The sequence below is a fragment of the Gammaproteobacteria bacterium genome (genome assembly GCA_011375345.1).
GTDB lineage: Bacteria > Pseudomonadota > Gammaproteobacteria > DRLM01 > DRLM01 > DRLM01.
The window spans coordinates 1-56,490 of record DRLM01000120.1 but is presented as its reverse complement, the minus strand read 5'-3'; the positions used below and the strand labels follow the sequence as shown (position 1 = coordinate 56,490).

The following is a 56,490-nucleotide window of genomic DNA, read 5'->3' as shown; positions in this document are numbered from 1 at the left end:
CAGGCGCACGGCCGACCTGTGCGGCATGCGCTATCTGCCACCCTTCGTGGTGCACGCCACCGACAAGCTGCACCGCTCGCCGCTGTTGGACGATGCGGCCACCCGCTATGCAACGTGCTGCGTGCCTTGCGTGACGGCGCACGCGTGGACGATGTGATGGGCGGCTATTACCTGGTGCGACCGGTGCTGCGCTATATCGCCCAGAGCAGGCTGCGGGAGATGTTCACCGCGGCGGCCTTGCTGCTGGTCATCGGCATCGCCCTGGCCATGCAAAGCCTGGGGCTGCCCCCTGCTTTGGGCACGTTTCTCGCCGGGGTGGTGTTAGCGGAGAGCGAGTACCGCCACGAGCTGGAATCCAATATCGAACCGTTCAAGGGTCTGCTGCTGGGATTGTTTTTCATCTCGGTGGGGGCAAGTATCGATTTCGATCTGCTGCGCCGGTATCCCGAAGTCATCGCCGCCATCGTGGTGGCGCTGGTGCTGATCAAGCTCGCCGTGTTGCTGGCGGTGGGCCGTGTCTTCCGCCTGCCCAGCCGCGACAATGTTTTGTTTTCCCTGGCCCTGGCCCAGGGCGGTGAGTTTGCCTTCGTGCTGTCCGCCCTGGCGACCCAGTCCGGCGTGATGGACGCCAATATCAGCAACCCCTTGGTGCTGTGTGTGGCCGTTTCCATGTTGCTGACGCCGGTGTTGATGCTGATCAACGACAAGTGGGTACAACCCCGCCTGGCGCCGGACATGGCCGCCGGCGCGGCCGATGTCATCGACGAGCACGACAACCCCGTCATCATTCTCGGCTTCGGCCGCTTCGGCCAGCTCGTGGGCCGCTTGCTGCACGCCAACGGCGTGGGCACCACGGTGCTGGACCACGATGCCTCCCGGATCGGGTTTCTCAAAAAATTCGGATTCAAAGTGTTCTACGGCGATGCCGGCCGCCCGGAACTGCTGCACGCGGCCGGGGCCGGGCAGGCGAAACTGCTGGTCATCGCCATTGACGACGAAGAAAAAGCTTTGCACATCGCAGAGCACGCCCGCCAGCACTATCCCCATTTAAAAATTCTGGCGCGGGCCATCAGCCGCTTTCACGCCTATGAGTTGATTCAACGGGATGTCCCGCATGTTTATCGCGAGATGTTCGGCAGCGCCCTGGACCTGGGCGAGGAGGCCTTGCGCCTGCTGGGCTTTCGCGCCTATCAGGCCAGCCGCGCGGCGCGCACTTTCAAGCGGCACGATGTTGCGGCCCGGAGAGAACTGGCCGCTTTGAAACACGACGAGTCGCTGTACATGTCCCGCGCAAAACAGCTCAGGGAAGAGCTGGAGGCCTTGATCCGCAAAGACGATCACGACCTTCTGGAACTACAGGATCAGGCTTGGGACGTGGCGCCGCCGCAGACCCGCCAGAACGAAGAACCACCCCCCCGCAACGGTTGAGGTGTGCGGCAAAACCGTCCACCTTGGCGTTTCAGCGGCGGGACCGTGGGTTCAATCCGAGAAAAGCCACACACTCCGCCGGCAGTTCCCGCACAACGCGCTCCAGGACAGCCTGTTCCTGCTCCGGCCGCAGTAACGTCTTGTGATCACCCACCGCGCCTTTTCGGATAAACGATTCCGGTTTGAAAACAGGCTTGCCGTTCGGCAGGCGGGCGTTGAATTTGTCGCCGTGGCGTTTCATCCAGTCGAAAGAACAATATTCCAGCACGCGTTCTCTTTGCGTCGCCGTAAGCGTCCAGTTGAGAAACGTCAACAGCCGGTCGACAGCGGCGCCCAAATCCCGCACCAGGTCTTCATAGCGCAACCAGAGAATATTGTCTGCGTCGCGCCGGGGCCACCAGCTCGCCACGTTGCGAAACCAGGAACCGAAGCCCATCCATCTGTCGAAGAACGCGTCGAACGATGTGGGCACCGGCACGCCCATGCGTGCGCGGGCCTCATCCGTCATATTGAGCTGGTGGTGATACATGCTCACGCAGCAGTCGCGCGGATCGCGCGAGGTGAGCACGATACGCACTTTGTCGACGCCGGGTGTTTGCGGACAGGTGCAATGGGTTTTGAACACACGGGGATTGGGAATACGTTCAAACTCCGCCAGCCGCTCCTGCCAGGGGCGCCCGTCGCCGGGAAACTCCAGCCACGGCACCACGTCGAAAATACTGGCAAAACCGGCATCACCGCCGCTGCGCAGCTGATGCAGAATCTGCATCATCCAGGTGGTGCCGGCCTTGGGCGCCGTGGTGATGAGCACGTCGCTGGGACGGGCCTGAAAGTGGGCAAGGGCATAGGGGTCATGGACGGGTGAGGGCGTGCCCCATTTGGTGTCGATGGCGGTGCTCATGGTGCTCCTTGTTGCGGATGCCGCGTCATTCAGTTCACCCAAAAAGGCACGATGCACACAGGAAACCTGGCTTTTCAAACAAAAGGGGATTCCTCTGCGGGCTCCGCGTCTTGGGGGTAAGGGTGTGAGTCATTGCTGTCGGGTGAAGCATCGGCACAGTCCATCTTCCCCCCCTTTGAAAAAGAGGGCGCTGGGCGCGCCTCAAGCGTGTTGCAGTTGTTCCTTCAACGCTTCCAAAGTCTCCCAGCGGGCATACGCCCGGGACAGCTCATCGTCCAGCTCGCTCAGGCGTGACTGCGCGGCGCTGATGACGGACTGCTGGGTCTGATAAAACGCTGGCGAACTCATTTTGGCATGCAGCGCATCGCGCTCCGATTCCAGCGTCTCGATCACAGCGGGCAGCGCTTCCAGCTCCCGTTGAGCCTTGTATGAAAGTTTTTTTGCTTTGGGCCGGGTGGGTTTGGCTTCGGTTTTGGATTTGTCCGGCCGCTTTTTTGCTGCCACCGGCGCAGGACGCTGCCGCAGCCAGTCCTCGTAGCCGCCCACGTATTCGTTCACCGCGCCACCGCCTTCGAACACCAAGGTGCTGGTAACCACGTTGTCGAGAAAGGCGCGGTCGTGACTTACCAGCAGCACCGTGCCGCTATAGGCCACCAGCCGTTCTTCCAGCATATCCAGGGTCTGCGCATCCAGATCGTTGGTAGGCTCGTCCAGCACCAAGACATTGGCCGGGCGCAGGAACAGGCGCGCCAGCAGCAGGCGGTTACGCTCACCGCCGGAGAGGGCTTTTACCGGCTGGCGGGCGCGTTCAGGGGCGAACAAGAAACCCTGCAGATAGCTCAGCACATGGCGGCGCTGACCGTTGATCTCAATCATGTCGCAGCCCTGGCCCAGATTGTCCTGCACGGTTTTTTCCTCGTCCAACACGGCACGATACTGGTCGAAGTAGGCCACTTCCAGATGGGTGCCGCGGCGGATTTTTCCTGCGCCGGGTTCCAGTTCACCCAGCAGCAGCCGCAGCAAGGTGGTCTTGCCGGCGCCGTTGGGGCCGATGATACCCACTTTGTCGCCGCGCAATACGGTGGTGCTGAAATCGCGGATCACGGTGCGGCCGGAGTATGCGAAGCTGACCTGTTCCGCCTCCATCACAATCTTGCCCGAGCGTTCCCCCTCCTTAACCGGGAGGCGTGCCGTACCCGTGCGGCTGCAGCGCAGGGCCCACTCTTTTCGCATTTTTTCCAGGGCCCGCACCCGGCCCTCGTTGCGGGTGCGGCGGGCTTTGATGCCCTGGCGGATCCAGGCCTCTTCCCGGGCCAGCTTTTTGTCAAACAAGGCGTTGTGGCGCTCTTCCGCCGCCAGCAGGGCTTCCTTGCGGGCGAGATACTGGTCGTAGGGGCCGGGGAAATCGGTGATCCTGCCGCGGTCCAGCTCCAAAATACGGGTGGCCAGCCGCCGGAGAAAGGCCCGGTCGTGGCTGACGAACAACAGGGTGCCACCCCAGCTCAGCAGGAATTCTTCCAGCCAGGTGATGGCGGCGATGTCCAGATGGTTGGTGGGCTCGTCCAGCAGCAGCAAATCCGGCCCGCTGACCAGGGCGCGGGCCAGCATCACCCGCCGCTTGAAGCCGCCGGAGAGGCTGGCAATGTCCACTTCCGGATCCAGCGCCAGCCTGGACAGCACCGTGTCCACCCGCTGGCTCAGGACCCAGCCCCCGGCGCTTTCCAGCTCCCGCTGGCAGCGCGCCAGTTCGTCCAGCTTGTCGGTTGCGCCCCCGGCGATGGCCTGGGCCAGGACGTGGTAACGCTCCACCAGGGCCCCGGCCCGGCCCAGCCCTTCCGCCACCACGTGAAACACGCTGCCCGCCGTGCCACGCGGCACGTCCTGCACGAGCTGGGCGACACGCAAGTGCTGGGCGCGGACGATCTCACCGTCGTCGGGCACAATGTCCCCGGCGATGAGCTTGAGCAGGGTGGACTTGCCCACGCCGTTGCGCCCCACCAGACACAGGCGCTCGCCGGGGTCGATTTGAAAACTGAGGCCGTCCAGCAGCGGCGGGTGGCCGGGGCCGAGAACCACGTCGCGGAAAATGATCAAAGGCATAGCGCGATGATATTTGAGAGCAGGGATAGGGTATTGTAGCGCCTGTTGCAACTGAAGGCAGGAAACCGATGAAAATCGCCGTCTTATCCGATGTGCACGGCAACATTCCCGCCCTGGATGCGGTGCTGGACGATATCGAGGTCTGGGGCGCCGATGAGATCATCGTCAACGGCGACCTGGTCAGCCGCGGCCCCCGTTCCCTGGCCTGCCTGGAACGGCTCCAAGCGCGCACGCCCAAAGGCCGCTTCCTGGCCGGCAATCACGAAAGCTACGTGATCCATTGTGCCGAAAATCCCGCCGACCCGGCGGACCCGCTGCTCGAGCTGCGCCGCTTTTCCGATTGGACCGCCGCCCAGCTCGGCCCGCTGGTGGCGGAACTCAAAAGCTGGCCGGATCATCTGGACTGGGAAGACATGGACGGCGCCAGCGTGCACATCACCCACGGCTCCCGCCTCGGCCACCGCCGGGGCATCCTGCCCGACATGGGGGAGAAGGAACTGGCGGCACGCCTCGGCACCCCGCGCGATTTGTTCATCTGCTCCCATACCCACCACCCCCTGCGCCGCCAGTTTCACGGCACCGAGGTGGTCAACACCGGTTCCGTGGGCCAACCCTTGGATGGCGATCCCCGCGCTGCCTACGGCCGCTTTGTTTTTCACCGGGGCCGCTGGCAGGCGGACATTGCCCGGGTACCCTTCGACACCGCGCAAGCGGCCCGCGACGTGGTGGACAGCGGCTTCCTTGAAGAATGCGGCCCCATCGCCCGCTTGATTTACCTGGAAGTCACCCAGGCGCGCACCCATGTGGCGGCGTGGCGGCGTCACTACTTGGCGCGGGTGGAGGCGGGGGAGCTGAGTGTGGCGGAGGCGGTGGGACGCTACCTGCAGACTGTGGGAGTCTGAGTCCCCGCCCGGCTTCCCGCTGTTTCTTTGTCACTTCCGGGAATTCAACAACACCCCTTGGGTTTGCGCCCTTCAATGGTGGCCGACAGCACGTAATCGGTAACCGGGTGGTCCGGTGCCCAATCGCGGATAAATGTTTTCGATTCATCCCTGGGTTGGATGCTGACATCGGTGAATCCCGCCGCTTCGATCATTTTCTCCAGCTCGTCAATCAGGGCAGCGCCCCCCATGCAGCCGGCCACCAGCGCGGGATCGTTGCGCATGGCGTCGGGCAACTCGGCGGTGGCCACCACATCGGAGATGGCGAGGCGGCCGCCGGGTTTCAGCACGCGGAAAGCTTCTTTGAATACTTGCGCTTTGTTGGGTGAGAGGTTGATCACGCAGTTTGACAGAATAACATCGGCGGTATTGTCGGCCACCGGCAAATGCTCAATCTCGCCCAGGCGAAACTCGACATTGCGAAACCCGCCCTTGTCGGCATTGGCGCGCGCCCTGCTCAACATGTCCGGCGTCATGTCCACACCGATGACGCGCCCCGATTCCCCCACTTCGTGGGCCGCCAGAAAACAGTCAAAGCCGCCGCCAGCGCCGAGGTCGACGACCACCTCTCCCGGTTTCAGGGCGGCAATGGCTTTGGGGTTGCCGCAGCCCAGGCCCATATCGGCCCCGGCAGGGGCTTTGCTCAAATCCTCTTCGCTGTAGCCCAGGCGGGTGGAGATGAGTTGATTGATCCGGGCATCGTCCGACACACCACAACAACCCGCTTCTATGCCGACACGCTGGTCATTGGCCCGGGCCACCTTGGCATAGGCGCCGCGTACCTTTTGCCGATGGGTGTCGTGTTGCTCCTCGCTGGCCCTGCTGCCGGCAGGCGCGCCGCCGCGGGGCCCACAACAATCTTGCTTGCTCATGGGCATGACCTCTGTTTACTAGGGATTGAAAAACGCGCTGAGTTGTTCCAAAACGCCAGGATCAACCCAGCATTCGACCTTTTTGCCGCGCCGCTCCATGCGCACCAGGCCGGCGCGGTTGAGTTCTTTCAAATGGTGAGACAGGGTGGACGGCGCAATGCCCAGACCCTCTCCCAATTCCCCCACGCAACAGCGGGCGGCCTCTTCGGTGCAGCACCGGGTGCCCGGCTCGCAACAGCTCATGAGGCGATGAAACAGTGTCAGCCGGTGTTCATTGCTCAGGGCCTTGAACTGCCCGGCAAAATGCCTGGTACTGATTTTACTCTTCGACATGTTTCGAATCTTAGAATCTCCTGCACCGACCGTCAAGCGCCAGGTTCCCGGGGGGCCTTGCCCTTTTTGCTGCCGCACTCACCCTCCCAGGCGCTCTCCGCATTGGGACATTGAGACTGCAAGGCGCACCTGATTGGGGCAGGCACTTCACCATGCTGTGCACCGACGTTTCACACAAGCGCCCCACCCGTCCCAAAACAGAGCTTAAGTCACTGATATTCGGCGCCCGGCTTTTCTGGCGCGTTACTTGCTCCACCCGGCCCCAAGTTTTCCCAATCTCCGCTGAGGCAAGCTGACAATGTCCCAGAAATTCAACCTATTGGCTTTTAACAGGCCCAATATCCGCATTTTGCACTACACCTGGTTTGCGTTCTTCATGAGCTTTGTGGTCTGGCTGGGACTGGGGCCCATGATGCCTTTCATCAAAGAGGCGCTGGAGCTGAACGACCAGCAGGCCAAGGTGTTGTTGATCCTGAACGTGGCCATGACCATTCCCGCGCGCATCGTGGTGGGCATGCTGGTGGACAAGCTCGGGCCACGCATCATGTATTCGGGGATTTTGATCCTGGGCGGACTGATCAGCATTGCCTTTGCCTGGTCGGACAGTTACGAGCAGCTGACCATCATGCGTTTCTTGTCCGGTTTTATCGGCGCGGGCTTTGTGGTGGGCATCCGCATGATCGGCGAATGGTTTCCCGCCGGCCAAACGGGCATTGCCCAGGGCATATACGGCGGCTGGGGTAACTTTGGCTCCGCCGGCGCGGCCATGACCTTGCCCCTCATCGCAGCCCATATCGGCGATGCCACGGGCTGGCGCTATGCCCTGACCTTCGCCAGCCTCGCCGCCATCGCCTACGGGGTGGTGTACTACTTCATCGTGTCCAACACGCCCAAGGGCTCGACCTATTTCAAACCCAGGCAAACCGGTGCCATGGAAGTGAGCAACGGCGGCGATCTGCTGCTTTATATCCTGATGAACATCCCTTTGTATCTGGCGCTGGGCGTGCTGACATGGAAGCTGTCACCCGCAGGCATGGGCTTGATCGAGCAGTGGTCCACCTATGTCATCTATGCCGTTCTGGCTGGCGTTTACGGCATCCAGATAGGGAAGATCTGGCACATCAACGGTCATGTCATCCACAAGCCCGCGCCACAGATGATGCGTTACAAATTCAAACAAGTCGCCATTTTGGACTGGGCCTATCTCGTCACCTTTGGCACGGAGCTGGCCGTGGTCTCCATGCTGGCCATGTTCTATGTCAGCTGGTTTGACATGCCCAAAGTCACCGCGGCATTGCTCGCCGGCGTCTATCCCTTCATCAATCTGGTGGCCCGGCCGGGGGGCGGCTGGATCAGCGACAAGATCGGGCGCAAGCTCACCTTGATCATTGTCTTTGCCGGCATCACCGGCAGCTTTCTGTTTTTGGGCTGGGTCGACAAAAGCTGGCCGGTGTGGCTGGTGGTGGCGACGACCATCGTCGCCGGTATCTTCTCCAAGGCGGGCTCCGGGGCGGTGTATGCCATGGTGCCCCTGGTGCAACGGCGGATGACAGGGCAGATCGCCGGCATGGCAGGCGCTTTTGGCAACGTGGGGGCGGTGACCTTTCTCACGGTCAATTCCCTGGTGGACTACGACCGGTTTTTCCTGGTCATCGGGCTGGTGTCCGCCGTGGTGTTTGTGTTGATCGTCTTGTTCCTCGAAGAACCCCGGGGCCAGATGGCGGAGATCCTGCCGGACGGCACGGTGCAGATGATTGATTTGAAGTAAGGCCGCAGGCACCGGCGCCACCGCAGCATCAGAGGCTGGCGGCCCGCCCCTTGGGCCCCAGATCTGCCACCAGTGACGCGCGCACAGGCTCAGGCAGAGGATCCACGCAGCAGGCGTACTCATCGTGGTCAACGCCCACAGCCACTGCTGCACCCTCTTTGGCCGCGGCGATCATCTCCGGCTCAAGCTGAAAGCGCAGAAAGTGCACGGCGGAGGTTTTCTCTGCCGTAGCCCGCGCCAGATCTTCGTCAGCCAGGGCGCGAACGGCAGCGCCGTCACCGACCTTCACCCACACATTGTTTTCGATGCCCAGCAGCCGTTTCAGCCATTCCCGGCGCTGCGCCGGGTCGGGGTATTCCAGCATAAACGTGGCCTTCCAGTTGTCGCCGTCGGGGATCAGAGGGTTATATGCAGCCAGTTCGGCGGCGATCCCTTCCGGCTCGAAGATGCGTTCGATGCGCAGCATTTCCTGGATCTGATACTGCACGGTCAGGCGGTCTTCAAAATACAAAGCGGCATGGGGGCCGATGGACACCCGGCGGTTTTTCTTGTGAGCCAGCACCCGGCTGCGGAAGGCGGCGCGCTGGCGGGCGTAGTCTTCCAAAGACAGCAAGTCTGCGCGTGTCAGCACATTCACAGAGCGTAGGCCTGTCTCAACAGGGTCAGTGGGTGCACCGGGGCGCTGCCATCGTTCAAACCCTGGGCAATCTGATGGCCGGCCATGGGGCAGTCGCTGCTGTAATGGCGGGCCTGGGCTTTTTTTACCCGCCCCACCACGGGGCGGCCGATCTTCATGGCGGTGTCGTGGTACTCGCGTTTGACCCCGTAGGTGCCATCGTGACCGGAGCAACGCTCGATCACTTCAATACGCGTCCCGGGCACCAGGGCCAGGATATCGCGGGTCTTGAGACCGATGTTTTGCACGCGCAGGTGACAGGGCACGTGATAGGCCACGCTACCCAAGGCCCGCTTGAAATCGGTGTTCAACAGGCCGCGCCTGTGCCGCAGGGCCAGGTATTCGAAGGGATCGAAAAACGCATCGCGCACTTTGGCCACCCGCGGGTCGGCGGGAAACAGCAAAGGCAGTTCCTGTTTGAACATGAGCACGCAGGACGGCACCGGCGCCACCACATCCCACTCCTGGTCCACGTATTGCGCCAGGACGGGTATGTTGTGTTCCATGGCCTGGCGCACGGCGTCGAGATCACCCAATTCCAGCTTGGGCATGCCGCAGCAATGGCGGTGCGCCATGACCTGGACGGGAATACCGTTGTGCTCAAACACGGCGAGCAGGTCTTCACCCAGTTGCGGCTCGTTGTAATTGCCATAGCAGGTGCCGAACAAGACCACCCGGCCGCGGGTCTCGGCACTCGCCCGGGCGCTGTGATCAGACTGGTGACCCGCCAGGCGTTTGCTCAGAGTGCGGCTGTGGTAGTCGGGCAAATGGGCCGCAGGATGCACGCCCAGGCATTGGTCGAGCAAGGCCCGCCCCGGCCTGGAGCGGTTGGCAGCATTGACCACCCCGGCCACCACCGGAATCCCCGCCAGACGCCCCACCCAATCAGTGCTGGTCAGCAACTTGTCCCGGGCCCGGCTCTTCCCCGCTTTGTGCTTGACGGCCTTGGCCCGCAGCATCAGATGGGGAACATCCACCTGCCACTCATGGGGCGGCACGTAGGGGCACTTGGTCATGAAACACATATCACACAGGTAGCACTGATCCACCACGTCCCAGTACACCGTCTGCCGGTCCAGGCCCGCCGGCTCGCCGCTGGCTGTCTCGTCGATGGCATCGAACAACAGGGGAAAGGCATTGCACAGACTGAAGCAACGGCGGCAACCGTGGCAGATGTCGAACACCCGGTCCAGCTCCCGGAACAAGGCCTCCTCATGGTAGAAGTCGGGATCCTGCCAGTTCACCGGATGACGGGTGGGCGCTCCCGGAGCGCCTTCGCGCCGGCCGGAACTGCCGCTGTCCTCGCTGGCCATATTGTTTCCTCAGCTCAGATAAAGGCGCGGCGCCGTGAACCCGCCGCCGCGCCGGATGCCCCTTAGCTGTCCAGGCTGTCCAGGGCCTTTTGGAAACGGTTGGCGTGGGACCGCTCGGCCTTGGCCAGAGTCTCGAACCAATCGGCGATTTCATCGAAGCCTTCGTCACGGGCGGTCCTGGCCATGCCGGGGTACATGTCAGTGTATTCATGGGTCTCGCCGGCGATGGCGGCTTTCAGATTGTCGGCGGTGCCGCCGATGGGCAGGCCCGTGGCGGGATCACCCGTCTCTTCCAGATATTCCAAATGGCCGTGGGCGTGACCGGTTTCCCCTTCCGCCGTAGAGCGGAACACGGCGGCCACGTCATTGTAGCCTTCCACGTCAGCCTTGGCGGCAAAATACAGATAGCGGCGGTTGGCCTGGGACTCGCCCGCAAAGGCGGCTTTCAGATTGGCTTCGGTCTGACTGTTTTTGAGGTCCATAGCGCTTCTCCTCTCCTGGGACGGCTGCGAATATTTAGACTATGTCTAAAATCAAGACTGAATTTAACGCCCGGGCACCGGGTCTGTCAACAGACAGCATAGACTGCCCCGGCGCGGCACAGCCCCCCGCCGGGGCACCGCCATCCCGATTGACCCCCGCCGAACATCTACGTTAACCTCGCCCGCGTTTCTGAACAGGGCGGCGCCGTGGCGAAAAAAAGAATTCCCCGTAATTTTGAAGCCTCGCTGAGCGAGCTGGAAACCCTGGTGGAAAAACTGGAGGGCGGCGAGCTGAGCCTGGAGGAATCCCTGCAAACCTTCTCCCGGGGCGTGGAACTCACCCGCGCCTGCCAGCAGGCCCTGGCCGAGGCCGAGCAGAAAGTGGAAATCCTGCTGGAAAAAAACGACCAGGCCACCATCCGCACCTTCGCCGACGACGACAACGCGCCTCCGAAAGACCATGAATGATCTGCTGGCAGGGCGGCTGCCCCGGTGGCAGGCCCGCGTGGAACAGGCCCTGGAGCAACGGCTGCCGGCTGAATCCCTGGCGCCTCAGACCCTGCACCGCGCCATGCGCTACAGCGTGCTGGGGGGCGGCAAGCGGGTGCGGCCCGTACTGGTCTACGCCGCCGCGGAAGCGGCGGGCGCACCGCTGGAGCGGGCCGATGCCGCCGCCTGCGCGGTGGAGCTGATCCACGCCTACTCCCTGATCCACGACGACCTCCCGGCCATGGACGACGACGATCTGCGCCGCGGCCGGCCCAGCTGTCACCGCGCCTTCGATGAGGCCACCGCCATCCTGGCCGGCGATGCCCTGCAGACCCTGGCTTTCGACCTCCTCGCCCGGGATCCCGCCCTGGACGTGGCGCCATCCCAGCGCCTGGCCATGATCCAGACCCTGGCCACCGCCGCCGGCGCCACCGGCATGGTGGGCGGCCAGGCCATGGATCTGGCCGCCGTGGGCCAGACCCTCACCCTGAGCCAACTGGAGACCATGCACGCCCACAAAACCGGCGCCCTGATCCGCGCCGCCGTACGCCTGGGGGGCTTGTGCCATAACGGCATCACCCCGGCGGAACTGGACAAGCTGGAGCGCTACGCCTGCCTGATCGGCCTCGCCTTTCAGGTGCAAGACGACATCCTGGACGTGGAGAGCGACACTGCAACCCTGGGCAAACGCCAGGGCGCCGACCAGGCGCTGAACAAACCCACCTTCCCCGCCCTGCTGGGACTGGAGCAGGCCAAACAACACGCCCGGCAGCTCAGCGCCGAAGCCCAATCCTGCCTCGCCCCCTTTGGCAGCCGGGCCGAGACCTTGCGCGCCATCGCCGCATATATTGTGACGCGCCGTCACTGACCCAACTTGCGCGCCCCCGCCCCACCCCGCATAATTGCTTGTTCTTTAACTAGTACTACGCGGTTTTCACGTCCATGGTCGCCAGCCACGCCTATCCTCTGCTGAATCAGGTCGATTCCCCGGCCGGGCTGCGCGCCTTGCCTGAATCCAAGCTTGGACAACTGGCCCGGGAGCTGCGCGGCTTTTTGATCGAGTCCGTGGGCCGCACCGGTGGCCATCTGGCGGCCAATCTGGGGGTGGTGGAACTGACCGTGGCCCTGCACTACGTCTTCAACACCCCCGAAGACCGGCTGGTGTGGGACGTGGGCCATCAAAGCTACCCCCACAAAATCCTCACCGGCCGGCGCAAAGGCATGGCCAGCCTGCGCCAGACCGGCGGCCTGGCCGGTTTTCCCAAGCGCGGCGAAAGCACGTACGACGCCTTCGGGGTGGGCCACTCCAGCACCTCCATCAGCGCCGCGCTGGGCATGGCCATCGCCGCCGCCCAACAGCGCTCGAAGCGCCGCGCCGTGGCCATCATCGGCGACGGTGCCATGACCGCGGGCATGGCCTTTGAGGCGCTCAATCACGCCGGCGACCTGCACACCGATCTGCTGGTGATCCTGAACGACAACGACATGTCCATCTCTCCCAATGTGGGCGGTCTGTCCAATCACCTGGCGCGCATCCTGTCGGGCAAACTCTACGTGAGCCTGCGGGAGCAGGGCAAAAAGGCCTTGAAGAACGTGCCTCCCGTGTGGGAACTGGCGCGGCGGGCGGAAGAACACGTGAAGGGCATGGTGGTCCCCGGCACCTTGTTCGAAGAACTGGGTTTTAATTACATCGGCCCCGTAGACGGCCACGACCTGCCCGTGCTGGTCAAAACCCTGCGCAATATCCGCGAACTGAAGGGGCCGCAGTTTTTGCACGTGGTCACCCGCAAGGGCAAGGGCTTCAAACCGGCGGAGGACAACCCCTGCGCCTACCACGGCGTGGGCGGGTTCGACCCCCGCACCGGCAAGCCCAGCGCCCGAAAACCCGCCTCCGCCCCGCCCACGTACACGCAGGTATTCAGCCACTGGGTGTGTGACATGGCTGAGCACGAACCCAAGCTGGTGGCCATCACCCCCGCCATGCGGGAAGGATCGGGGCTGGTGGCGTTCTCCCAGCGTTTCCCCGGTCGCTATTTTGACGTCGGGATCGCCGAGCAACACGCCGTCACCCTGGCTGCGGGACTGGCCTGTGAGGGCCTCAAGCCGGTGGTGGCCATCTATTCCACCTTCCTGCAACGGGCCTACGACCAGCTCATCCACGACGTGGCCCTGCAAAACCTGCCCGTGCTGTTCGCCATCGACCGTGCCGGGCTGGTGGGCCCCGACGGCCCCACCCACGCCGGCAGTTTCGATTTGAGCTATCTGCGCTGCATCCCCAATATGGTGATCATGGCCCCGGCGGACGAAAACGAATGCCGCGCCATGCTGAGCACGGGGATCAGCCTGAATCAGCCTGCCGCGGTACGCTATCCGCGCGGCGCGGGCCCCGGCGCCACCATCCGGGACACGCTGACTCCGCTGCCGCTGGGCCGGGGTGAACTGCGGCGCCAGGGACGCGGCATCGCTCTGCTGGCCTTCGGCAGCCTGCTGGCACCGGCCCTGGAAGTGGGCGAGGCGCTGGGGGCCACGGTGGCCAATATGCGCTTCGTGAAACCGCTGGATGAAGCCTTGGTCGAAGAACTGGCCCACAGCCACGAACTGCTGGTCACGCTGGAGGAAAACGCCATCGCCGGCGGTGCCGGCAGCGCTGTGGGCGAAGCGCTGGCCCGCGCGGGCCTGACAGTGCCGCTGCTGCATCTGGGCCTGCCGGACCGCTTCGTCGACCATGGCCGTCACAGCGACCTCATGGCCCAGTGCGGCCTGGACAGCGCCGGGATTCTCGCCCAAATCGAGGCGTTTGCGGGCCGTGATGCCGCCCCGGCCCGGCCCGCCCGGCTGACCACCTGCTAATCCAGCAAGCTATGGACGCATTTTGCGTCTGTCGCAGCTGATCGCGTTTTATCGGAACCATTCATGCCACCACGCTACACACTGAAAGTCATCACCGATTTCGCCGCCGCCCACAGTTTGCGCAACTACCCCGGTGCCTGCAGCCGGCTGCACGGCCACAACTGGAAGGTTGAAGTGGAAGTGATCGCCACCGCTCTGGATGAGGTGGGCATGGGACTGGATTTCAAAGCCATCAAACATGCCGCCAAGCTCGCCGTGGCGGAACTGGACCATCGCCACCTCAATGAGATCCGACCCTTTGACGTGGTCAATCCCACCGCGGAAAACATCGCCGCCTATCTGTATCAGCACGTGGGCGAGGCCCTGAACGGGGCCCGTGTCCGGGTCTCGGCCATCACTCTGTGGGAAACGGACCGGGCCTGCGTGCGCTACAGCGAGGAAGCCGCTCCATGAGCCGCGTCCCCGCATCGCTGCTGGACGTGCAGGGCCAAAACGCCGCGCGCCGCATCGCCATCAACAAAGTCGGCATCAAGGACATCCGCCATCCCATCCGCGTGCCCGGTCCCGGCGGCCGGATGCAGCACGGTGTGGGCGTATTCAGCATGTACGTCAACCTGGCCCCGGCCCACCGCGGCACCCATATGTCGCGTTTCATCCAGCTGCTCAACGCCGGTGAACACGTGGTCTCGGTGGCGGCCATGCACCAACTGTTGGAAAACATCTCCACCACCTTGAACGCATCCCAGGCTTATGCGGAAGTGCGTTTCCCCTATTTCGTCAACAAACAGGCGCCAATGTCCGGCGTATCCAGTTTGCTGGACTACAACGTCACTCTGTCCGGTGAGCGCCGCAATGGCGAAAACCGCATCACCGTCAAAGTCGTGGTACCGGTCACCAGTTTGTGCCCCTGCTCCAAGGAAATCTCCGCTTACGGCGCGCACAACCAGCGTTCCCACGTCACCGTCAGCGCCAGCGGCCGGGAGCCTTTGGGGGTGGAAGCCTTGATCCGGCTGGTGGAAGAGGAGGCCTCCTCAGAAATCTACGGGCTGATCAAGCGGCCGGACGAGAAGTTCATCACCGAGCGCGCCTACGACAACCCCAAATTCGTCGAAGACATGGTGCGCGACGTCGCGGCCCGCCTCGACGCAGAAGCGCGGATTCTGCGCTATACCGTAGCGGTGGAAAACTTTGAATCCATTCACAACCATTCCGCCTACGCCCTGATAGAACGAGACAAAACGGCGCCATGATGCGGGCAGCCACGATCCCGGACCTGGCCGCTTCGCCGCTGTCCCCCTTGATATACGCCACCCCGGGACGCGCGCCCTGAAACACCAACCTTCCCCGGCGCCGGGGCAAAGGCCCGGCAAATGTTTCTTTTCCCGTTCCCGAGCACAAGGAGACCACAGACTGCGCTAATCGCCAAGCCAGACAAGCCCGGCAAGGACAGCCGCAAGACGCCAAGCAGCCAAGATGATCGAAACCGCCTCAACAATTATTGAGCGAAGGCATCAATGATATCGATCAAAAAAACAAAACGCTTTCTGGGCAGCTTTGCCGGCCGCATCATCCTGGGCGGCACCATCATTCACGCCTTGATGATCCCCTTCCTGTTCGCCAGCGTCTTGTTCATCGTGGAAGCGGGCTTTGAGGATCAGTTCATCAGCGCCAGCCGCAGCCATGCCGATCATCTCACCAGCCATCTGCTTGAAACGCCGGCCAGCGCCGAGCACTTGCAAGCCCATCTGGACGGGCTGTTAAGCGATGAACACATCGTCTTCGCGGAAATCAGGACCGCCTCCGGCCTCTCCCTTGCCGCGGCGGTCCGCCCCAACTATGAAAACGCGGTGTTCATTGCCGATCACGGCTTTGCCGAGCATGGCGACAGCATTTATTTTCTGGCCCGGCCCGCAGTGTTGCACAACGGTGAGCCGGTGACCCTGCGGCTGGGCTACGACGAGCGGCCCGCCCGGCTGAACATCCGCCACATCTATTACAACGGCCTGGTGCTGGCCGCCGCCTACGTGCTGTTTTCGCTGCTGCTGGTCGCGGTCATCACACCGCAGCTGACCCGGCCCCTCAAGCGTCTGCGCGACGCCGCACAGGACATCACCGCCGGCAAGACCGTCGCCCGCCTGCACGCCCCCTCCCGCATCACCGAAGTCGCTGAGCTGGCCCGGGACCTGGAACGCATGCACCAGAAAACCTTGTCCCAGGCCCACGCCGTGGCCACCCGCGAAGCCCGTCTCCAGGCCATCATGGACAATGTGGTGGACGGCATCATTACCGTCGATCCCCACGGCAACATTCAATCCATGAACCGCTCGGCCCTGGACATCTTTGGCTACCACAGTGACGAGATCATCGGCAGCCATCTCAACACCCTGCTGGCACGGGACCACTTTTGCGCCCTGGGCGAACACCAAGACGGCCACCGCCCCATTACCGGCATGGGGACGGAGGAAACCGTGGGCCGGCACAAAGACGGCCACGAATTTCCCATCGAACTGGCCCTCAGCGAAATGCGGCAAAACGCCCGGCTGTTGTTCATTGCCATCGTGCGGGACATCACCCGGCGCAAGGAAGCGGAAGCAGAACTCAAGGCCCTGCAGGAAGACCTGGAACGACGCGTGCTGAAGCGCACCCGCGAGCTGGCCACGCTCAACCGCGAACTGGAGCACCAGGCCCTGCACGATGCCCTGACGGAGCTGCCCAACCGCCTGCTGCTGCAAGACCGCCTGCGCCAGGCCATCCTGGCGGCCGGGCGGGAACATCATCCGCTGGCGCTGCTGCTCATGGATCTGGATCATTTCAAGGAAATCAACGACACCCTGGGGCACCATGTGGGGGACATGGTGCTGCAAGACGTGGCCCGGCGCATGCGCACGGCCTTGCGCGGCTCGGACACCATCGCCCGCTTAGGGGGCGATGAGTTCGCCATTCTGCTGCCGGTGGTGGACAGCGCCGCCCACGCCGAAGAAGCCGCGCGCAAGCTGTTAAATGCACTGAACCGCGCCATCATGCTGGACGAGCAGGGTTTTCACGTGGGGGCCAGCATTGGCATCGCCCTTTGCCCCGAGCACGGCCGCGATGGCGCCACCTTGTTGCGCCATGCCGATGTGGCCATGTATGTGGCCAAGCGGTCCGCCAGCGGCTATGCCGTCTACGATCCCCGGGAAGACGAGCACAGTCCCTCCCGCCTGGCCCTGGTGGGGGAGTTGCGCGAGGCCATAGAGCGCCGCCAGCTGGTGGTGTTCTACCAGCCCAAAATCGAACTGGGCAGCGGCCGCGTCACCGGAGTGGAAGCGGTGGTGCGCTGGAACCACCCCCAGCGGGGGCTGCTGCTGCCAGACGACTTCATTCCCCTGGCGGAGCACACCGGCCTGATTCGCCCCCTGACGTTCTTCGTGTTGGAAGAGGCCTTGCACCAGCTCCATCTGTGGCGCCGCGACAATCTCGGCCTCGCCCTGGCGGTGAACCTCTCCGCCCGCCTGTTGCAGGACCAACAACTGGCGCAGAAAATCGCCCGGCTCATGCGCCATTGGGAGGTTCCCGCCTCCTGCCTGGCCTTTGAGATCACCGAAAGCGCCATCATGGCCGACCCCTTGCGCGCCATGAACACCCTGCAATTCCTCAACAGCCTGGGGGTGAGCCTGGCCATCGACGATTTCGGCACCGGCTATTCGTCTCTCATCTATCTCAAGCAATTGCCGGTGGACGAGATCAAAATCGACAAGTCCTTCGTCATTAACATGCTGCGCAACAACGAAGATCTGGTCATCGTCCGCGCCACCATCGACCTGGCCCACAACATGGGCCGGCGGGTGGTGGCGGAAGGGGTGGAGAGTGCAGAGGTGCTCAAAGAACTGGCGCGCCTGGGCTGCGACCTGGCCCAGGGCTACCACGTGAGCCGGCCGCTGACGGCGGGGGTGCTGGGCCGCTGGCTGGGGGAATCCTCCTGGCGGGTGGCGGCCGGCGACGCCCCCTGTCAGCCAACCACCTCGTAGACGGCCGCGGCCGCCACCACGGCCAGAGCAGCGTACAGCCCCGCCAGCACATCGTCCAGCATAATGCCCAAGCCACCCTGGAGGCGGCGGTCGATAGCCCCGATGGGCCAGGGCTTCCAGATGTCGAACAGGCGAAACAGCCCGAAACCCAGCAGCCACCACAGCCCGCCGGCGGGTGCCGGGGCCAGGGTGATCCACAGCCCCACCATCTCGTCCCAGACAATGGCCGGGTGGTCGTGAACCCCTAGGCGCCGGGCGGTCTCGCCGCACAGATAAATGCCCACCACCAGAGCCACCGCCACCACCAGCAGATAAGCTTCCAAGGGCCAATCCTGCCACCACCAGTAAAAGGGCAGCCCCACCAGGGTGCCGAAGGTGCCGGGGGCTTTGGGCGCCAGGCCGCTGCCAAAACCCAGGGCCAGGAAGGGCAGCGGCTGGCGCAGCAGCCGCCGCAACGCGGCCGCCTCCCCCTTTGCCCGCGGCATATTCATTGCCGCTCCCGGAAATGATCGTAGCCCGGGCTGGCCAAAGAAAACGCCGTGCCGTCTTTCCGCTGGAGCTGCAAACCGGGCGCGGCGCTCAGTGCGCCGATGGGGGTGCAGGGGCAGCCCAGGGCGCGGCCGGCGGCCAGGGCCTCCTCCAGCCGTTTTGGCGGCACCGCCAGCAAAAGCTCGTAGTCATCGCCGCCACTTAAGGCCAGCCGCCACAAAGCCTCCTGCCCCAAGCCCAGTTCCGCGGCAGCGGCGCGGGCGGCGGCGGACAGGGGCAGCCGCGCCAGTTCCAGCCGGGCGCCCACGCCACTGGCCTCCAGCAGGTGGGCCAAATCCGCCGCCACGCCGTCAGAGACGTCGATGGCGGCGTGGGCCCAGTCCCGCGCTGCCCGGCCCAGGGCCAGGCGCGGGCTGGGACGATGCCAGCGGCGCTCGAGGCAACCGGCCGCCGCGGGGGGGAGAATCCTGCGCTCCCGCCAGGCCGCCAGGGCCAGCGCCGCCTCCCCCACCGTACCGCTCAGCAGCAAAACATCGCCGGGCCGTGCCCCGGCCCGCCCCAGGGCCCGGCCGGCAGGGATGAAGCCATGGGCCTGGACGGTCACCGTCAGCGGCCCGCGGGTGGTGTCCCCCCCCACCAGTTGCACCCCGTGCTCGGCGGCCAGGGCGAAAAAACCGGCGGCGAAGCCTTCCAGCCAGGCGGGATCGGGACGCGGCAGGGTGAGGGCCAGGGTCGCCCAGGCTGCCTCCGCCCCCATGGCGGCAAGATCGCTGAGGTTGACGGCCAGGGCTTTGTGTCCCACGTCTGTGGCGCGCGCCGTGGCGGGGAAATGCACATCGGCCACCAGGGTGTCCATGGCGACCACCAGCTCGCAGCCGGCAGGGGGACGCAGCACGGCGCCATCGTCACCGATGCCGATCGCCGCATCGGGCCGCCGCGGGCCGCGGCTGAAGTACCGACGGATGAGGTCAAATTCGGACAGGGCCATCGGGCCGGCGCGCTTCAGCCGCCCCGCTCCAGGGGCCTGAGCCTGACTGCCAGCCTGTCCAGCACGCCGTTGACGTAACGGTGGCTTTGCTCGGCACCGAACAACTTGGCCGCTTCCACCGCTTCGTTGATCACCACCCGGTAGGGAATCTCCGGCCGGGCGGCCAGCTCCCAGGCACCGATGCGCAAAATGGCCCGTTCCACCGGGTCCAGCTCCCGCACCGGACGGTCCAGGCAGGTTCCCAGGTGACCGTCAATCTCGGCCACATGGGCGGCCACCTCGTGCAGCAGGCCGCAAAAGTAATTCTTATCCACCCCTTTGAGGGCACCGGCGGCGAAAAACTGATTTTCGATGTCCACCACCTCCGGCCCCTGGCCGGCAAGCTGCCATTGATACAAGGCCTGCAGGGCGCAGTGGCGGGCTTTGCTGCGGGCGTGACTCACCGCCGGTCTCCCCTCTTTGCCGTCACGGCAGTTTTCGCAGCAGGCTGACCATTTCCAGCGCCGCCAGCGCCGCTTCCACGCCTTTGTTGCCGGCCTTGGTGCCGGCCCGTTCGATGGCCTGCTCGACAGTGTCCACAGTGAGAATACCAAAAGCCACCGGCAGATCATGCTTCAACGCCACCCCGGCCACCCCCTTGGCGCACTCCCCGGCCACGTAGTCGAAATGGGGGGTGCCGCCACGAATGATGCAGGCCAGGGCAATGACCGCGTCAAAGCGGCCGCTGGCCGCCACCCGCTGCACCGCCAGGGGGATTTCAAAGGCCCCCGGCACCTGGATCAAATCGATATGGGAGCGGCCAACGCCGTGGCGGTGCAAGGCATCCACCGCGCCGTTGATGAGATGCTCAACAATGAAGCTGTTGAAACGCCCGGCGACCAGGGCAAAGCGCGCGTCCGTGGCGGTGAAATCACCGGCAAAGGTGTTGATCTCGCTCATGGGTAGGGGTCTCGCTGTGGGCTCACCCCCGCGCGGCGGAGGCGAAATTACTTATGGACTGAAAGTTGTGCATTCTAGCACTACTGGCAAGGAGGGTTGATCAGCCGCAGCCAAGTGACCGTCTCACCCCCTTCCCAAAGGGGTAATGAAGGATGACGGTGGCACGGCTGATTGTTACGGCACGCGCTCAACAGCTCACAACTTCAAGGAGAAGTGATGGCTGCGCAGGACCATGCGCTGGCGGAGATAGAAACGGTGGGCATCGAAACGCTGCACGCCCGAATCCAGTTCCAGATGGCTACAGCCGTTTTCACGGGCGTGGCGCACCAGCCAGTCGAACAGGACGCGGCCATGACCGGCAGAGCGGCTGTGCGCGTCGGTGACCAGATCGTCCACATACATGAAGCGGCCGAAAACGAGATTCTCGCTGAGGCGGAAACCGGCCACGGCTTTCACCGCGCCTCCCTCACTCAGGGCCACCAGACGAAAACCGGCGTCCATTTGCCGGCGCACGCGCGGTACAAATTCCTCCGCCCGCAAATGAGGGCGCAGCTGGACCATCACGGGAAAACAGGCCTGGATGGCGCCATCGCTGCCGGCAATGGCGACGGCTGTGCCATCAGTCATGTTCCAGATACTCCACCACTTCCAGGCCAAAGCCCGACACGCCATGCAAACGCCGCCGCGAACCGATAACCCGCATTTTGCCCACGCCAATGTCAGCCAGTATCTGCGCGCCCACGCCGTAGGTGCGCAATTCATCGCCGCCGGCCGGCGGCTGGGGCGGCGCCCCGCCCCGGCTCTGCAAACACCAGTTGCGGATGCGCTGCAACACCTCCTGCTCCTCGTTGGGCCGCCGGAGCACGATCAGCACGCCCCCTTCCTGGGCGATGCGCTGCAGGGCATCGTTGAGTGGCCAGGTGGCATCAAAACGGCCCAGGCCCAGCACGTCGCCCAGAATGTCCAGCATGTGCACCCGCACCAAAGCAGGCGTGTCAGGGTCGATGTCGCCCCTGACCAGGGCCAGGTGGCTGTCACCGGTGACACCGTCGTGATAGGCCAACAGACGGAACGGGCCGTGAGGTGTTTGCACCTCGGTTTCAGTGAGACGCTCCACGGTTTTCTCGTGCTGCAAACGATAACTGATAAGATCGGCAATGGTACCCAGTTTCAAGCCGTGCTCAGCGGCGAAACGCTCCAGCTCGGGCCGCCGCGCCATGGTGCCGTCTTCGTTGAGAATTTCGACAATCACCGCCGCCGGTTCCAGCCCCGCCAGCCGCGCCAGATCGCACCCGGCCTCGGTATGACCGGCGCGGGTGAGCACACCGCCGGGCTGGGCCATAATGGGAAAAATGTGCCCGGGCTGCACCACGTCTTCCGGTTTCGCCTCTGCCGCCACCGCCGCCTGAATGGTGGTGGCCCGGTCCTTGGCGGAAATCCCCGTGCTCACCCCCCGCGCCGCCTCGATGCTGACGGTAAAGCGCGTGCCATGACTGCCCTGGGAGGCGCCCACCATCAAAGGCAGGCGCAGCTGGGCGCAGCGCTCCTGGGTGAGGGTGAGACAGATCAAACCGCGGCCGTAGCGGGCCATGAAATTGATATCCTCCGGCCGCACCTTGCTGGCGGCCATGAGCAGATCGCCCTCGTTTTCGCGGTCTTCGTCATCGACAATGACCACCATGCGACCGGCTCTTAAATCTTCGAGTATGTCTGGGATGGTGCTGAATGACATGGTTGGGATGGGGCCTTGGTTTTGCGTAGCCCGGTTGACCTCGTTACGGTATTAACCCGGCAATCCTAATTGCCGGGTTAATAGCGAAGAATCTGACGTCACCTTGCCTGGAAGAGGGGTTGTCATGTTTGTTTCCCACGCCTTCGGGCGCGCTCATCGGGCCGCAAAAAACCATACCGCGCCAACAACGCCCGGCTCACACCGCCGCGCTCCGCCGCGGCGTCACCCATCACCAAACGCTCCAGATAACGCGCCACCAAATCCACTTCCAAATTGACGCGGGTGCCGGCGGCATAGCGGCCCAAGGTGGTCACCGCCAGGGTGTGAGGGACGACGTTCACCCAAAACTCCGCGCCGGCCACCGTGTTGACGGTGAGGCTGACGCCGTCCACGCAGATGGAGCCCTTGGCGGCGATGTAGCGGGCCAGTTCACCTGGCGCCCGGATCACATAGCGGGTGGAGGCGCCAGCCTGTTCGCGCCGGATGACTTCGCCGACGCCGTCCACATGGCCGCTGACCAGATGGCCCCCTAAGGGGGCGCTTAAGGTGAGGGCCTTTTCCAGGTTGACGGGATCGCCCGCGCGCAAACCGGAAAAAGTGGTGCAACGGCGGGTTTCGGCGGACACATCGGCGCTGAATCCGTCATCGTGCAGCGCCACGGCGGTAAGGCACACGCCGCTGACGCTGACACTGTCACCCAGGACCGCGCCGCTTAGATCCAACGCGCCGGCACGGATGCGGATGCGGGCATCGCCGTCCCCTTGCTCCAGGGCGGCGATGTGGCCGACGGCTTGAACGATACCTGTAAACATGGTTGTTTTCGCAGTTGCGCCCCTGTTTTTTGAAAAAACACCCTGTTTAAGTTGAGCGCACCGGCTCGGCCTTTGCCGTAATGCGCCAGTCACTACCCACGGCCCGTATGTCTGTAATGTCGAGCCGGGGGCATTGTGCCAAGTCATCAAACACTGGCAATTTGAACACACCGCGGGCGCCGTCACCCAGGATCTTGGGCGCCAGGTAGATAATCCATTCGTCCACCAGGCCTTCGCGCAATAATGCGCCGGTCAGCGTCGGCCCGGCTTCCAGCAAAACTTCATTCATGTCCTCTGCCGCCAGATGGGTGAGCACGGCGTGCAGGTCCAGGCTGCGGGCGGCGCGGGGCAGCCGGTGCACGGTGACACGGGGAGACGCCAAACGGCGCCAGGCGACCCGTTCGTCGCTGGCGGTGAGCACCAGCGTGCCCCCGGGCTGGCGCAACAAACGGGCGTCCGGCGGCAGACGCAGGCCGCTGTCCAGCACCACCCGCAGCGGCTGGCGCACCTCGCCCTGGCAATGGCTGTCCAGCTCCGCCGGGCTCAGGCGCACGGTGAGGGCAGGGTCATCCGCCAGCACGGTGCTGATGCCGGTGAGCACGGCGCTGCTCATTGCCCGCAGGCGTTGCCCATCGCGGCGGGCCGCCTCGCCGGTGATCCACTGGGACACGCCATTGGAAAGTGCCGTTCGGCCGTCCAGGCTCATGGCCACCTTGGCCCGCACCCAGGGCCGACCCTCCCGCATACGGCGGCAAAAGCCGGGGTTCAGCGCTTCGGCTTCGGCCGCCAGCACGCCGCTGTGCACGGCCACACCCGCGGCGGCCAGGCACCGCAAACCCTGTCCCGCCACGTGGGGATTGGGGTCTTCCATGGCCGCCACCACCCGCGTGACACCCGCTTCAATCAGCGCCCCGGCGCAAGGAGGCGTACGGCCATGATGGCTGCAGGGCTCCAGGCTCACGTAGGCCGTGGCACCGCGGGCGTGGGGACCGGCCTGCTGCAGCGCCGCCACTTCGGCATGGGGGCCGCCCGCACGGCAGTGCCAGCCTTCCCCGACCATCCGGCCCTGCTTGACCAGCACACAGCCCACCCGCGGGTTGGGGTGGGTGCTGTAGCGGCCGCGCTCGGCCAGACGCAGGGCGCGGGCCATCCAGCGGCGGTCTTCGGGACTGTCGGAGCAGGTCGTCATTGTGTTTTGAATTCACCACGCAGACACGGGGCCGCGATCTGGCAAACAGAGTTGGGCCAGAGCGGAACAGCGCATCTGCCGCAGCTGTTCAACTGGCCTCCATCGCGCTTTGTTTCCCCGTGTGAAAAAGAGGGGCCGGGACACTTGCCACATGCATTCAGCCCGCGTTACCGCCATGCCCACCGTGGTGAACACCGGCGTCACCGCTGCTTGCCTTCCTCCTCCGGCAACAGAGGGATCTGCTGTTTGGCCAGCTCCGGCGAGGGCGCGCGTTGCAGGCGTTCGATTTCTTCGCGAAAGGCGTTGACGTCCTGGAAGGAACGATAGACCGAAGCAAAACGCACATAGGCCACTTCATCCAGGCCGCGCAGTTCTTCCATCACCCATTCGCCCAACTGCCGGGCGCTGATTTCCCGCTCGCCGCTGGCGCGCAGGCGGTGGATCAGCCGGGTGATGGCGACATCCACTTGTTCGACGCCCACGGGGCGTTTTTCCAGCGCCCGCTGCATGCCGGCCCGCAGCTTCTCCTCCAAAAATGGCTCGCGGCTGCCGTCACTCTTGACGATGCGCGGCAGGACAAGTTCAGCCGTCTCAAAGGTAGTGTAGCGTTCGCTGCAGGCCAGGCATTCGCGCCGCCGCCGCACGCTGTGGCCGTCGGCGCTGAGGCGCGAGTCCACCACTTTGGTGTCAGCGGCGCCGCAAAAGGGGCAACGCATGGGGCGGGGCCGGGCTTATTTCTGGTAGACCGGCAGGGCCTGGGCGATGTCGCACACCTGGGCCTTGACCCGCTCGATCACCGCCTCGTCGGCCAGATCGTCCAGGATGTCACACATCCAACCGGCCAGCTCTCGACACTGCTGCTCGCTGAAACCGCGGGTGGTGAGTGCCGGGGTGCCGACGCGGATGCCGCTGGTGACAAAAGGCGAACGGGGGTCGTTGGGCACGGCGTTTTTGTTCACGGTGATGTGGGCCGCGCCCAGGGCCGCTTCGGCGTCTTTGCCGGTGATGTCTTTGTCGATGAGATCCACCAGGAACAGATGATTGTCGGTGCCACCGGAGACAATGTTGTAGCCCCGCCGTTTCATGGTGTCGGCCATGGCCCGGGCATTGGCAATGACTTGTTGCTGGTAGGCCTTGAATTCCGGTTGCAGCGCCTCTTTGAAAGCCACGGCCTTGGCGGCGATGACATGCATCAAGGGACCGCCCTGGGTGCCGGGGAACACGGTGGCGCTCAGCTTTTTCTCGATTTCGGGATTGGTCCTGGCCAGAATCAAGCCGCCGCGGGGACCGCGCAGGGTTTTGTGGGTGGTGGTGGTGGTCACATCGGCGATGGGCACGGGGTTGGGATACAAACCCGCTGCCACCAGTCCGGCCACGTGGGCCATGTCCACAAACAAATAAGCGCCCACTTGGTCAGCAATGGTGCGGAAACGCTGCCAGTCCACCACCCGGGAATAGGCGCTGAAGCCGGCGACGATCAGTTTCGGCCGGTGCTCGCGGGCCAGTTCTTCCACGTGGGCGTAGTCGATCTCGCCGGTGGCGGCATCCAGGCCGTATTGCACGGCGTTGAACAATTTGCCCGAGAAGTTCACCTTGGCGCCGTGGGTGAGGTGACCGCCGTGGGCCAGGCTCATGCCGAGAATGGTGTCACCCGCTTGCAGCAGGGCCAGATAAACGGCGGCGTTGGCTTGGGAGCCGGAATGGGGCTGCACGTTCACATAATCGGCGCCAAACAATTCCTTGGCCCGTTCGATAGCCAGCTGCTCGGCGATGTCCACGTACTCGCAGCCGCCGTAATAACGTTTTCCCGGATAACCCTCGGCGTACTTGTTGGTGAGCACCGAGCCTTGCGCTTCCATCACCCGCGGGCTGGCGTAGTTCTCCGAGGCAATCAGTTCCAGGTGTGCTTCCTGGCGCTTGAGCTCTTCGGACATGGCCGTCCACAAGGCATTGTCAAAACCGGCAATCTGCATATCTTTGGTAAACATGAGCCTCACCCTGAACCGCCCGACCGGGCCGCAAAAAGGGGTTAAGGATACCCCATTCGCCGCGCTTGTGCAGTACAGGCACGCGCCGGCGCAGTACCGGCAAACTGGAAGTTTGGGGGGGCGTTCGTGATATATTAATCCCCCCACCGGAAAAGGATAATCCGCCGCGAGCGGACCAGGCGATAACCAGCAGGGACGCGATGGAATAACAGCCTGCTTCCGGGTTCCCTCAGGGACAGCCTTTTACTTGTCGTGCACCGTGATTGCGAGCGCGGCCGGGCGCGTACGACCCGGCTGTGATCCCGTCACAGGGATGTGATGAACATACAAGGGGACCACCCAATGTCGTCTGAAGATCAAATCCAGGCCTCGCCCGGACCCGGGGCGAACAAAATACTGCAGCTACTCGCTCCGATTAAGCAGGACAGCAACGGTGCCGCCCTGTTCGAATACATCGAACAACTCCTGGGCGATACGGAACAACAACACCGCGAAATAGAAATCACCTACGCCGAGTTGTTCGACCAATTGCTGGACGGCTGGGCACGGCAACTGCCCGGCAGTTCGCCGCTCCGCCTGCAAATAAAACTGCTGCAGCTTCGCCTCACGCCGCCCATCTCCCCCTCGGATCTGGCCAAACTGCGCGAACACGCCAGAGCCGTGGCCGAGACACCCACCAGCGAAAGCATGGTGCGCGCCGTGCTGGCGCCACTGCTCACCAGCGGCGCAGAAGAAGTGGAGATCAGCCCCCCGCCGCAGCGGACGCCACGCACCCAACCGGAACAGATCGACGCCGCTTACCGCCAACATATGGACGACAAGCGGCAAACCATCCACAAGCTTCAGGAGGGCCTGGGCGCCCAGATCGCGGCCACCGTGCGGCTCAACGACCGCCTGGGCCGCGTGCTGGACCACGGCCTGCAAAGCCTGGAGCATTTGAAAGAGGCGCAAGGCACAGACACCCTGCGCCAACACCTGCTGGAGGAATTGCGCAAGCTGACCCGGGAACAGGGGGAACTGGCCGCTCAGCTCAAGCACATCAACGCCGCCGTCACCGCCGCTCAGGCCGACGGCCAGCGCCTGAGCGACGAACTCACCCGCATTCACCTGCTCAGCCTCACCGACGACCTCACCGGCCTGGCCAACCGCCGCGCCTTCATGCGCCGCTTGAAAGACGAGGTGTCACGGGTGCAACGCTATGGCAACCCCCTGTCGCTGGCCTTGTTGGATCTGGACGATTTCAAGTCCATCAATGACCGCTACGGCCACGCCGCCGGTGATGAAGTGCTCAAAGCCTATGCGGCAGAAATCCTGTCCATCTTCCGCCACCACGATCTGGTGTCGCGTTACGGTGGCGAGGAATTTGCCATACTGCTGCCCAATACCCACAGCGAGGGGGCCCTGCGCGCCCTGCGCAAAGTGCAAAAGAGGGCAGCGGACACCACCTACCAGTTCAACGGTCAGGCCCTCGCGCTTCCCACCTTCTCCGCCGGGCTGGTTTTGTTCCGCCCCGGCGAGACGGCGGAAGACCTGATCCAGCGCGCCGACCAGGCACTGTATTCCGCCAAGCACCAGGGGCGCAACCGTATTGAATTCGAGCACTCGGAGAGCGCGAGCACGTCGTTGGGATAAGCCTGCGGGGAAGACCGACCCGTACCGCTCCAATCTGGATCAGGGCCTGCCGTCCAAATCGGCGCCTTCTTTTTTCACCGGCATGAGATCGGCCTTGCTGATCCCCAACGCCAGGGCCGCGCTGCTGGCGACATAAATCGACGAGTAGGTGCCCACCACAATACCAAGGATCAGCGCCAGGGCGAAGTTGTGGATCACCTCACCGCCCAGCAGAAACAGCGCGAACAACACCAGCAAGGTGGTGAAGGAGGTCATCAGGGTACGCGCCAAGGTTTGATTGACGGAGGTGTTGGTCACCTGCTCCGGCGACCCTTTGCGTATTTTGCGGAAATTTTCCCGGATGCGGTCGAACACCACAATGGTATCGTTGAGCGAATAGCCGATCACCGCCAGCACGGCGGCCAGCACCGTCAAGTCAAACTCGAAACCAAACAGGGCGAAGATGCCCAGCACAATCAACACATCATGCCCCAGTGCCGCCACGGAGCCCACGGCAAAACGCCATTCAAAACGAAACATCACATAAATCAGAATACCGAACAAAGCACCCAACATGGCCAGACCACCTTGCTCGGTGAGTTCGTCGCCCACCTGGGGACCGACGAATTCCACCCGCCGCATGGACGGCTCACCGGTGCCTTTCAGCGCGCGCAGGACGTCAGTGCTGATATCAGCGCTGGACAGGCCTTCCCGGGGCACCAAGCGCACCAGCACGTCCTGCGAGGTGCCGAAATGCTGCACGACGGCATCCTTGAACCCGGCGTCTTTCAGGGCCTCGCGCACGCTCTCCAACTCAACCGCCTGCGGATAGCCCACTTCAATCAGCGTGCCACCGGTAAAATCAATGCCCAGCTCCAGGCCACGAAGGGCCAGCGCCAGCACGGAAACCACCAACAGCGCGGCGGACACATACAAGGCCAGCCTGCGCCGGCCCATAAAATCAATATTGAGCGGTTGTTTGATAAGCTGCATGGGACTGTCCGCCTAGATCGCCAGCCTGGCGACCCGTTTGCCACCGTAAATGAGGTTGATCATGGCCCGGCTCACCATGATGGCCGTGAACATGGACGTGATGATGCCTATGCACAAGGTCACGGCGAAGCCTTTGATGGGACCGGTGCCGAACATGAACAGGATCGCGGCAGCGATCAAGGTGGTGATGTTGGCATCGGCAATGGTGGACAGGGCGCGTTGATAACCGGAATGGATGCTGGCCTGGGGTGAATTACCCGCCCGTATTTCCTCCCGTATGCGCTCAAAGATGAGCACATTGGCGTCCACCGCCATGCCAACGGTCAGCACGATGCCGGCGATGCCGGGCAGAGTCAGGGTGGCCTGCAACATGGACAGGACTGCAATAATCAGTATCAGGTTGAACACCAGCGCCACGCCGGCCACCACGCCGAAGATCCGGTAATACACCGCCATGAACACCACCACCACGAGGAACCCGACGATGACGGCCATACGCCCCTGATCGATATTGTCTTGTCCCAGGCTGGGACCGACGGTGCGCTCTTCGACGATGTCCACCGGCGCGGCCAGGGCACCGGCACGCAGCAGCAGCGCCAGATCGCGCGCTTCATCAGGGCTGTCCAGCCCGGTGATCTGGAAGCGTTTGCCCAGGGCCTCACGGATCACTGCCTGATTGATGACTTCTTCGACTTTCTTCTTGACCTTGACGGGCTTGTCGCCTTCCCAGCGGGTCTCTGTTTTGGTTTCGATGAACACCACGGCCATGAGTTTGCCCACGTTTTCACGACTGACATTATGCATGGAACGCGCCCCCTTGCCGTCCAGGGTGATGCTCACCGCCGGGCTGCCATCGCGCTGATCGATAGTCGCCGCGGCATCGGTGATGGAATCGCCGGTGATGATGACGCGCCTTTGCAGCAGGACCGGCTGGCCCTGGCGGGTGCGATAGAGGCGGGAGCCGGCCGGCACCCGCCCGGCGGCCGCCGCGGCGGCCTCGTGCTTCTCGTCCACCATGCGGAACTCCAAGGTGGCGGTGGCACCGAGTATTTCCTTGGCGCGGGCGGTGTCCTGCACGCCGGGGAGCTGGACCACGATGCGGTTTTGGCCCTGGCGCTGGATCACCGGCTCGGCCACGCCCAGCTCGTTGACCCGGTTGCGCAAGGCGGTGATGTTTTGCTGCACGGCGAAGTTGCGGGCTTCCTGTTGTTCTTTTTCGCTCATGACCGCCCGGACCAGGAACGCCCCGTCCTCATCCGCCTCACTCAGCACCAGCTCGGGAAAGGCCTTGCGCAACACCACCCGGGCGGCGTCCCGCTCCTCCCGGCTGCGGAATTTGACTTCCAGCTTTTCGCCCTCGCGGCGCACGGAAAGATAACGCAGTTTCTCTTCCCGCAAGGCGGCGCGAAAATCACCCACGTAGCGCTCCAGGGTCTGATCCGTCACCGCCTCCATGTCCACCTCCATGAGGAAATGAACGCCACCGCGCAAATCCAGGCCCAGATACATGGGCAGGGCGTTGATGGCCCGCAGCCACGATGGCGTGGTGGGAGCCAGGTTGAGGGCGACGAAGTAGTCGTCCCCCAACTCACGCTTGACCAGACCCTGGGCCTTGAGCTGGTCCTCGGTGTTGTTGAAGCGCACCAGCAGACGCCCGGCGGCCAGCTCGGTGCCTTTGACAGGCACTCCCGCCTCCTGCAACACCACCCGCACCCGCCCTTCCGTAGCGCTGTTCACCTCGGCACCGCGGCTGGAAGAAATTTGCAGGGCGGGGTCGTCGCCGTATAAATTCGGCAGGGCGTAAATCACGCCGATCAGCAGCACGAATGCGATCAGCAACTGTTTCCAAAGCGGGTATTTGTTCATGAAGGCTCAGTCCGCAAAAGCGACTCCGTTGCGGGAGGCTTATTTTTCCTCTTGTTTTTTCTCTTCCAAAGCCGGCGTTTCTTCGGCGGCGGGGGCTTCCTTCCCTTTGGCTTTGCCTTTGCCCTTGCCACCTTCCTTGCCGATGCTCTTGACAGTGCCCCTGGGCATGACGGAGGCGATCATGTTGCGCTGGATTTTCACGCGCACGCCATCGGCCACTTCCATGGTGACAAAGTTGTCATCCACGGCCGTGATCCGCCCCAGCAAGCCCCCGTTGCTCACCACTTCGTCACCCTTGGACAGGGCTTCCACCATTTTGCGGTGCTCCTTGGCGCGCTTCATCTGCGGCCGGATCAGCAAAAAGTAAAACAGCACAAATATGATGATCAGCGGCACAAAACCCATCAGGCCGGGTTCCGGCGGCGCGGCGGCGGGGGCGTCTTGGGCCCAGGCGTTGGAGATGAAAAAGTTCATGGCGTTTACCTTTGATTTATGCAGTCCCAAATCCCTCGGCCCAGGCAGCGCCGGACCGCTTCCGCATCCGCAGCGCGCGCCGCGGCGCGCGCTTTCCCCTCCGGGACGCGAAAGGCCGGTATTATGACACAGGCGACGGCGATTGCACGCGCCGGGCGTAGAAATCAGAAACGAAGGCGTCCAGGCACCCGGCAGCGATGGCGTCCCGCAAGTCCCGCATCAAATCCTGGTAATAGTGGAGATTGTGCAGGGTGTTCAGGCGGGCCCCCAGGCTCTCCCTGCATTGATCCAGATGGCGCAGATAAGCCCGGCTGTAGTGACGGCAGGTGTAACAGGCGCAGTTCGCATCCAACGGCCGGAGGTCATCCCGGTAGCGCGCATTGCGGATCCGGATCACCCCTTCGCGGGTGAACAGATGGCCGTTGCGGGCGTTGCGGGTGGGCATGACGCAATCGAACATGTCCATGCCGCGGCGCACGGCCTCCACGATGTCTTCCGGCGTGCCCACGCCCATCAGATAGCGGGGTTTCTCTTTCGGCATGCGCGGTGCAATGCCCTCCAGCACGGCCAGCATGTCCTCCTTGGGCTCGCCCACCGACAAACCGCCGACGGCATACCCCTCGAACCCGATATCCACCAGGCCGGCGAGGGACTCGGCCCGCAAATGGGCATGCATCCCCCCCTGCACAATGCCGAACAATGCCGCCGGATTGTCGCCGTGGGCCGCCTTGCTGCGCGCCGCCCAGCGCAGGCTCAATGCCATGGACGCGCGGGCCGTGGCCTCATCGGCGGGAAAGGGCGTGCACTCGTCAAAACTCATCACCACATCCGCCCCCAGCTCCCGTTGAACGGCCATGGATTCTTCCGGCCCCAGAAACACCCGGTCGCCGTTCACCGGGGATCGAAAAATCACCCCCTCCTCGCTGATGTGGCGCAACTCACCCAGACTGAACACCTGAAAGCCGCCGGAATCCGTAAGGATGGGGCCGGACCAGTTCATAAAGTCATGCAAATCCCCGTGGGCCCGGATCACCGCCGTTCCCGGCCGCAGCATCAAATGAAAGGTGTTGCCCAGCAAAATGTCCGCCCCCGTGCCGCGCACCTCTTCCGGCGTCAGCGTTTTCACCGTGGCGTAGGTGCCCACGGGCATAAAGGCCGGCGTTTCCACCGCACCGCGGGGAAAAATCAGGCGGCCGCGGCGGGCGGGACCGTCGGTGGCAAGCAGTTGGAATTGCATCAGATTGATTAGGGAGCAGATAAGGGGTGGCGTTGTTGTCAAATCGCTGCCAGCACCGGCGCTATGTCTCAAGTTCCTGCCGACCGAGACACTGGGCACGTTCACAAAACACGTTCACAAAAACAGCCGTGGCGGCCTCCGGTCGCCCCCCCCGGATCGCTGATGATCTGATTCCGGCGCCCCGCGTCCCGGACAACTCCGGGATTTCAGGCGTACCGCGCCCTTGGCAACGTATATTCTGTTGCTGCGCCAGTATATGAAAATCGGGCCGGGCATAACAAACCCGCACCCTTCAAGACCCGGCCGCCCGGCCCGGCGTCACCAGCATCGCGTCCCCATAGCTGAAAAAGCGGTACCCCTGCGCCACCGCATGGCGGTAGGCCTGCAACACCGGCCCGCGCCCGGCAAAGGCGCATACCAGCATCAGCAAAGTGGATTCCGGCAGATGGAAATTGGTGATCAGGGCATCCACCACCTGAAAGCGAAAGCCGGGGTAGATGAACAAGCGGGTCTCGCCCCCGAAGGGTTGGAGCACGCCATCACGGGCGGCGGTTTCCAGGCTGCGGACGACCGTGGTGCCCACGGCAATCACCCGGCCGCCGCGGGCACGGGTTCGGGCGACGGCGCGGCACACCGCCGCGCTCACGGTCACGCGCTCGGCATGCATGCGGTGCCGGGAAACATCCTCCACCCGCAGGGGCTGAAAAGTGCCGGCGCCCACGTGCAAGGTCACGAAGGCCGTATCAACCCCCATGGCGCGCAGACTGTTCAACAAGGCATCGTCAAAATGCAAACCCGCCGTGGGCGCGGCCACGGCGCCGGGTTCGCGGGCGAACACCGTCTGATACCGCTGGCGGTCTTCCGCCGCGCCCGCCCGCCCGATGTAAGGCGGCAGGGGTATTTCACCGTATTGCTCCAACAGATCCGGCAATGGCGTGTCACCCAACACGCGCAACACGAACATGTCTTCGTCGCGGCCGGTCACTTCAGCTTCCACAGCGCCTCCGGACAAGTGCAATCGCGTGCCGGGCCCGGGCGCCTTGCTGGCCCGCACCTGGACCAGCAGCCGGTGCCCGTCCAACAGGCGTTCCACCAGCACCTCGACCTTGCCACCACTGTCTTTCACCCCCCTGAGACGCGCCGGCACCACCCGCGTATCGTTCAGCACCAGCAAATCACCCGGCCGCAGCAGCCGGGGCAGCTCGTAGAACCTGCGGTCCTGCACCGCTCCGCCGGCCCCGTCCAGACACAGCAGGCGGCTGGCGCTGCGCTGCTCACCCGGATGCTGGGCGATCAAGTGAGGGGGAAGATCGTAGAAAAAATCACGGCGCCGCATGGCGCGCGATGGTAGCAATTCGGCAGGTCCAAGCGCAAAGCCCGCCTTGCGCGCCGGAACGACCGCCAGGCGGCATGAATGTCAAAGCGAGGGCGTTGCGAGACACGGCCTTGTACGGGGCTCAATCGAGCTTCTTCACATCCGTTGCGGTTCAAACTCCTCCCCCGCGACATCCCCTTGCCCACCGGCGAGAAACGGCTATACTACGCCGCTTGGCGCCGGGATGGCGGAACTGGTAGACGCGCCAGACTCAAAATCTGGTGAGGGAAACCTCGTGAGAGTTCGAGTCTCTCTCCCGGCACCATAATTTTGGCTAAAGCAGTGCTACCCGTCGCGACGGCGATGGGCAATCAAGAAGAACATTAAACTTCGGACGCACCGTCTCTCGTTAAATCGTTCGCTCGCTCAAGAAGAACTGACGACCTGCGGCACCCCCAGGGGTGGATGCAGTGTCGTGGCACGTGAATTGCTGATGGAGGGCTGGACCTTCTCTGATCGTCAATTCCCGGACCCTTGTCGTTTCATAAGGTAGGACTCGCACCATGAACGGAACCCGTTTCAGCCTGGAAGTACAACCGCAGATTCCCAAGCGCCTGGCGCGCCTGGAGGAGCTGGCCAATGATTTGATGTACAGCTGGGACCGGCGCATCCGGGGGCTGTTTGTGCGCTTGGATCCTGACTTGTGGGAACGCTGCGGCCATAACCCGAAGCTGCTGTTGAAACGCATCGCCCAGGAGCGGCTGAACGCGGCGGCCAAAGACCGTATTTTTATTGAGGACATGAACCGGGCCCTGTCTGCCTACGACACCTATCATCAGGAAAGTGTGCGGCCCGGGATCACGCCCCATTTGGACGCCGAAAGCGATTTGGTGGCCTATTTTTGCGCTGAGTTCGGATTGCACGAATCCCTGCCCATTTACTCCGGCGGCCTGGGGATCCTGGCGGGGGATCACTGCAAGGCAGCCAGCGATTTGACCCTGCCCTTTGTGGCGGTGGGCATGTTGTACCGCCAGGGTTATTTCATTCAGACGGTGGACGCCCAGGGCCAGCAGGTGGCCCACTACAGCCCCACGGATTTTGAGTCACTCCCCACCACCCCGGCCACCTCACCCAGCGGCGGCGAATTGCACGTGTATGTGGACATGCCAGAGCGCCGCGTGGCCTTGAAAGTGTGGCTGGCCAAGGCGGGCCACATCACCCTGTGCCTGCTGGATAGCGATGTGGCGGAAAACAGCGCCAGCGATCGCGCCATTACCCACCAGCTCTACGGCGGCGACATTCACACCCGGATTCAGCAGGAGATTGTGCTGGGCATCGGCGGGGTGCGGGCGCTGCGCGCCCTGAACATGGCGCCTACGGTGTGGCACATCAACGAGGGCCACGCGGCTTTTCAGGTCTTGGAACGCTGCCGCGAACTCACCGCCGCCGGCGCGGATTTCGATTCCGCCCTGGAACAGGTGGCCAGCGGCACGGTGTTCACCACCCACACGCCGGTGCCGGCGGGCCACGACATTTTCGACCACCATCTGATGCACGAATACTTCGCCGGCTACATCCCCCAGCTCAAGCTGGACATGCCCAGGTTTTTGGAGTTGGGGGTAAGCCCCGGCAACGAGGGCGGCTTCAACCAAACGGCCCTGGCGCTGCGCGGCTCGCGCTTTCACAACGGTGTGAGCCGTATCCACGGTGGCGTGGCCTCACGCATGGAAGCTTACGTGTGGCCGCAAATCCCCCACGAGGAAAACCCTATTTCCTACGTCACCAACGGGGTACATCTGCCCACCTTCCTGGCGCGGGAATGGCTGGGCCTGCTGGACATGCGTTTCGGCGCCGAGTGGCGCAATGAACTCAATAATGAGGCATACTGGTCGCGCCTGGACGAGATTCCCGATTACACGTTCTGGAGTCTGCGCCAGTCTTTGAAATCCGAGCTGCTGGAAGACGTCCGCGAACGCGCCGTACACCAGTACAGCCGCAACGGCGTAAGCGCCACACAGATCAAGCGTCTGACCAGAGAGCTTACGGCGGAAAACACCGACGTGCTCATCCTCGGTTTCGCCCGCCGCTTCGCCACCTACAAGCGGGCCACCCTGTTGTTCTCCGACCCGGAGCGGCTGGCGCGCATAATCAACGACCCCGAACGGCCGGTGATCTTTATTTTCGCGGGCAAGGCCCATCCCCACGACATCCCCGGCCAGCAGCTCATCAAAACCATTCACGAATACAGCCGCCACCCCAGTTTTGAAGGCAAGATCATCATGCTGGAAGGCTACGACATGGCCCTGGGCCGCAAACTGGTCTCCGGGGTGGACGTGTGGGTCAACACCCCGGAATACCCCATGGAAGCCAGCGGCACCTCCGGCCAGAAAGCCGGCATGAACGGCGTGCTCAACTTGAGCGTGCTGGACGGCTGGTGGGGGGAGGGCTACACCGGCGACAACGGCTGGGCCATCACCCCCCACGGGCCCGACTACGACCACGACAAGCGCAACCAGGAAGAAGCCCGGGAACTGCTGGATATTCTCGAAAAAGAAGTGGTCCCCCTCTACTACGACCGCAACGGCCACGGCTACCCCGAAGGCTGGGTGAAAATGGCCAAGGCGTCCATGAAAACACTGATTCCCCGTTTCAACGCCCAACGCATGGTGCTGGATTACGTGGCCGGCTTCTACGGCCCCGCCGCCAAGGCCCGCCGCCGCTTGAGCGGCGACGGCGGCGCCCCGGCAAAGCAACTGGCGGCGTGGAAAAAACGCGTCGCGGCAGCCTGGCCCAAGGTCACCCTGCGGCGCCTCGATCCCCAGCAGACGCGGCTCACCGCGGGCCAGTCGCTGAACATCGAAGTCGGTGTACACCTGGGCGACCTCAAGGCCGATGACATCACCGTGGAGTGCCTGGTGGGCAAGGACGATCACAACAACCACTTCGAACTGCGCGACGTGCAGCGGCTCCAGGCCGCCGGCACCCGCAACGGCGAAACCGTCTTCCGCCTGGATCTGCACCCGCCGCTGCCGGGCTTGCAGTACTACAAGCTGCGTGCCTATCCCAGTCATCCTCTGCTGAGCCATCCCTTTGAGATGGGCCTGATGATCTGGGTGTGACTGGGTTGGCGGCGCCCCTCCCGGGCCCGCCCGGAGCCGGCCAGCCGCCTCGCGCTGCTGCCCCCGCGGGGTGAGAAATGACGGTATGGACCTGATCACATCCAGCAGAGCATTTCACCCATCGCGCCGAATCTGACCAACAAGCGTATTCAATGTTTTCCACTTCGCCGTCGGCGACGGCCAGGGCGGTGCGGGAAAGGGCCGTCGTCGCGCAGAAGGCTTTGCCGGGCAGGGTCAAATCAACCCGGTTCTTCCGTCATCGTCGCTTGCCCCACAGACGCACCCACCCTTGTTGTTCCACCGGCGGGTGCAGCCGAAAGTGCAGTTGGTAGACGTCCACCACGGCCTGCTTTTGCTCGGCGAGAATGCCGGACAAGACGATATCACCGCCAGGGCGAAGCAGCGCGGCAAAACGGGGCGCCAGTTCGATCAACGGTCCGGCGAGGATGTTGGCCAAGAGAAGATCCGCAGGGACGTGGGGGAAATCGGCCGGAGAGTGGGTGGCAATCCGCTCAGCCACCCGGTTGACGAGCGCATTGTCACAAGTGGCTTGCAGGGCCTGGGAATCGTGGTCCACGGCCCGCACCTGGGCTGCGCCGAGCCTGGCGGCGGCGATGGCGAGGATGCCGGAGCCACAGCCATAGTCGATGACGGTTTTCCCCCGGGGAGGATGGGCATCCAGCCAGTTCAGACACAGGGCTGTGGTGGCGTGGGTGCCGGTACCGAATGCCAGGCCGGGATCGAGCAGGATATTGACGCCATCCGGCTCGACTGGGCCCTGTTCCCGCGGACATACCCACAAGCGCTCACCGAAACGCATGGGCTGGAAGTGTTCCAGCCAGGCACGCTCCCAAGCTTGATCTTCCAGCTGTTCTTTACGGCAAGGGGGAGCGGGGCCCAGCAAGGCTTCCACTTTTGCGATGATATCCTCCGCTTGCGTGCCGGAAGCAAACAAGGCGGTCACGACCACCTTCGACCAAAGCGGCGCAGCACCGGGCGGCGGCTCCAGCAAGGCTTCATCGGCAGCGTCACCCAGGGTAACGGCTTGCGCCCCCAGCGCGGACAAGGTGGCGCTCAAGGCTTCGGCCTGGTCGCGGGAGGTGTCAAAGTGGAGTTGCAGCCAGGGCATGATTCGGTCGGTTCATTTGCAGCCTGGATTCCGCCGTGCTCCATCCAGGCTGAATTTGACAGCAACTGTTGAAGCTACATGCCCAGCTTGCGTTCCAGGTAGTGAATATTGGTGCCACCGGCCTGAAAGGCGGCATCGTTGAGGATGTCGCGGTGCAGCTCGGTGTTGGTTTTTATGCCATCCACCACCAGTTCCATCAAGGCCGTGCGCATGCGCGCCAGCGCCGAATCGCGGTCTTCGCCGTGGGAGATGAGTTTGCCCACCATGGAGTCGTAGTACGGCGGCACGGTGTAACCGTCGTAGAGATGGGAATCCACCCGGATACCGGGACCACCGGGCGCATGGTAGCGTTTGACGACCCCGGGCGAGGGGGTGAACTTGACCGGGTCTTCGGCGTTGATGCGGCATTCGAGGGCATGACCGGTAAAGCGGATGTCCTTTTGCCGGAAGCGCAAGGGCTCTCCCGCGGCGATGCGAAGTTGTTCTTTGACGATGTCCACGCCGGTGATCATCTCGGTGACGGGATGTTCCACTTGCAGGCGGGTGTTCATCTCGATGAAGTAGAAGTGTCCGTCTTCGTAGAGAAACTCGAAGGTGCCCGCGCCACGGTAGCCGATGTCCACACAGGCTTTGGCGCAGCGCACCCCCATTTTGTCACGCAGCTTTTCGTTGAGCCCCGGCGCCGGCGCCTCTTCGATCACTTTTTGATGACGGCGCTGCAAGGAACAGTCCCGTTCGCCCAGGTGAATGGCGTGACCCTGGCCGTCGGCCAGCACCTGGAATTCGATGTGGCGGGGGTTTTCCAGGAATTTTTCCATGTAGACGGTATCGTTGCCGAAGGCCGCTCCCGCTTCGCTGCGCGTCAGGGCAATGGCGTTGAGCAGGGCCGCCTCAGAACGCACCACCCGCATGCCGCGCCCGCCGCCGCCGCCGGCGGCCTTGATGATTACCGGATAGCCGATGCTCCGGGCGAGACTCAGGATCTCGTCCGGGTTGTCGCCCAAAGGACCGTCGGAGCCCGGCACACAGGGAATGCCGGCTTTTTTCATGGCGGCGATGGCAGAGATCTTGTCGCCCATCAGGCGGATGGTGTCACCGCGCGGACCGATAAAGATAAAACCGCTTTGTTCCACCACGTCGGCAAAATCAGCGTTTTCCGATAAAAAACCGTATCCCGGATGGATGGCCACGGCATCGGTCACTTCCGCGGCGCTGATGACAGCGGGAACATTCAAATAACTTTGGGCAGCGGCATTCTCGCCGATGCACACTGATTCATCAGCCAGGCGCACGTGTTTCAGATCACGATCGGCGCTGGAATGAATGGCGACGGTTTTGATGCCCATCTCCTTGCACGCGCGCCAGATGCGCAGCGCGATTTCGCCCCGGTTGGCAATCACTACTTTTTCGAGCATGGTCTGGTCCCGCTGTTAATCGATGATGAACAGCGGTTGGCCGTATTCCACCGGCTGGCCGTTTTCCACCAGGATGGCCTTGATCACTCCCGCTTTGTCGGATTCGATTTGGTTGAACATTTTCATCGCTTCGATGATGCACAGGGTGTCGCCCGCTTTCACCGTCTGCCCCTCTTCCACGAAGGGTTTGTTCCCGGGGGCCGAGGCGCGGTAAAACGTTCCCACCATGGGGCTGGTCACGGTGTGACCACTGGGCACGGCGGGCTCATCCACCGCCTCAGTCTCGGATCTGACAGCGGCCGCCGCCGGCAAAGTGGCCACGGGCGGGGCCGGCGCAGGCAGGGCGACACTCCCCCCGGCCGGATAACGGCTGATGCGCACCGATTCTTCCCCCTCGTGGATTTCGATTTCGGCGATACCGGACTCTTCCAGCAGTTCAATCAGTTTTTTTACTTTGCGTATGTCCATGACAGTGCGTTGTACCCCGGTTTAACTCTTTTCCCTGGCCAGTTCGGTGACGGCAGCCTGCAGGGCCAGTTCGTAACCTTGCGGCCCGAACCCCACAATCACGCCGCTGGCGATGTCTGAAAAATAGGACTGATGGCGGAACGCCTCGCGGCGGTGCACATTGGACAGGTGAACCTCTATAAAAGGGATATCCACCGCCAGCAGGGCATCGCGCAGTGCCACACTGGTGTGCGTAAAGGCCGCGGGGTTGAAAATGATGAACGCCACTTGTTCCTCAGCAGCGCTGTGAACGCGCTCGATGAGAGCGTGCTCCGCGTTGCTTTGGAAATGAAGCAGGCGGTGACCGCTTTGCCCCGCCAGGTTTTCCAGATGGCGGCAGATATCCGCAAGGCGGGTCCGTCCATAAAGACCGGGCTCGCGGCGGCCCAACATATTCAGGTTGGGGCCGTTCAAAAGCAGCAAGGTAGCCATGAAAATCCTTCTGCGCACACGACTCAGCGCCAGAAGGGTAATTCTGCATGGCCAAGGTGGGTTTGTCTATATCGTTTGAACTTCCCGTGTGTTCGTCGCAAATACCCGCATGATCATTGCCACCACTTCCACGTGATTTAAAGCAGGGGCTGGATCAGGGTGATGGCCTCGCGCTCATGCAATTCCCCGAATTCCACGGCGGCAATCCGCCCGTCACGGTCGATAATGGCGGTATAGGGCAGCACGCCGGCGTCATTGCCGTAGGCCCTGGCCACGTCCACGGCATCGTCCTCACCAATCATGATGGCGTAGTCAATGGGGGTGTTCCTGATGAAGGCGCTCACCGCCTCGCGGTCATCCAGCGCCACGCCGATGACCTGCAGGCCCTGTTCGCCGTAGCGGGCCTGCAAGCCGTTGAGCATGGGAATCTCACGCAAACAAGGCCGGCACCAAGTGGCCCAGAAATTCAGGGCGATAACTTTGCCGTCCCATTCATCAATATGGTGAACCACGCCATCCATATCCGGCAGACCGAAGCCCGGCCGCTGCCGCTCCAGGGCAGCGCTCACTTCACCCCGCTCCGCGGCGGCGCGCCGCTGCGCCCAGTCGCTGAAAACGAAATAGCCCACCACGGTGGCAACACCCACGGTCAACAGACCCAGAACCAGGCCGGGCCGCTTCAACGGCGTGATTTTTTCGCTCACAAACTCCTCTCCAGCGCTTGTTGCACGTGGGACGCGAATTCCCCGGCATCGAGGAATCCGACCACGCGATAAGCCTTGCGCTCGGTGCCGTCGACGCCGAAAAACAGGATGGACGGCGGACCAAAAATGCCAAAACGCGCCATCAGGGCTTTGTCTGCCTCATCGTTGGCCGTCACGTCCGCCTGCAGCAACATCACCCCGGCCAGCGCCGCCTGCACCGCAGGATCGGAAAAGGTGAGATGTTCCATCTCCTTGCAGGACACACACCAGTCAGCGTAGAAATCCAGCATCACCGGCTGACCCTGGGCACGGGCGCGTTGCAGGGCCTGGTCCAGGCCGTCCGGCCCCTTGATCCGGACGAACGGCAAGGCCGGCGCGCTGGCCTGGCCACCGCCCAGGAAGGAGGCATTGGCCAGCGGCTTGAACATGCTGTTGCCACCGGTGGCCGCCCCCAGCGTCAACACAACACCGTAAACCAGAAAGACGAAGCCGACACCTTTCCACAACTTCTGCCAGCCCGTGGCCTCCACCGGCAGGGTGTTGGCCACCCCCAGAAACACCGCCGTGACGATAAACAGCGCCCCCCACAGCACCAGCGCCAACTGCCCGGGAATCACCCGTTCCAGCATCCAGATCGCCAGCCCCAAAAGCAACACGCCGAACACGGCTTTGATGGTGTTCATCCAGCCGGAGGCGCGGGGCAGCCATTTACCCGCGGAGGTCCCCACCGCCAACAGCGGCACCCCCATGCCCAGACTCATGGCGAACAAAGCCAGGCCGCCGAGCACCGCATCGCCGGTGTTCCCGATATAGATGAGCGCACCGGCCAAAGGCGCCGCCACGCAGGGACCGACGATGAGCGCGGACAACAAGCCCATGATAGAGGCACCGGCCAGGGTGCCCCCCTGCTGCCGGTTGCTGATTTCGCTGAGCCTGCTCTGCCAACTCGCGGGCAGTTGCAGATCGTAAAAGCCGAACATGGACAGCGCCAGCGCCACAAACAGCGCGCTGAAGGCGCCGATGACCCAGGCATTCTGGAAAGCCGCCTGCAAATTGGCGCCGAACAGGCCCGCCAACACCCCCGCCACCGTGTAGGTCAGCGCCATGGCCAGCACGTAGGCCAGGGACAAGAAGAAGGCATTGCGGGTGGTGATGCTGGCCCCCTGCCCCACGATGAGGCTGGAGAGGATGGGCACCATGGGGAACACACAGGGTGTAAAGGCCAGCAGCAATCCCACGCCAAAGAAACTGAGCATGGTAAGCAGACGGTTGCCACCCATGAGGGACTGGGCGAAGCGGTCCTGCTCGGACACAAAACCACTGACAGCAGGGATCACTGGTGCCGGTGCCGGCCCCGCCCCACCCGCCGGCAGCGTGAGGGCCACGGTCTTGGTGATGGGGGCGTAACACAGGCCGGCGTCGGCGCAGCCCTGATAACGCACCTCGGCGGTGACAGACCGCCCCTCCCCCTCAAACACCACCGGCACACGCACATCCAGCTTGTGGTAATACACCTCGGAGTGACCGAAAGACTCGTCGGTTTTCATCCTGCCCGGAGGCAGCACCAACTCCCCCAGGGTCACGCCGGGACTGTCTTTGAGGGTGACCTTGAGCTGTTTGCGATAGAGATAATAGCCATCGGCAATCTGCCACTGAAGGTGGAAAGCCTTGTTCTCCTGTGCCCCGGCCGCGAAAACAAACGCCTGATCGGGATCCAAAAACTCCTCGCCCGCCCCGCCCAGGCCCAGGGTGTCTTTTACGGAATTCAAAAACCCACCGAGCACCCCGCCGCTTTTTGGCGGGCCGCCGGGGGCGGCGGCCAGGCTCACACTGAGCGTCTGCTCCCGCGGCGGGAAACACACCCCCGCATCGGCACAACCCTGGGATTTGGCGATGAGGGAAAAATCCAAGGCATGACGGGCATCGGCGCGGATCAGGGGAATGTCCACTGCCACATGGCCACGATAGATGGCGCTTTCGCCGAAGAATTCATCGTGTTTGATATCGTGGGCCTCGGGCAGCATGGGCGGACCCAGTTCCACACCCGGGTCAGCGCTGCGGAAACTGATTTTCCCCTTATATAAGTAGTAACCCTCGGCGATCTCCCACTCCACCCGCACCATATCGGCGGCCAGGGGCGTGGCGCTGACGCGGAAAGCCTGATCGGGGTGAAGCAGATCGTCGGGCTGGACAGCCGCAGCAGGACCGGCGAGAAAGGCGCCGAGGGCGGCCAGCAATAACATGCAGACACGGCACACGGGCGTGCCCGACTGGATGTGCATCATGGAAACTGTCCTCTTGGCATTGTTCGTTAGGAGGACGGGGCCGCGCCCTGATCCGGGCCTGGCACAGACTCCTCAATCCAGGCCAGATAGGCGGGCAAGCCGGTGGCGATTGGGACCGCGACCAACTCCGGAAGTTCATAGGGATGCAGCCGCAACACCGCTTCCTGAAGACCCTGCAAGGCAGGCCGCGTCGACTTGATCAACAACAACACTTCGTCCGCCTCCTCCACCGCCCCCCGCCAGCGATACACCGAGCGCACGGCAGGTACCACGTTGACGCAGGCGGCCAGCCCGGCGCCCACCAGCCCGCGGGCGATGCGCCCGGCCACCTCGCCGTCCGGGCAGGTGCAATAAACAATGCAAGCCTCAGTGCTCATGGCGCCGGATTCTAGCAAATCCACCTGTCCTTCGCCGCCACCGGGATCACAACTTGAGCTTGGCGGCGGGGAAGTGTACCGTGTGTGCCATGACGCCATTCAAAGCCCTGTTTTTAATCTTCCTCGGCGTTCCGGTTCTGGAAATCTACCTCCTGATTACAGTGGGGGGGTGGATCGGCGCCCTGCCCACTGTGGGGCTGGTGGTGCTCACTGCGGTCATCGGCGCCTATCTGTTGCGCCAGCAGGGCTTCGCCACATGGCAGCGCGTGCAAACCACCCTGGCGCGGGGCGAGCTTCCCGCCCTGGAGATGATGGAAGGCCTGGTGCTGCTGGTCAGCGGTGCCCTGTTGCTCACACCCGGTTTTTTTACCGACACCATCGGGTTCCTGGGACTGATCCCCGCCACCCGCCGCGCCATGGTGCTGTACTTGCTGCGCCACAGCAACGTAATAGTCAGCGCCCGCAGCTACACCCGACACGAGTCCCACACCATCGACGGCGACTACACCCGCGACGACCGTTGAGCGGGGGGCCCGGATGCCGCGGCGGTCCTGTCAAAGCTCCACCCCTCCCCTGAACTTCTCTTCTATAGTTATCCCTTGTTCAATCGCAGTCCTGGATATTTTTTTGCCATTCGACAGGGCTTGCCCCTTGACCTTTTGAATTTCGGAACTATCATTATTGGCACTCACGAGTGGTGAGTGCTAACAATCACCCACCCCAACCTGGAAGCATTGCGCAAGTCATTGTTTCTAAATCAAGACTTAGGGAGATCTCAAGTATGAACATTCGTCCGTTACATGACCGCGTCGTGGTGCGCCGCCTCGAAGAAGAGCGCACAACCGCTGGAGGCATCGTGATTCCCGACACCGCCACCGAAAAGCCCAGCAAGGGCGAGGTGATCGCCGTGGGTAACGGCAAGATCCTGGACAACGGCGAGCAGCGCGCCCTGGACGTCAAAGTGGGCGACAAGGTGCTGTTCGGCAAATACGCCGGCACTGAGGTGAAAGTGGAAGGCGAAGACCTGCTGGTGATGCGCGAAGACGACATCATGGCGGTCATCGAAGGCTAAGCGCCCCCCCGCAGACTATTATTTTGGAGGATCAAAAACATGGCAGCGAAAGAAGTCCGCTTCAGTGACGACGCCCGGCACCGCATGGTGCACGGCGTAAACATTCTGGCCAACGCCGTTAAAGTGACCCTGGGCCCCAAAGGCCGCAACGTGGTGCTGGAGAAAAGCTTCGGCGCTCCCACCATCACCAAGGACGGCGTGTCCGTCGCCAAGGAAATCGAACTGGCTGACAAGTTCGAAAACATGGGCGCCCAAATGGTGAAAGAGGTCGCCTCCCAGACCTCCGACGTGGCCGGCGACGGCACCACCACCGCCACCGTATTGGCCCAGGCCATTTTGCGCGAAGGCATGAAAGCCGTCGCCTCCGGCATGAACCCCATGGACCTCAAGCGCGGCATTGACAAAGCCGTGGCCGCGGCCGTGGAAGAGCTGAAGAGCCACTCCAAACCCTGCACCGACAACAAATCCATCGCCCAGGTGGGCACCATTTCCGCCAACTCCGACGAAGCCATCGGCAAAATCATCGCCGACGCCATGGACAAAGTGGGCAAGGAAGGCGTGATCACCGTGGAAGAAGGCTCCGGTCTGGACAATGAGCTGGACGTGGTGGAAGGCATGCAGTTCGACCGCGGCTACCTCTCCCCCTACTTCATCAACAACCAGCAAAGCATGAGCGTGGAGCTGGAAAACCCCTACATCTTGTTGCACGACAAGAAAATCTCCAACATCCGCGACCTGCTGCCGGTGCTGGAAGGCGCCGCCAAAGCCGGCCGCCAGCTGCTGATCATCGCCGAAGATGTGGAAGGCGAGGCCCTGGCCACCTTGGTGGTGAACACCATCCGCGGCATCGTCAAGGTCTGCGCTGTCAAAGCCCCCGGCTTCGGCGACCGCCGCAAAGCCATGCTGCAAGACATCGCCATTTTGACCGGCGGCCAGGTGATCTCCGAAGAAGTGGGCCTGTCCCTGGAAAAAGCCAGTCTGGACGACCTGGGTTCCGCCAAGCGCGTGGTCATCACCAAAGACGACACCACTGTCATTGACGGAGCCGGCAATGGCAGCGAAATCGAAGCCCGCGTGGCCCAGCTTCGCGCCCAGGTGGAGGAAACCACTTCCGATTACGACCGCGAAAAACTGCAAGAGCGCATCGCCAAGCTGGCCGGCGGCGTGGCCGTCATCAAAGTGGGCGCCGCCACGGAAGTGGAAATGAAAGAAAAGAAAGCCCGCGTGGAAGATGCCCTGCACGCCACCCGCGCTGCGGTGGAAGAAGGCATCGTGCCCGGTGGCGGCGTCGCTCTGGTGCGCGCCCTGACCGGCATCACTGAGCTCAAAGGTGACAACCACGACCAGGACGTGGGCATTTCCATCGCCCGCCGCGCCATGGAAGAACCGCTGCGCCAGATTGTCACCAACGCCGGCGGTGAGGCCTCTGTGGTCCTGGCCGAAGTCAAAAACGGCAAGGGCAACTACGGCTTCAATGCCGCCACCGGGGAATACGGCGACATGGTGAACATGGGTATTCTGGACCCCACCAAGGTCACCCGCAGCGCCCTGCAAAACGCAGCCAGCGTCTCCGGCCTGATGATCACCACCGAAGCCATGGTGGCCGAAGCGCCCAAGGAAGAAAAAGCGCCCGCACCCGGCGCTGACGATATGGGCGGCATGGGAGGAATGGGTGGCATGGGCGGCATGATGTAAGCCCGGTCAGGCACCACCTCACGAAAAAAGGCCTCGCCCGTTTGGGTGGGGCCTTTTTTTTTCGCGCCCGCAGGCACCGGCGGCAGCCCCGGTGAAAACACAGGCGCACTTAGAACAAACACCGCCTGCACAGATTGCGCTTGCGGCACCAGCGCCAGCTGATATGATCCGCACTACCCGTTGCGCCCCGCCCGGCCCGCGCCTCTTCATCTCCTCAAGGAAACCGCGGCAAAAGTCATATTCCTGCACGTCGGCTTCCGCCACAGGCCTGAAATCATGGGAAAAGGCCCGACCCGGTTCGGCGCCGTCGCCCACGGGCAGTTAGAACAGGGGGGCTTTGCCAAAGGCCGGGGAACAACGGGCGTGGGAACGGAAAGGGCCGCCCTTTATACATTCGCATCTGTGAGCTGGGATGGGGACCGGCTCTCCCCGGCCGCCACCGCCACGCGCCGTCCAGTCAAATGGAGGATCAAAACCATGTTCGTGATACTGTTGAAATTCTCAGACAACAAAGGGCAGGCGGGCCAGTATTTGGACGGTCACAAAGCCTGGCTAAAGCGCGGTTTCGATGAGGGCGTGTTTGTGCTGGCGGGCAGCCTGCAAACCAACAGCGGTGGCGGGATCATCGCGCACAATACCACGCTGTCCGAACTTCAGGACCGGGTGGACAGTGACCCTTTTGTGATGAAAAACATCGTCACCGCCGAGGTTTTGGAGATCACGCCGTCAAAAGCCGACGAGCGGCTGCAGTTCTTGCTCCCCTGAACAACGGGCCTCATCCCCTCGCTGAACGGATGAGCACAGCTCTGGCCAGCCCCGCTGGCTGCGCGCCGGTGCGACCGGGCCCCTTGCGGAATTCGTGGCCAGAATGCCTGCCGGGCAGAGCGTGCTTTCCCCGGCCACTGAACAATGCGCGACGCGGGGTGCGGCCCGGGTCAGATTTCCTCTCATTGGGTTGCGCCACTGAAAACCCGCCCCCCTGAAAGCTGGACGCGGCGCTGCCGTTGCAACATACTTCGAAGCGTGGACGTTGCGAAAGAGACCCAGCGGTGTATCGTGAACAGCTCCGGCGGCTCCCCGTTTTCAGCACCGAGGAGACAGTGGTGCCCGCGGCACGTTTCAACGCCGTGCGCCTGGCGCTCAGGTGGACGACCAATCCCCAACGTTTTCCCATCGAGGGTTTGCGGGGCCTGGACATGATTCTGGAAGACGGGCTGTGGGCCATCGCGGACCGCACATTAAACGACATCCCCGTCGCCGCCTGGACTGACTTTGAACCGCGCACCTCGCTGCACCAGCCCATTGCCTGCCGCCTGCGCTTTTATCATGCCCACGCCGGACTCGTTCTCGACCCGGCGTGGGCATACTGCGACCGCTACCTGAAACGCGCACTGGACCAGGCAGACCCCAAAAGACCTTGAACCCGACCCCATCCAGCCAGCGTTTTCGCGTATAATTCACTGCTTTCTCGCTCACAGCTCCCCCTTGGTCGGCGTCGAGCCGACACATCCCACAGAGGTTTTTTATTCATGTCAGGTCCCACCCCTTCCCCCGGCGCCTTCGCGGAACTGGGTCTTAACCCTTTGATTCTCAGAGCTGTTGCCGATGCCGGCTACGAATCCCCCTCGCCCATCCAGGCCGCCAGCATTCCTTTGCTGCTGGCGGGCAAAGATCTGGTGGGACAGGCCCAGACCGGCACCGGCAAAACCGCCGCCTTCGCCCTGCCCCTGCTCAGCAAGGTGGATATCGGCCTCAAACAACCGCAGGTGCTGGTGCTCACGCCTACGCGGGAGCTGGCCATTCAAGTGTCGGAGACCTTCCAGGCCTACGCCCGCCATCTCAAGGGTTTCCAGGTGCTGCCCCTCTACGGCGGCCAGGGCATGGCCGACCAGTTGCGATCGCTGCGCCGCGGCGTGCACGTGGTGGTGGGCACACCCGGCCGGGTGATGGATCATTTGCGCCGCAAGACCCTGAACTTGGGCCAGCTTCAGAGCCTGGTGCTGGATGAAGCCGATGAAATGCTCAAAATGGGCTTTCTCGAAGACGTGGAGTGGATTCTGGAACAAACGCCCCAGACGCGCCAAGTGGCGCTGTTTTCCGCCACCTTGCCCGGCGCCGTGCACAAAATCGCCCAGCGTCACCTGAACAAGCCGGCGGAGGTGAAAATCAAAACCAAAACCGCCACCGTAGACACCATCAGCCAGCATTGCTGGCAAGTCACCGACCTCCACAAGTTGGATGCCCTCACCCGCATTCTGGAGGCGGAAGACTTCGATGCCATGATTGTCTTCGTGCGCACCAAAAACGCCACGGTGGAACTGTCAGAAAAACTGGAGGCCCGCGGCTACGCCAGCGCACCGCTCAATGGTGATATAAACCAGGCGCTGCGGGAAAAAACCGTGGCGCGGCTGAAAAAAAAATCCCTGGACATTGTCGTGGCCACCGACGTAGCCGCCCGCGGCCTGGACGTGGACCGCATCAGCCACGTGGTCAACTACGACATCCCCTACGACACCGAGGCCTATGTGCACCGCATCGGCCGCACCGGCCGCGCCGGTCGCCAGGGCAAGGCCATATTATTCGTCGCGCCGCGGGAAAAACGCATGCTGCGTGCCATCGAACGCGCCACCCGCCAGCCCATCAACCCCATGCAACTGCCCACCCGGCAGGACGTGGCGGACCGCCGCATCGCCCAATTCAAACAGCTGATCAACGACACCCTCAAGGCCCAGGAATTGGGATTTTTTCAGGACGTGATCGAAGAATACCAGCGGGAACACCAAGTCAGCCTGAACGACATTGCTGCGGCACTGGCCTATTTGCACCAGCGGGAACGCCCCTTGAATGTCCCCGAGCGAGCCACGCCCCGGCGGGACAAGGCGGCCGCAGGCCCACCGTTGACAAAACGCCCCAGCGCGTCGCGCCCGCACAAAAAAACAAGCCGCAGCAGCAAGGCCGGCAAACCTTTCAAAGCCAAAGGCAACAAAGCGCGACCGGGCTCACGCGCCGCTGGGTTATATTCCTGAGCTAGGATTGTCAGGTTGATATTATCGCGGCGAGGCGCCGCTCTCACCAGGGGTAGGGGTCTGTGCCAGACGCCCCCCGGGCAGGGGCGGATACCCTCGGCGGCTTGGGCTAAAATCCGCCCTATGTCATTGCACCACCGCACCTTGCGCATCCTCAGCAACGGGCACCTCCACTCCGGTGAGGATCTGAGCCGGCAATTGGGCGTCAGCCGCACCGCCGTGTGGAAAGCCATCCGCGTGTTGAGAGCTATGGGGGTCACCATCCATGCCGTGGCCGGCAAAGGCTATCATCTGGCCCGGCCCGTGGAACTGCTGGACGAACAGGCCATACGCCAGGCCCTCCCCCAGGGCGCCGCGCCATTGCTCAGCGAGCTGGAAATCCACCACAGCCTGCGCTCCACCAACAGCCATCTTCTTGACGCCGCCCGCGCGGGCCGGCCGGGCGGGCACGCCTGTTTGGCAGAACACCAACAACAGGGCCGGGGCCGCCGCGGCCGGCACTGGGCTTCCCCCCTGGGCGCCAACATTTATCTTTCCCTGCTTTGGCGTTTCGAATTGGAGCCGCCCGCACTAAGCGGGATGAGCCTGGCCGCCGGTGTGGCGGTGGCAAAAAGCCTGGCGCAAATGGGGATCACCGACATCGGTCTGAAATGGCCCAACGATGTCCTTTGGCAGGGCCGCAAACTGGCCGGCGTATTGCTGGAAACCAGCGGCGAGTCCCACGGTGCCCAGGCCGTGGTGATCGGTGTCGGCTTGAACGTGCACATGCCCCGGCACGTGGAGATCGACCAGGCCTGGGCCGATGTGCAAAGCGCCACCCCATCACCACCCGGGCGCAACGCCCTGGCGGGCGCGCTGCTGGGTGAGCTGCTGCTGTCGGCGGAACGCTATGGCCAACAGGGCTTGCAGGCCTGCTTGCCCACATGGCGTGAACTCGACGCCCTGGCGGGCCGGACCGTGAGGCTGCAAGGCTTGCGCGAGAAGGTAACCGGCGTTGCACGCGGCGTCGACGATCACGGTGCCTTGTTGATTGAACGCGACCGCCGCATCACCGCCTATCAAAGCGGCGATGTCAGCGCACGCCTGTACCCTGGCGAAACTTAAGGACCGCCCTTGAAGCTGCTGGTGGACATCGGCAACAGCCGTATCAAATGGGGCATCTGGAAAAACGGTGCGCTAGATCACTGCGGAGCGTTTACCCGGCCGGACGCCGCCAACATCCCGGCGGGCGCCGAAGCCGCCTGGGGCCGTATGCCTCCCCCCCGGAACATCATCACCGCCAACGTCGCCGGCGAAACCATCGCCGCAGCGCTGACCGCATGGATGCAATCTCACTGGAACATCACACCGCATTTTATCCAGGCCCAGGCCCGGGCGGGCGGCGTGACCAACGCCTACGAGGAACCCGGCAAGCTGGGCGTGGACCGTTGGGCAGCGCTGGTGGCAACACGACGACGATACCAGCAGGCCGCGTGCATTGTGAACGCCGGAACGGCCATTACCATTGATGCCATGGACGAAAACGGCCACCACCTGGGCGGCCTGATCGTGCCGGGTGTGCAGCTGATGCGCAGCAGCTTGCTGGAAAAGACCGCCGACATCAGTGCGCGCGCGCAAGGCCAAACCGTCAAACAGGGCACTTTACTGGCCCGCAGCACCCAGGCCGCGGTACAGGGCGGCACACTCTACAGCGCTGTGGCACTAATTGACAGGATCGCTCAGAATCTGGCCACCCAACTGGGGCCAAACATGGCCCGCTTGATTTCCGGCGGCGACGCGGCGAGCCTGCATCCTTTGCTCACCCCAGGCTTTGAGCACCGCCCGCATCTCGTGCTCGAAGGCCTGGCGATATTGGGAGAAAGCCCGTGCGACTGATATTCTTTGCCCTGCTGTTGGCCAATGTGGCGGTCTTCGCCTGGCAGCACTATGGCCATAAGACAAGACCCGCCACAGCAACAGCGGACAACGCCGCGACATATGGCAAACCACTGCGCCTATTGAAAGAGCGGTCCACCACAGCAAGCGAAGACAGCGAATAAACCCACCGGTTGCCAGGGTGGGTCCGCGCCGCTAATCTAGCGCCTTCCCACCACAAGGACTTTGCAACAGGCCCATGACAAAACGCAGCACACCCACCATGGCCCAAAAGGCCGACCGCCACGAACTCTATCAACTTTCCGTTCAATCACCGGAGTTCGAATTGGATTTCTTCGACGCCCGTTACCGCGAGCTGCGCGGGAAACGGCCATTGATCCTGCGCGAAGACTTTTGCGGCACAGCGCTGGTGTGCGCCCAGTGGGCCAAGTCCCATCCCAAGCGCCAGGCCATCGGCGTGGACTTGTGCGCAGAAACCCTGGAGTGGGGTTTGAAACACAACGTCCGCCCGGCCGGCAAAGACGTGGCCCGCCGTATCAAGCTCATCAATGCCAACGTCCTCACCGCCGACGCCCCCAAGGCGGACGTCACCTGTGCTATGAATTTCAGCTATATGATCTTCACCAGGCGCGGCGCACTGCGGCACTATTTCGAAACCGTACGCGCCGGCCTGAAGGACAACGGTTTGTTCTTTCTCGACCTGCTGGGCGGTCTCGAAACGCCCAACGCCGTGGCGGAAGAGCGGGAAATAGAAGGCGAGGACTTTACCTACACCTGGGACCAGGCCACGTACAATCCCATCACCAACGAAATGCAATGCTACATCCATTTCGGTTTTCCCGATGGATCCAAGCTGAAACGTGCCTTTTCTTATTATTGGCGCCTGTGGTCATTGCCCGAAATCCGGGAACTGTTGCACGAAGCGGGCTTCAGCAAAGTGCGCATTTATTGGGAAGAATTCGAAGAAGACGAAAACGACGAGGAATACTTGGTCGGCAGCGGCAACTATTTAGAAGTCACCGAGGTGGAGACCCAGGAGGCGTGGATCGCTTACATTGTTGCGGAAGCCTAGCCCGGGTTGCTCAACCAGGAAGCGGGGCAATCGCGAAAGACGGTGGATTCACAGGGGATGTTCTGACAGAGCGGAATACACATTGCCCATTTCCGATGGAAGAAAATCCCCTGTGTATCCAAAGAACAAGCAAGGGCCTGTCCATCTGCTGAGGAATGCGGGCCAAGACCCCGTTCAAGCCGTCATTTTCCGCTCCAGAGTTTGCAGCACCATCGCAACCGGCGTCAGCCCCAGCCCCCAGGCCACCACCACACCCAGGCCGTTGGCCGCCATGTCCCAGTAATCGAAACTGCGGTAACCCGTCAGCCCCTGGGCAACTTCCAGCCCCACGCCCAGAGTGACAAGAGCCAGCGCCACTCGCCCGTACGCCGGCCGCTGGTAGAGCTGGACAAACCACAGCATCAAGCCGGCGTAGCCGGCCACGTGAGCCACTTTGTCCGCGGCGCTGAAGCCGGGCAGCGGCGGCGCCGGCATCAGCGAGGCGTACACCACCACGGCCACCAGGCCCCAGCCCACGGCCCGCCACAGGGGAAACCAACGCAGGCGGCGCCGGACCCACCGCCCGGTTGTCGGCTCAGCCGTGGCCGGCACGCTCATCCTGCGGCCACAACCAGGCCGCCCCCCTCACGCCGCTGGAATCCCCGTGCAGGGGCGGCACCAGCGGCGTGGCCACATGATCGGAAAACACCCACCGTCCCCACAGGCGCGGCACCCGCTGATACAGGCGCTCCACATTGGACAAACCGCCCCCCAACACGATGACATCCGGATCAAGAACGTTGATCACAGTGGCAAGGGCGCGGGCCAGGCGCTGTTCGTAGCGTTGCAAAACCGCTTCACACTGTTCATCACCGGCACCGGCCCGACGGGCGATATCGGCGGCCGCCAGGGTGGCGGCGGTGGTCGCGGCGAAGTCGCGTTCCAAACCCGGACCAGACAGGAAAGTCTCGATACAGCCCCGCTTGCCGCAATAACAGGGCGGACCGGGCTGCTCATCGGCAGTGGGCCAGGGCAGGGGATTGTGACCCCACTCCCCGGCAATGGCGTTGCGGCCGGTGAGCACCCGCCCGTCCACCACCAGCCCGCCACCGGTGCCCGTGCCCAGAATGACGCCAAACACCACCGCCGCGCCGGCAGCCGCACCGTCCACGGCCTCGGACAGGGCGAAGCAGTTGGCATCATTGGCCAGGCGCACCGGGCGCTGCAAGGCGGCGCTCAGATCACGGTCCAGGGCCTGGCCGATAAGGCAGGTAGAGTTAGCGTTTCTTATCTTCCCCGTAACCGGCGACAGCGCACCCGGCGCGCCCACCCCCACGGTGCCGCGGCGGCCCGTCGCGCTTTCAATGGCGTGAACCAGGCCGGCCATGGCCCGCACCGTCGCGGGATAATCACCGGCAGGGGTGGCAAGGCGCCGCCGGCAGAGTAGTGTGCCACCCTCGCCGAGGGCAATGCCTTCTATTTTTGTGCCGCCCAGATCGATGCCAATGCGCATGGAAGGTGGTGTGCTCACGTTTCCGGCAAACGGGCTACGTTGTGGCACACCAGCCGGACCAAGCCGCCGCTGTCCACAACAAAGCGGGTAAAACAAGCATAGCCCACCTGCGAGCGAAACAAGCAGTGGGCGGGCGCGCCCAGAACATGGTTCAGCAGGGCGCGAATGACTCCGGCATGGGCCACCACCAACACCGCCCGCGCGTCGGACTGCAGCAACAACTCATCCCAGGCCGCCCCCACGCGGGCGGCAAAGGCCGTGACCGGTTCGGCACCGGGCGGCAGGTGGGCGACGGGATCGCGGCGAAAACGCGTGTAGCGCTCCGGATCGTCACGCTGCAGCTTAGCCGGCTTGTGCCCTTCCCATGGACCGAATCCAATCTCCTTCAGCCGAGGTTCAATACAAAGGGGCAGTTGGTGCGCCTTGGCGTAGGCACTGGCAAAATCGGCACAGCGGTGCAAAGGCGAGCTGACCACTCGCTGCCACAGTCGCCCGTGGGCCACGGCGGCCCGCATCTGGGCCCAGCCGGCGGCGCTCAGACGATCGTCGCGCTGGCCACGTATGCAGCGCCCCCCCTCCGGCTCGCCGTGGCGCAGGACATCGATGTAGCGCTGCTCAGCCATGACTGCGAGCGACGATCATGGCCCGGTAGCGGGCCCAGTCGAAAAAGGGGCCGGGGTCACTTTTGCGGCCAGGGGCAATATCCGCATGACCCACGATACGTGTGGGGGTGATGCGGGGATATGCACGCATGATGGCAAGGGTGACTTCGGCCAGCGCCGGATATTGACGCTCATCGAAGGGCTGCTGATCAGACCCTTCCAACTCTATGCCAATGGAAAAATCGTTGCAGGAGGCACGACCCTGAAAACAGGACTTGCCCGCATGCCAGGCGCGCATGTGGAACGGCACAAACTGGCGCACCCCCCCGTCACGACAGATGAGCACGTGGGCCGAAACACGCACACCACGCAAAGCGGCGAAGTAAGGGTGGGCACTATGATCCAGCGCGTTGGTAAACAAGGCTTCGATCCAGGGCCCGCCGAACTGTTCCGGGGGCAGGCTGATGGCATGAATCACAAGCAGATCCACCTCCGTGCGGGGAGGACGGGGATCGCAGTTGGGAGAGGGGCACGGAGCCACCCCCTCAAGCCAGTTTATGGATGCGCCACCAGCCATGACCCTCACCCCCGGCAGATCGTTACAATTAATCGCCGGTGCGGACAGCCAACACGTCGCAGCCGGCCCCGTGCAAAACACCATTGGCGGTCGAACCCAGAAAACGCGCCAAACCATGGCGGCCGTGACTGCCGATAATGATGAGATCGACATCCCTCTCCTGAGCGATACGGGGAAGCTCCAGCCGCGGTGAACCCAATTCAACAATGCACGCCGCGTCGCCCCAGCCACGGTCCCGTGTCAGCGTTGAACAGCGCTTCCGGGCCACCTCCACCAGGGCGGTCTCCACCTCGACGGATTGAGGGATCAGCGCATCGTTGTCCAGCGTCAGGGGAATATATTCCACGATGTGGGCGATGCTGATCCGCGCCTTGAAGAGCCGGGTCAGGCTCTGGGCGCGCGCGAGCACCTTTGCATCGGCCGGCGAAAAATCCACCGCTGCCAAGAGGTGCCGGTAATTCTGTGTCGCTGCCCTTGCCATGACCAAAGCCCCGCGGAAAAACAGCTTTGGGTGATCCTACCACGGCCCACCCCGAGCCCGCCAAGTGCAAAGCAAACGCAACGACTCTGCATCGGGCAGGAGGCGGGTTCCCACCCGCCGTCATCTCACACCGCCGGAGATGCGGTTCGGCATCCGGCGGTTCACGAGACACACTGGAGCCGTTGCACAGTCTTGAGTAACGACCGGCCTCCGCTTTCGTCCGCAGATGGGCCGGCGGGCGGCTTCCACCCCCATGTCATTCCTTCACCACCACAGCCCGGGGAATAGCGCCACGAAAAAAAAAGCCCGAGACGGTGACCGTCTCGGGCTTTTCCCGGTTAGGCGCCTGGCAGTGTCCTACTTTCGCATGGGATCCCCCACACTATCATCGGCGCTGAGCGGTTTCACTTCCGAGTTCGGAATGGGATCGGGTGGTTCACGCTCGCTATGGCCGCCAGGCAAACTTGCAGCGCTCTTAAGGTATGAACCCGTCCAGGGTTCAAGCCCCAAAAGCAACAATTCGGAAGCTGTATCGGCGTATTAAGGATCAGAGTTCACAGCCCAAACCACTTGGGTGTTATATGGTCAAGCCTCACGGGCAATTAGTACTGGTTAGCTTCATACATTACTGCACTTCCACACCCAGCCTATCAACGTTGTCGTCTTCAACGGCCCTTCAGGGGAATCAAGTTCCCAGGGAGACCTAATCTTGAGGGAGGCTTCCCGCTTAGATGCTTTCAGCGGTTATCCCGTCCGTACATAGCTACCCGGCTGTGCCACTGGCGTGACAACCGGAACACCAGAGGTACGTCCACTCCGGTCCTCTCGTACTAGGAG

At 63.2% G+C, this 56,490-nt stretch carries 55 protein-coding genes, 1 tRNA gene and 2 rRNA genes (1 of these 58 only partly in view); 22 read left to right on the top strand and 36 right to left on the bottom strand.

Annotation, left to right across the window (positions count from 1 at the left end; genetic code table 11):
* Both ENJ19_09150 and ENJ19_09145 read left to right on the top strand, forming a co-directional pair.
* Positions 1-157, top strand: partial view of an NAD(P)H oxidoreductase gene (locus tag ENJ19_09150; GenBank protein ID HHM05896.1) — the final stretch only. It extends 398 nt beyond the left edge of the window; 157 of the gene's 555 nt are visible here — the last part of the coding sequence; its start codon lies beyond the left edge, outside the window; the stop codon is at positions 155-157.
* Positions 145-1,428 carry a hypothetical protein gene (locus tag ENJ19_09145; GenBank protein ID HHM05895.1) on the top strand — a complete coding sequence of 428 codons (1,284 nt, stop codon included), beginning with the start codon at positions 145-147 and terminating at the stop codon, positions 1,426-1,428. Before ENJ19_09150 ends, ENJ19_09145 begins: the two co-directional genes overlap by 13 nt.
* A 31-nt stretch (positions 1,429-1,459) precedes the next feature.
* Here ENJ19_09145 and ENJ19_09140 read toward each other — a convergent pair whose 3' ends face one another.
* On the bottom strand, positions 1,460-2,329 hold the full coding sequence (locus tag ENJ19_09140) for a sulfotransferase domain-containing protein (protein HHM05894.1): 870 nt from the start codon (positions 2,327-2,329) through the stop codon (positions 1,460-1,462).
* Positions 2,330-2,530: 201 nt separating this feature from the next.
* Entirely contained in the window at positions 2,531-4,429 is a 1,899-nt protein-coding gene (locus ENJ19_09135; GenBank protein HHM05893.1) for an ATP-binding cassette domain-containing protein, read from the bottom strand.
* A 68-nt stretch (positions 4,430-4,497) separates the two neighbouring features.
* Between ENJ19_09135 and ENJ19_09130 the strand changes: the two genes are divergently transcribed.
* Positions 4,498-5,331, top strand: coding sequence for a metallophosphoesterase (locus ENJ19_09130; GenBank protein HHM05892.1), 834 nt, complete (start codon positions 4,498-4,500; stop codon positions 5,329-5,331).
* 44 nt (positions 5,332-5,375) lie between these two features.
* On the opposite strand, the gene arsM is transcribed toward ENJ19_09130, so the two are convergent.
* Positions 5,376-6,242: an arsenite methyltransferase gene (arsM, locus tag ENJ19_09125; protein HHM05891.1), complete on the bottom strand. Its 867-nt coding sequence runs from the start codon at positions 6,240-6,242 to the stop codon at positions 5,376-5,378.
* A gap of 18 nt (positions 6,243-6,260) precedes the next feature.
* Entirely contained in the window at positions 6,261-6,575 is a 315-nt protein-coding gene (locus ENJ19_09120; protein ID HHM05890.1) for an ArsR family transcriptional regulator, read from the bottom strand.
* Positions 6,576-6,873: 298 nt separating this feature from the next.
* On the opposite strand from ENJ19_09120, the gene ENJ19_09115 reads away from it, so the two are divergent.
* Positions 6,874-8,343 carry an MFS transporter gene (locus ENJ19_09115; GenBank protein ID HHM05889.1) on the top strand — a complete coding sequence of 490 codons (1,470 nt, stop codon included), beginning with the start codon at positions 6,874-6,876 and terminating at the stop codon, positions 8,341-8,343.
* 28 nt (positions 8,344-8,371) lie between these two features.
* On the opposite strand, the gene ENJ19_09110 is transcribed toward ENJ19_09115, so the two are convergent.
* From ENJ19_09110 to ENJ19_09100, 3 genes are all read right to left on the bottom strand, one after another.
* Complete coding sequence (locus ENJ19_09110) at positions 8,372-8,980, bottom strand: DUF3501 family protein (protein HHM05888.1); 609 nt, start codon at positions 8,978-8,980, stop codon at positions 8,372-8,374.
* Positions 8,977-10,332, bottom strand: a complete 1,356-nt coding sequence (locus ENJ19_09105; GenBank protein HHM05887.1) for a Fe-S oxidoreductase — start codon at positions 10,330-10,332, stop codon at positions 8,977-8,979. The genes ENJ19_09110 and ENJ19_09105 overlap by 4 nt, the downstream gene beginning before the upstream one ends.
* Positions 10,333-10,394: 62 nt before the next feature.
* On the bottom strand, positions 10,395-10,814 hold the full coding sequence (locus tag ENJ19_09100) for a rubrerythrin (protein ID HHM05886.1): 420 nt from the start codon (positions 10,812-10,814) through the stop codon (positions 10,395-10,397).
* Between the two features lie 207 nt (positions 10,815-11,021).
* Between ENJ19_09100 and ENJ19_09095 the strand changes: the two genes are divergently transcribed.
* The 6 genes from ENJ19_09095 (at position 11,022) to ENJ19_09070 (ending at position 18,160) form a co-directional block, all read left to right on the top strand.
* Positions 11,022-11,282, top strand: coding sequence for an exodeoxyribonuclease VII small subunit (locus tag ENJ19_09095; GenBank protein HHM05885.1), 261 nt, complete (start codon positions 11,022-11,024; stop codon positions 11,280-11,282).
* Complete coding sequence (ispA, locus tag ENJ19_09090) at positions 11,275-12,171, top strand: (2E,6E)-farnesyl diphosphate synthase (protein ID HHM05884.1); 897 nt, start codon at positions 11,275-11,277, stop codon at positions 12,169-12,171. Before ENJ19_09095 ends, ispA begins: the two co-directional genes overlap by 8 nt.
* Before the next feature lie 74 nt (positions 12,172-12,245).
* The gene (locus ENJ19_09085) at positions 12,246-14,153 is read left to right on the top strand and encodes a 1-deoxy-D-xylulose-5-phosphate synthase (protein HHM05883.1); all 1,908 of its coding nucleotides are present in this window, start codon (positions 12,246-12,248) and stop codon (positions 14,151-14,153) included.
* Between the two features lie 63 nt (positions 14,154-14,216).
* Positions 14,217-14,606, top strand: coding sequence for a 6-carboxytetrahydropterin synthase QueD (gene queD, locus ENJ19_09080; protein ID HHM05882.1), 390 nt, complete (start codon positions 14,217-14,219; stop codon positions 14,604-14,606).
* A complete protein-coding gene (locus tag ENJ19_09075) occupies positions 14,603-15,403 on the top strand; it encodes a GTP cyclohydrolase I FolE2 (protein HHM05881.1) in 801 nt (266 codons plus the stop codon). The genes queD and ENJ19_09075 overlap by 4 nt, the downstream gene beginning before the upstream one ends.
* Before the next feature lie 264 nt (positions 15,404-15,667).
* Complete coding sequence (locus ENJ19_09070; protein HHM05880.1) at positions 15,668-18,160, top strand: EAL domain-containing protein; 2,493 nt, start codon at positions 15,668-15,670, stop codon at positions 18,158-18,160.
* Here ENJ19_09070 and ENJ19_09065 read toward each other — a convergent pair.
* The 10 genes from ENJ19_09065 to ENJ19_09020 form a co-directional block, all read right to left on the bottom strand.
* Positions 18,142-18,645 (bottom strand): phosphatidylglycerophosphatase A, encoded by a 504-nt coding sequence (locus tag ENJ19_09065; GenBank protein HHM05879.1) that lies wholly within the window; start codon positions 18,643-18,645, stop codon positions 18,142-18,144. The two genes, ENJ19_09070 and ENJ19_09065, sit on opposite strands and share 19 nt — an antisense overlap.
* Before the next feature lie 2 nt (positions 18,646-18,647).
* A complete protein-coding gene (thiL, locus tag ENJ19_09060) occupies positions 18,648-19,631 on the bottom strand; it encodes a thiamine-phosphate kinase (protein HHM05878.1) in 984 nt (327 codons plus the stop codon).
* Positions 19,632-19,651: 20 nt separating this feature from the next.
* Entirely contained in the window at positions 19,652-20,080 is a 429-nt protein-coding gene (nusB, locus tag ENJ19_09055; protein HHM05877.1) for a transcription antitermination factor NusB, read from the bottom strand.
* 22 nt (positions 20,081-20,102) lie between these two features.
* Positions 20,103-20,576, bottom strand: coding sequence for a 6,7-dimethyl-8-ribityllumazine synthase (locus tag ENJ19_09050; GenBank protein HHM05876.1), 474 nt, complete (start codon positions 20,574-20,576; stop codon positions 20,103-20,105).
* Positions 20,577-20,771: 195 nt separating this feature from the next.
* Positions 20,772-21,203, bottom strand: a complete 432-nt coding sequence (locus tag ENJ19_09045) for a GNAT family N-acetyltransferase (protein ID HHM05875.1) — start codon at positions 21,201-21,203, stop codon at positions 20,772-20,774.
* Positions 21,196-22,308, bottom strand: coding sequence for a 3,4-dihydroxy-2-butanone-4-phosphate synthase (gene ribB, locus ENJ19_09040; GenBank protein ID HHM05874.1), 1,113 nt, complete (start codon positions 22,306-22,308; stop codon positions 21,196-21,198). The genes ENJ19_09045 and ribB overlap by 8 nt, the downstream gene beginning before the upstream one ends.
* 122 nt (positions 22,309-22,430) lie before the next feature.
* The gene (locus ENJ19_09035) at positions 22,431-23,120 is read right to left on the bottom strand and encodes a riboflavin synthase (GenBank protein ID HHM05873.1); all 690 of its coding nucleotides are present in this window, start codon (positions 23,118-23,120) and stop codon (positions 22,431-22,433) included.
* Positions 23,121-23,166: 46 nt separating this feature from the next.
* Complete coding sequence (ribD, locus tag ENJ19_09030; GenBank protein ID HHM05872.1) at positions 23,167-24,270, bottom strand: bifunctional diaminohydroxyphosphoribosylaminopyrimidine deaminase/5-amino-6-(5-phosphoribosylamino)uracil reductase RibD; 1,104 nt, start codon at positions 24,268-24,270, stop codon at positions 23,167-23,169.
* 239 nt (positions 24,271-24,509) lie between these two features.
* Positions 24,510-25,025 (bottom strand): transcriptional regulator NrdR, encoded by a 516-nt coding sequence (gene nrdR / locus ENJ19_09025; GenBank protein HHM05871.1) that lies wholly within the window; start codon positions 25,023-25,025, stop codon positions 24,510-24,512.
* Positions 25,026-25,040: 15 nt separating this feature from the next.
* On the bottom strand, positions 25,041-26,297 hold the full coding sequence (locus ENJ19_09020) for a serine hydroxymethyltransferase (GenBank protein HHM05870.1): 1,257 nt from the start codon (positions 26,295-26,297) through the stop codon (positions 25,041-25,043).
* 318 nt (positions 26,298-26,615) lie between these two features.
* Here ENJ19_09020 and ENJ19_09015 point away from each other — a divergent pair, with 318 nt between their 5' ends.
* On the top strand, positions 26,616-27,929 hold the full coding sequence (locus tag ENJ19_09015; protein ID HHM05869.1) for a GGDEF domain-containing protein: 1,314 nt from the start codon (positions 26,616-26,618) through the stop codon (positions 27,927-27,929).
* A gap of 39 nt (positions 27,930-27,968) precedes the next feature.
* Here ENJ19_09015 and secF read toward each other — a convergent pair whose 3' ends face one another.
* The 5 genes from secF to queA all read right to left on the bottom strand — a co-directional run bounded on the left by secF (position 27,969) and on the right by queA (position 33,814).
* Positions 27,969-28,901 carry a protein translocase subunit SecF gene (gene secF / locus ENJ19_09010; GenBank protein ID HHM05868.1) on the bottom strand — a complete coding sequence of 311 codons (933 nt, stop codon included), beginning with the start codon at positions 28,899-28,901 and terminating at the stop codon, positions 27,969-27,971.
* Between the two features lie 12 nt (positions 28,902-28,913).
* Positions 28,914-30,767, bottom strand: a complete 1,854-nt coding sequence (gene secD, locus ENJ19_09005) for a protein translocase subunit SecD (GenBank protein ID HHM05867.1) — start codon at positions 30,765-30,767, stop codon at positions 28,914-28,916.
* 39 nt (positions 30,768-30,806) lie between these two features.
* Positions 30,807-31,241, bottom strand: coding sequence for a preprotein translocase subunit YajC (yajC, locus tag ENJ19_09000; GenBank protein ID HHM05866.1), 435 nt, complete (start codon positions 31,239-31,241; stop codon positions 30,807-30,809).
* A 121-nt stretch (positions 31,242-31,362) separates the two neighbouring features.
* The gene (locus ENJ19_08995; protein ID HHM05865.1) at positions 31,363-32,478 is read right to left on the bottom strand and encodes a tRNA guanosine(34) transglycosylase Tgt; all 1,116 of its coding nucleotides are present in this window, start codon (positions 32,476-32,478) and stop codon (positions 31,363-31,365) included.
* 292 nt (positions 32,479-32,770) lie between these two features.
* The gene (queA, locus tag ENJ19_08990) at positions 32,771-33,814 is read right to left on the bottom strand and encodes a tRNA preQ1(34) S-adenosylmethionine ribosyltransferase-isomerase QueA (protein HHM05864.1); all 1,044 of its coding nucleotides are present in this window, start codon (positions 33,812-33,814) and stop codon (positions 32,771-32,773) included.
* A gap of 217 nt (positions 33,815-34,031) precedes the next feature.
* Here queA and ENJ19_08985 point away from each other — a divergent pair.
* Together ENJ19_08985 and ENJ19_08980 are read left to right on the top strand one after the other, a co-directional pair.
* A tRNA-Leu gene (locus ENJ19_08985) sits at positions 34,032-34,118 on the top strand.
* Positions 34,119-34,356: 238 nt separating this feature from the next.
* Entirely contained in the window at positions 34,357-36,912 is a 2,556-nt protein-coding gene (locus tag ENJ19_08980) for a glycosyltransferase family 1 protein (protein ID HHM05863.1), read from the top strand.
* Between the two features lie 256 nt (positions 36,913-37,168).
* On the opposite strand, the gene ENJ19_08975 is transcribed toward ENJ19_08980, so the two are convergent.
* The 7 genes from ENJ19_08975 to ENJ19_08945 all read right to left on the bottom strand — a co-directional run bounded on the left by ENJ19_08975 (position 37,169) and on the right by ENJ19_08945 (position 43,761).
* A complete protein-coding gene (locus ENJ19_08975; protein ID HHM05862.1) occupies positions 37,169-38,041 on the bottom strand; it encodes a 50S ribosomal protein L11 methyltransferase in 873 nt (290 codons plus the stop codon).
* Positions 38,042-38,115: 74 nt separating this feature from the next.
* A complete protein-coding gene (gene accC, locus ENJ19_08970) occupies positions 38,116-39,456 on the bottom strand; it encodes an acetyl-CoA carboxylase biotin carboxylase subunit (protein ID HHM05861.1) in 1,341 nt (446 codons plus the stop codon).
* 15 nt (positions 39,457-39,471) lie between these two features.
* The gene (locus tag ENJ19_08965; protein HHM05860.1) at positions 39,472-39,924 is read right to left on the bottom strand and encodes an acetyl-CoA carboxylase biotin carboxyl carrier protein; all 453 of its coding nucleotides are present in this window, start codon (positions 39,922-39,924) and stop codon (positions 39,472-39,474) included.
* Between the two features lie 21 nt (positions 39,925-39,945).
* Entirely contained in the window at positions 39,946-40,395 is a 450-nt protein-coding gene (gene aroQ / locus ENJ19_08960) for a type II 3-dehydroquinate dehydratase (GenBank protein HHM05859.1), read from the bottom strand.
* A 137-nt stretch (positions 40,396-40,532) separates the two neighbouring features.
* Entirely contained in the window at positions 40,533-41,099 is a 567-nt protein-coding gene (locus ENJ19_08955) for a TlpA family protein disulfide reductase (GenBank protein ID HHM05858.1), read from the bottom strand.
* The gene (locus ENJ19_08950; GenBank protein HHM05857.1) at positions 41,096-43,381 is read right to left on the bottom strand and encodes a protein-disulfide reductase DsbD; all 2,286 of its coding nucleotides are present in this window, start codon (positions 43,379-43,381) and stop codon (positions 41,096-41,098) included. Before ENJ19_08950 ends, ENJ19_08955 begins: the two co-directional genes overlap by 4 nt.
* Before the next feature lie 29 nt (positions 43,382-43,410).
* Entirely contained in the window at positions 43,411-43,761 is a 351-nt protein-coding gene (locus ENJ19_08945; GenBank protein HHM05856.1) for a divalent-cation tolerance protein CutA, read from the bottom strand.
* Between the two features lie 89 nt (positions 43,762-43,850).
* Between ENJ19_08945 and ENJ19_08940 the strand changes: the two genes are divergently transcribed.
* The 9 genes from ENJ19_08940 to ENJ19_08900 all read left to right on the top strand — a co-directional run bounded on the left by ENJ19_08940 (position 43,851) and on the right by ENJ19_08900 (position 52,501).
* Positions 43,851-44,285 carry an FxsA family protein gene (locus ENJ19_08940; protein ID HHM05855.1) on the top strand — a complete coding sequence of 145 codons (435 nt, stop codon included), beginning with the start codon at positions 43,851-43,853 and terminating at the stop codon, positions 44,283-44,285.
* Between the two features lie 257 nt (positions 44,286-44,542).
* On the top strand, positions 44,543-44,833 hold the full coding sequence (locus ENJ19_08935) for a co-chaperone GroES (GenBank protein ID HHM05854.1): 291 nt from the start codon (positions 44,543-44,545) through the stop codon (positions 44,831-44,833).
* 39 nt (positions 44,834-44,872) lie between these two features.
* Entirely contained in the window at positions 44,873-46,528 is a 1,656-nt protein-coding gene (gene groL / locus ENJ19_08930) for a chaperonin GroEL (protein ID HHM05853.1), read from the top strand.
* 477 nt (positions 46,529-47,005) lie between these two features.
* Positions 47,006-47,293: a hypothetical protein gene (locus ENJ19_08925; GenBank protein HHM05852.1), complete on the top strand. Its 288-nt coding sequence runs from the start codon at positions 47,006-47,008 to the stop codon at positions 47,291-47,293.
* Positions 47,294-47,631: 338 nt separating this feature from the next.
* Positions 47,632-47,949 carry a hypothetical protein gene (locus tag ENJ19_08920; protein ID HHM05851.1) on the top strand — a complete coding sequence of 106 codons (318 nt, stop codon included), beginning with the start codon at positions 47,632-47,634 and terminating at the stop codon, positions 47,947-47,949.
* Positions 47,950-48,057: 108 nt separating this feature from the next.
* The gene (locus tag ENJ19_08915) at positions 48,058-49,554 is read left to right on the top strand and encodes a DEAD/DEAH box helicase (protein HHM05850.1); all 1,497 of its coding nucleotides are present in this window, start codon (positions 48,058-48,060) and stop codon (positions 49,552-49,554) included.
* A gap of 123 nt (positions 49,555-49,677) precedes the next feature.
* A complete protein-coding gene (gene birA / locus ENJ19_08910; protein ID HHM05849.1) occupies positions 49,678-50,658 on the top strand; it encodes a bifunctional biotin--[acetyl-CoA-carboxylase] ligase/biotin operon repressor BirA in 981 nt (326 codons plus the stop codon).
* Positions 50,659-50,667: 9 nt separating this feature from the next.
* Positions 50,668-51,429, top strand: coding sequence for a type III pantothenate kinase (locus tag ENJ19_08905; protein ID HHM05848.1), 762 nt, complete (start codon positions 50,668-50,670; stop codon positions 51,427-51,429).
* Between the two features lie 238 nt (positions 51,430-51,667).
* The gene (locus ENJ19_08900; protein ID HHM05847.1) at positions 51,668-52,501 is read left to right on the top strand and encodes a class I SAM-dependent methyltransferase; all 834 of its coding nucleotides are present in this window, start codon (positions 51,668-51,670) and stop codon (positions 52,499-52,501) included.
* Between the two features lie 174 nt (positions 52,502-52,675).
* Here the strand turns inward: ENJ19_08900 and ENJ19_08895 are convergent, their stop codons facing one another.
* From ENJ19_08895 to ENJ19_08865, 7 genes are all read right to left on the bottom strand, one after another.
* Positions 52,676-53,098 (bottom strand): VanZ family protein, encoded by a 423-nt coding sequence (locus tag ENJ19_08895; protein ID HHM05846.1) that lies wholly within the window; start codon positions 53,096-53,098, stop codon positions 52,676-52,678.
* Entirely contained in the window at positions 53,076-53,993 is a 918-nt protein-coding gene (locus ENJ19_08890; GenBank protein HHM05845.1) for an ROK family protein, read from the bottom strand. The genes ENJ19_08895 and ENJ19_08890 overlap by 23 nt, the downstream gene beginning before the upstream one ends.
* Positions 53,994-54,007: 14 nt before the next feature.
* The gene (locus tag ENJ19_08885) at positions 54,008-54,616 is read right to left on the bottom strand and encodes a histidine phosphatase family protein (protein HHM05844.1); all 609 of its coding nucleotides are present in this window, start codon (positions 54,614-54,616) and stop codon (positions 54,008-54,010) included.
* Positions 54,609-55,172: a 1,6-anhydro-N-acetylmuramyl-L-alanine amidase AmpD gene (ampD, locus tag ENJ19_08880; GenBank protein ID HHM05843.1), complete on the bottom strand. Its 564-nt coding sequence runs from the start codon at positions 55,170-55,172 to the stop codon at positions 54,609-54,611. The genes ENJ19_08885 and ampD overlap by 8 nt, the downstream gene beginning before the upstream one ends.
* Positions 55,173-55,200: 28 nt before the next feature.
* The gene (locus tag ENJ19_08875) at positions 55,201-55,653 is read right to left on the bottom strand and encodes a universal stress protein (GenBank protein ID HHM05842.1); all 453 of its coding nucleotides are present in this window, start codon (positions 55,651-55,653) and stop codon (positions 55,201-55,203) included.
* A 344-nt stretch (positions 55,654-55,997) separates the two neighbouring features.
* Positions 55,998-56,112: ribosomal RNA gene (gene rrf / locus ENJ19_08870) — 5S ribosomal RNA — on the bottom strand.
* Positions 56,113-56,214: 102 nt separating this feature from the next.
* A 23S ribosomal RNA gene (locus ENJ19_08865) occupies positions 56,215-56,490 on the bottom strand; the annotation flags it as partial.

Excerpts from the sequence above, each read along its gene's own strand:
- ENJ19_09140 (HHM05894.1), bottom strand. The coding sequence starts at position 2,329 with ATGAGCACCGCCATCGACACCAAATGGGGCACGCCCTCACCCGTCCAT.
- ENJ19_09135 (HHM05893.1), bottom strand. The coding sequence starts at position 4,429 with ATGCCTTTGATCATTTTCCGCGACGTGGTTCTCGGCCCCGGCCACCCG.
- ENJ19_09130 (HHM05892.1), top strand. The coding sequence starts at position 4,498 with ATGAAAATCGCCGTCTTATCCGATGTGCACGGCAACATTCCCGCCCTG.
- arsM (HHM05891.1), bottom strand. The coding sequence starts at position 6,242 with ATGAGCAAGCAAGATTGTTGTGGGCCCCGCGGCGGCGCGCCTGCCGGC.
- ENJ19_09120 (HHM05890.1), bottom strand. The coding sequence starts at position 6,575 with ATGTCGAAGAGTAAAATCAGTACCAGGCATTTTGCCGGGCAGTTCAAG.
- ENJ19_09115 (HHM05889.1), top strand. The coding sequence starts at position 6,874 with ATGTCCCAGAAATTCAACCTATTGGCTTTTAACAGGCCCAATATCCGC.
- ENJ19_09105 (HHM05887.1), bottom strand. The coding sequence starts at position 10,332 with ATGGCCAGCGAGGACAGCGGCAGTTCCGGCCGGCGCGAAGGCGCTCCG.
- ENJ19_09100 (HHM05886.1), bottom strand. The coding sequence starts at position 10,814 with ATGGACCTCAAAAACAGTCAGACCGAAGCCAATCTGAAAGCCGCCTTT.
- ispA (HHM05884.1), top strand. The coding sequence starts at position 11,275 with ATGAATGATCTGCTGGCAGGGCGGCTGCCCCGGTGGCAGGCCCGCGTG.
- ENJ19_09085 (HHM05883.1), top strand. The coding sequence starts at position 12,246 with ATGGTCGCCAGCCACGCCTATCCTCTGCTGAATCAGGTCGATTCCCCG.
- queD (HHM05882.1), top strand. The coding sequence starts at position 14,217 with ATGCCACCACGCTACACACTGAAAGTCATCACCGATTTCGCCGCCGCC.
- ENJ19_09075 (HHM05881.1), top strand. The coding sequence starts at position 14,603 with ATGAGCCGCGTCCCCGCATCGCTGCTGGACGTGCAGGGCCAAAACGCC.
- ENJ19_09070 (HHM05880.1), top strand. The coding sequence starts at position 15,668 with ATGATATCGATCAAAAAAACAAAACGCTTTCTGGGCAGCTTTGCCGGC.
- ENJ19_09065 (HHM05879.1), bottom strand. The coding sequence starts at position 18,645 with ATGCCGCGGGCAAAGGGGGAGGCGGCCGCGTTGCGGCGGCTGCTGCGC.
- ENJ19_09050 (HHM05876.1), bottom strand. The coding sequence starts at position 20,576 with ATGAGCGAGATCAACACCTTTGCCGGTGATTTCACCGCCACGGACGCG.
- ENJ19_09045 (HHM05875.1), bottom strand. The coding sequence starts at position 21,203 with ATGACTGATGGCACAGCCGTCGCCATTGCCGGCAGCGATGGCGCCATC.
- ribB (HHM05874.1), bottom strand. The coding sequence starts at position 22,308 with ATGTCATTCAGCACCATCCCAGACATACTCGAAGATTTAAGAGCCGGT.
- ENJ19_09035 (HHM05873.1), bottom strand. The coding sequence starts at position 23,120 with ATGTTTACAGGTATCGTTCAAGCCGTCGGCCACATCGCCGCCCTGGAG.
- ribD (HHM05872.1), bottom strand. The coding sequence starts at position 24,270 with ATGGCCCGCGCCCTGCGTCTGGCCGAGCGCGGCCGCTACAGCACCCAC.
- nrdR (HHM05871.1), bottom strand. The coding sequence starts at position 25,025 with ATGCGTTGCCCCTTTTGCGGCGCCGCTGACACCAAAGTGGTGGACTCG.
- ENJ19_09020 (HHM05870.1), bottom strand. The coding sequence starts at position 26,297 with ATGTTTACCAAAGATATGCAGATTGCCGGTTTTGACAATGCCTTGTGG.
- ENJ19_09015 (HHM05869.1), top strand. The coding sequence starts at position 26,616 with ATGAACATACAAGGGGACCACCCAATGTCGTCTGAAGATCAAATCCAG.
- secF (HHM05868.1), bottom strand. The coding sequence starts at position 28,901 with ATGCAGCTTATCAAACAACCGCTCAATATTGATTTTATGGGCCGGCGC.
- secD (HHM05867.1), bottom strand. The coding sequence starts at position 30,767 with ATGAACAAATACCCGCTTTGGAAACAGTTGCTGATCGCATTCGTGCTG.
- yajC (HHM05866.1), bottom strand. The coding sequence starts at position 31,241 with ATGAACTTTTTCATCTCCAACGCCTGGGCCCAAGACGCCCCCGCCGCC.
- ENJ19_08995 (HHM05865.1), bottom strand. The coding sequence starts at position 32,478 with ATGCAATTCCAACTGCTTGCCACCGACGGTCCCGCCCGCCGCGGCCGC.
- queA (HHM05864.1), bottom strand. The coding sequence starts at position 33,814 with ATGCGGCGCCGTGATTTTTTCTACGATCTTCCCCCTCACTTGATCGCC.
- ENJ19_08980 (HHM05863.1), top strand. The coding sequence starts at position 34,357 with ATGAACGGAACCCGTTTCAGCCTGGAAGTACAACCGCAGATTCCCAAG.
- ENJ19_08975 (HHM05862.1), bottom strand. The coding sequence starts at position 38,041 with ATGCCCTGGCTGCAACTCCACTTTGACACCTCCCGCGACCAGGCCGAA.
- accC (HHM05861.1), bottom strand. The coding sequence starts at position 39,456 with ATGCTCGAAAAAGTAGTGATTGCCAACCGGGGCGAAATCGCGCTGCGC.
- ENJ19_08965 (HHM05860.1), bottom strand. The coding sequence starts at position 39,924 with ATGGACATACGCAAAGTAAAAAAACTGATTGAACTGCTGGAAGAGTCC.
- aroQ (HHM05859.1), bottom strand. The coding sequence starts at position 40,395 with ATGGCTACCTTGCTGCTTTTGAACGGCCCCAACCTGAATATGTTGGGC.
- ENJ19_08950 (HHM05857.1), bottom strand. The coding sequence starts at position 43,381 with ATGCACATCCAGTCGGGCACGCCCGTGTGCCGTGTCTGCATGTTATTG.
- ENJ19_08945 (HHM05856.1), bottom strand. The coding sequence starts at position 43,761 with ATGAGCACTGAGGCTTGCATTGTTTATTGCACCTGCCCGGACGGCGAG.
- ENJ19_08940 (HHM05855.1), top strand. The coding sequence starts at position 43,851 with ATGACGCCATTCAAAGCCCTGTTTTTAATCTTCCTCGGCGTTCCGGTT.
- ENJ19_08935 (HHM05854.1), top strand. The coding sequence starts at position 44,543 with ATGAACATTCGTCCGTTACATGACCGCGTCGTGGTGCGCCGCCTCGAA.
- groL (HHM05853.1), top strand. The coding sequence starts at position 44,873 with ATGGCAGCGAAAGAAGTCCGCTTCAGTGACGACGCCCGGCACCGCATG.
- ENJ19_08925 (HHM05852.1), top strand. The coding sequence starts at position 47,006 with ATGTTCGTGATACTGTTGAAATTCTCAGACAACAAAGGGCAGGCGGGC.
- ENJ19_08915 (HHM05850.1), top strand. The coding sequence starts at position 48,058 with ATGTCAGGTCCCACCCCTTCCCCCGGCGCCTTCGCGGAACTGGGTCTT.
- birA (HHM05849.1), top strand. The coding sequence starts at position 49,678 with ATGTCATTGCACCACCGCACCTTGCGCATCCTCAGCAACGGGCACCTC.
- ENJ19_08900 (HHM05847.1), top strand. The coding sequence starts at position 51,668 with ATGACAAAACGCAGCACACCCACCATGGCCCAAAAGGCCGACCGCCAC.
- ENJ19_08895 (HHM05846.1), bottom strand. The coding sequence starts at position 53,098 with ATGAGCGTGCCGGCCACGGCTGAGCCGACAACCGGGCGGTGGGTCCGG.
- ENJ19_08890 (HHM05845.1), bottom strand. The coding sequence starts at position 53,993 with ATGCGCATTGGCATCGATCTGGGCGGCACAAAAATAGAAGGCATTGCC.
- ENJ19_08885 (HHM05844.1), bottom strand. The coding sequence starts at position 54,616 with ATGGCTGAGCAGCGCTACATCGATGTCCTGCGCCACGGCGAGCCGGAG.
- ampD (HHM05843.1), bottom strand. The coding sequence starts at position 55,172 with ATGGCTGGTGGCGCATCCATAAACTGGCTTGAGGGGGTGGCTCCGTGC.
- ENJ19_08875 (HHM05842.1), bottom strand. The coding sequence starts at position 55,653 with ATGGCAAGGGCAGCGACACAGAATTACCGGCACCTCTTGGCAGCGGTG.